Raw genomic sequence first — 56961 nt, 5'->3', positions numbered from 1 at the left:
CAGCGGCACCATCGCCGGGAAGTTGAACGGGGAGATCACGCCGACCACGCCGACGGGCTGGCGCACCGAGTGCACGTCCACCCCGGTGGAGGCGTTCCCGGAGAACTGCCCCTGCAGCAGGTTCGGGATGCCGCAGACGTACTCGACGTTCTCCAGGCCGCGCTGCACCTCGCCGGCGGCGTCCTCGAGCACCTTGCCGTGCTCGGCGGTGATCAGCTGCGCCAGTTCCTCGCGGTGCCGGTGCACGAGCTCGCGGAAGGCGAACAGCACGTTCGCCCGCCGGGACAGCGAGCTCCTGCGCCACTGCTCCAGCCCCTCCTGCGCGCTCCGGACCGCGGCTTCCACGTCGGACTCCGCGGCGAACGCGACGCGCCCGGCGACCTGCCCGGTCGCCGGATCGTGGACGTCGCCGCCGCGCTCACCCGCACCCGCGGTCCCCTGCCCGCCGATCCAGTGACTGATCTGCTCGGTCATGCGTCCCCTTCCTGCTCCACCTGCGCGATCGACTCGCGCAGCACCTGCAACGCCTGCTGCACCTCGTCCTCGGTCACCGTCATCGGCGGGGCGATGCGCAGCGTGTTGCCGTAGAGCCCGCCCTTGCCGACGAGCAGGCCGCGGTCCTTGGCCAGCTCCAGCACGCGACCGGCCGCGGCGGGCGCGGGCCGCCCGGAGGGCTGGACGAGCTCCACCCCGGCCATGAGCCCCTTGCCGCGCACCTCGCCGATGACCGGGTGCGCCGCGGCCGCTTCCCGCAGCCCGTCGAGCAGCTGCGCGCCCAGCTTGTCGGCGCGGGACTGCAGGTCGTGCTCCACGATGTAGTCCACCGTGGCCTTCGCCGCCGCCGTGGCCACGGGATTGCCGCCGAAGGTGGAGATCGAGTTGGCGCTCAGCCCGTCCATCAGCTCCGCTTCGGCGACCACACCGCCGATGGCCATGCCGTTGCCGAGGCCCTTGGCGAAGGTCATGGCCGCGGGTGTGACACCGTGCGCCTGGATCCCCCAGAAGTGCGTCCCCGTGCGCCCCCAGCCGGTCTGCACCTCGTCGGAGATGAGCGGAATCCCGTGCTCGGCGAGCACGTCGGCGTAGGCGCCGAACAACCCGTCGGGCGGGGTCGCGAACCCGCCGACGCCCTGCACCGGTTCCACGATCATGCAGGCCACGTCGCCGGCGGTCTCGGTCGCCAGCACCTCGCGCAGGTCCTCGGTGCACGCGGCGATGTAGTCCTCGTCCGAGTATCCGCGGAACACGCTGCGGTAGCGGTACCCGCCGTGCGCGTAGTGCACCTTGACCGGCGACAGCGAGCTCGCCGCCCAGCCGCTGTTGCCGGTCACGCCCATCGTGGCGAACGCGCGGCCGTGGTAGGAGTTGCGCAGGGCCAGCACCTGGTTGCTGCGCCGGTGCTGGGTCGCCAGCAGCAGCGCCGTCTCGTTCGCCTCGGTCCCGGAGTTGGTGAAGAACACCTTCGGGTTGCGCAGCCCGGAGAGCTCGGCGATCCGCTCGGCCAGCTCCACCTGGTTGCGGATGAGGTACAGCGTCGACGTGTGCAGCACCCCGGTGTCCACCTGCCGCCGGACGGCCTCGCTGATCTCCGGGATGTCGTAGCCGACGGCGTTGGTGAGGATGCCTGCGAAGAAGTCGAGGTAGGTCGTGCCGTCGCCGTCGGTGACGTGCCTGCCCCGCCCGGAGGCGATCTCGATCGGCTCGTCGTAGTACAGCGACAGCCAGCTCGGCAGCACGGCGCGGTGCCGTGCCAGCAACTCGGATTGCTCGCTCATGTCGTCCCCTCCGGCGGACACCGTTGAACACTGCGCCGCCCAGTCTCGCCGACACGGCTCCGCGGGGCCATGGTTCCGCCGCGTCCCGGTGCGGATCCATCCTGGCATTCGTCGAACACCGATTCGACCTCCGCGCTCGCGCTCCACACGTCCGGGTGATCACGACCGCAGCTGCAGGACCCGGCTCCGGGCTCCGCGGCGAGGAGTGGCACGGCGCACGTACGCGCTCACCGCACCGCCAGGCGCAGTACGGTCGCACCGGCCCCGGCGAGCGGGGCCCGGCGCGGCCCGCGAGCGGCCGGCCGCGGTGCGTCGAGAGGAGGCTCGGTGACGCTGGCCGCCTTCGGTCTCGCCGCCGCGGTGATCTTCCTCGGGGCCGTGATCCAGGGGGTCGTCGGCCTGGGGATGAACCTGCTGGCGGCTCCGCTGCTGGCGCTGGTCGACCCGGCGCTGGTGCCGGTTCCCCTGCTCATCCTCGCCTTCGTGCTGTCGTTCCTGGCGCTGCGCCGCGAGTCGGGGTACGCCGACTGGCGCGGCATGCCGTTCGCCGTGCTCGGCCGCGTACCGGGCGCGGCCGTGGGCACGGCGGCGGTGGCGCTGCTGCCGCGGCGGTCCTTCGCCGTGCTCGTCGGCGTGTTCGTGCTGGCGTGCGTGCTCGCCTCGGTGTGGACGTGGCAGCCGCGGCCCACCCGCCCCGCCCTGCTCGCCGCCGGCTTCCTCGGCGGGGTCGGCGGCACGGCGGCCTCGATCGGCGGACCGCCGGTGGCGGTGCTGTACCAGCACGAGGAGGGCCCGCGGGTCCGGGCGACGATGGCCTGCTACATGCTCTTCGGAGGGGCGGTGTCGCTGGCCGGCCTGGGCATCGGCGGGCAGATCGGCCCCTCCGAGCTGACGACGAGCCTCGGTCTGGTGCCGTTCATGGCGCTGGGGTTCCTGCTGTCCACACCGCTGCGGGGACGCGTCGACGCGGGGTGGACCCGGCCCGCTGTGCTGGGGCTGTCCGCGGCCAGCTCGGTGCTCCTCATCGTCCGCTCCCTGCTCTGACCGCGGGCGCGCCGCCCGGGTTCCCCGCGCATCGTTCCTTCGATCGAGTTACTTTCGCGCGGAATCCGTCATCGGCGCGCCCCGCTGCGGTCACCCTCGCAGGAGGTGATCACCGATGGGACAGCGAACACCCCGCTGGCGGCCTGCCGAACGGTACCGGCACGCCGTGCTCGGGCCGACCAGCCCGGCCACCACCAGCGTCGCCACCCTGTGCGCGCGCACGGTGCTCCCCGCGCGGGACGGCCGTTCCTGGATGTGGCCCACCTGCCCGGAGTGCATGCGCGCGGCGAACCCGTTACCGCTGACGACGACCTGGGGGCTGTCATGACCGAGACGATCGCCGTGCGCTACGCCGCGGGCGTGGTGGGCGAAGCGCAACGCCTGGTGCACATGGCCGACGCGCCGACCGCGGACGAGCCGCCGCAGCACTGGCTCACCCTGTGCGGCGAGGAGATCCCGGCCGAGCTGGCCGAGGTGTCGCAGGAACCGCTCGGCATGCCCTGCATGGGCTGCCTCTCCCGCATCGGCCCCGCGCAGTGACGTCCGCCCGGGCGGCGGGCCCGGCAGCACCGCCGCGGTGCGCGCGCACCGCGGGTCACCGAATCGCGCTCCACCCGACCCGGGCTTCCGCTCGAGCCGGACGTCTACTCGAGCCGGGCCAGCGTCACGGCGAAATCGCCCGCGGCGTCGCACCACTGCCGGACGGTGCGGAAACCGGCCTCGGCGAGCTCGGCGCGCACCGAACCGGTGCGGAACTTCGCCGAGATCTCGGTGTGCAGCTCCTCGCCCGCGGCGAAGCGCACGGGCAGGTCCAGCGCGGAGAGCCTCGTCGCTGCGGGTTCGCGCGCCCGCAGCTGCATCTCCATCCGCTCCTGCTCGGCGTTGAACCGGGCCACGTGGTCGAAGTTCGCCACCGGCAGGTCCCCGCCGAGCTCCCGGTTGAGCACGTGCAGCACGTTCCGGTTGAACTCCGCGGTGACGCCCTGCGCGTCGTCGTAGGCGGCGACGAGCCGCTCCGGGGACTTCACCAGGTCCGTGCCGATGAGCAGCCACTCCCCCGGGCGCAGCGCCGCGCGGACCGCGGCGTGGAACACGGCGCGCTCCTCCGGCAGGAGGTTGCCGATCGTGCCGCCGAGCAGCGCCACCATCCGCGCGGGCTCGCCGGGGAGCGCGATCGTCCCGGCGGTGAAGTCGTCGACGACCGCGCGGATGTGCAGCTGCGGGTACTCGGCGGCCAGCGCGGCCGCCGCCTCCCGCAGGGCGGACTCGGACACGTCGACCGGCGCGAACGTGCGCAGCGTGCCCTGCTTGTGCAGGGCGTCCAGCAGCAGCCGGGTCTTGGCCGAGGACCCCGATCCCAGCTCCACCAGGGTGCCCGCTTCGGTGAGCTCGGCGAGCTCGGCGGAGCAGGACTGCAGGATCTCGTGCTCGGCCCGGGTGGGGTAGTACTCCGGCAGCTCCGTGATGCGCTCGAACAGCTCGCTGCCCCGCTGGTCGTACAGCCACATCGGCGACAGCCACTTGGGGTCGGCGCGCAGTCCCCGGTCGGCTTCCGTGCGGAGCCGCCGCGTCGCCTCCTCCGGGGTGAACCGCACGGCGATTTCGGGCTCGTTCATGCTGTGCTCGCCTTTCGTCGGTGATCCGCGCGGGCCGCCGGCGCGCCGGGTTCCGGGGCCGCGGGCAGGGGTTGGACCGTCGTGCGGTGCCGGTCCGCGAGGACGAGGCTGCCGTCCGGCACCTCCGACCAGGCGGTCGTCCCGCCGTCGAGCGCGAAGGGCTCGGAGGAGACCAGCGCGGCGTTCCCGCCGCGGCCGGTCCACAGGCTGTGCGACCAGGTGGTGGCGATGATCCGCTCCCCGTCGGTCAGCAGCAGGTTCAGCCGCGACTCCGGGGCCCGGTCGGCGACGTCCCGGACGGTGCCGACCACGACCGACACCGGGTCGCGCCCCTCGGCCAGCCGCGCACGCACCAGGGCCCACAGGAAGGCCGAGTCGGTCGGCGCGTCCATGGTCAGCAGTCGTGTCGCGTCGAGGCCGCCGGCCAGGTCGGTCACGGCACCGGGCCAGCCGGCGATGCGCCCGTTGTGGCTGAACAGCCACGTGCCGTCGGCGAACGGGGCGCAGGCGGTGTGCGTGGTGGCCATGCCCGGCGTCGCCGAGCGCACCGCGGCGAGGAACGCGCTCGCGCGCAGCGAGCCCGCCCGGTGCAGGAAGTCCGAGTCCGCCCACATCGGGTGAACGGAGCGGTAGCGCACCTGCTCGCCGCGCTGCCACCACCCCGCCCCGAACCCGTCGGCGTTGATCGTGCCGCCGCCGCGCATGTCCCGCGGCGCCCAGGTCTGCTCGAGCAGTCCCCGCTCCGGTTCGCTGATCACGCCGGCGAGCGCGACCGGTTCGCCCACGTAGGCCAGGTGTCGGCACATGCGCCCGCCCCCGTCAGTCCGCTCGGACGTCGCGGGCGCAGCGGAAACCGGCGAAGATCTGGCGGCGGACCGGGAAGTCCCAGTTGCGGAACGTTCCCCGGCAGGCGGCCGCGTCCGTGCCGAACGACCCGCCGCGCAGCACCTTGTGCTCGCTGCCGAAGAACACCTCCGAGTACTCCCGGTACGGGAAGGCCGCGAATCCCGGGTACGGGCGGAAGTCCGAGGCCGTCCACTCCCACACGTCGCCGATGAGCTGGTGCGCCCCGCACGGGGCCGCGCCGGCGGGGTAGGCGCCGACCGGCGCCGGGGACAGGTGGCGCTGGCCGAGGTTGGCGTGCTCCGGCCCGGGGTCCTCGTCGCCCCACGGGTACCGCATCGAGCGACCCGTGCGGGGGTCGCAGCGCGCCGCCTTCTCCCACTCGGCTTCGGTGGGCAGCCGCTTGCCCGCCCACGCCGCGTACGCCTCGGCCTCGTGGTGGGACACGTGCACGACGGGTTCCTCCGGCCGCACCGGTTCGACGCGGCCGAACCGCCGGCGCACCCACCGGTCGCCGTCGCGCCTCCAGAACAGCGGAGCGGCCAGCTCCGCCCGCTGCCGGTAGGCCCAGCCCGCTTCGCTCCACCACCGGGGCTGGTCGTAGCCGCCGTCGGCGATGAACTCCGCGAACCGGGCGTTGGTCACCGGCGCGGCGTCGAGCCGGAAGTCGCCGACGTGCACCTCGTGCGCGGGACGCTCGTTGTCCAGCGCCCACGGTTCGGTGCTGGTGCCCATGGTGAAGGCCCCGCCGGGAACGAGCACCTCCGCGGGCACCTCGGCCGCGGCCGGTTCCGGCGGCGCCGGCGCGTGCAGCGCGGGCGGGCCGGAGCGCAGCTGGTGCGTGGCGAGCATCGTCTCGTCGTGCTGCTGCTCGTGCTGGACGATCATGCCGAAGGCGAAGGCCTCCCGGACGAGGTCCCGCCCGGACAGCGGGCTCCGGTCGAGCACGTCGAGGACCTTCTCGCGCACGGTACCGATGTACGAGCGGGCCTCGCCGGGGCCGAGCAGCGGCAGCTCGGGGCGCTGGTTGCGCGGGTGCTGGAACGCGTCGTAGAGGTCGTCGATGTCCGGGCGCACCGGAGCGATGCCGCCGACGTCGCGCACGAGCCAGATCTCCTCCTGGCTGCCGACGTGCGCGAGGTCCCACACCAGCGGGGACATCAGCGGCGAGTGCTGCCGCACCAGTTCGCCGTCGTCGACCGCGTCCGTCAGCTCGGCGCTGCGCTGCCGGGTGCGGGTCATCTCGGTGGCGACGCGCTCCTTGAGCCGCCCGCTCGTCATGTCGTCCACAGTGGACACCCCTGCTCTCGGTCGCTCTCGATCGCCCTCAGCACCGCGCCGCCGCGCACCGCCCGGCGACGAACGTCGCCAGCCGGCGGGTGAGGGCTTCCACACCTTCCATTTCGGACAACCTGCGCCAGGCGAGGTGCAGCACCGGGCGCGCCAGCCGCGCCAGCACCGGGTCGGCGAGGCCGTCGCGCGCGGCTTCGGTCCACCGCCCCTCGGCGGGAGCGGTGAGCTCGCGCACGGCGTCGACGGTGCTCTCCTCGCGGAACAGCGCCGCCAGCACGGCCACCGGCAGCATCCAGTCGTGCGCGGGCTGGGCGTCGAGGTAGCGGACCTCGAAGTAGCCGTGCGGCCGCACCGGGGGGAACACGGTGGTCAGGTGGTAGTCGAGGTCCTCCGGCGTGGGCTCGCGGTCGAGCCCGGCGCGGTCGGGACCCATCCACTCCGCGAGGCTGACGCCCGCGGGCGCGCGCCAGTCGCCGCTGTCGCGGCGGACGCAGGTGAGCTCGGTGTCGAGCATCCGCCGCGCCCAGTCGCGGGCGGGCTGCGCGGTCAGCCGCTCCGGCGGGCCGTCCCGGGAGGGGTTCATCCGCAGCAGCGACCGCATCCGCGTCGACGCCCACCCGGTGCGGGCGCGGTGCAGGCGCGGCGAGTTGGAAAACGCGGCGATGAGCACCGGCCCGAGCGTGTGCAGCGCGGCCCACCGGGCGGCCGAGCGGTGCTGCTCCCCCACGTCCAGGCACACGTGGATGCCGGCGGTGCCGTGCATCATGAGCCGCCCGTGGCGGCCGACGCGGTCGAACGTGGTCGCCAGCGCCACGTACCGCGGTGCGCGCAGCACGGCGCGCGGCAACCGCCAGGCGTCCATGGCCTCGTCGGCCATGGCCAGGTCGCAGCGGGCGAGCCGCTCGCGGAGGTAGGCGGCGTCGGCGGCGACGCGGGTGAGCAGTTCCCCCAGGTCGGTGGCCGGCGTGCTGGAGATCTCGACCTGACCGCCGGGCTCGAGGGTGAGGGTCGAGCCGTGCGGCAGCGGCCGGTGCGGGCTGTCGGCGACGAGCACCGCGGGCGCGTGCGGACCGAGGGAGGTGGCCAGCGCCGCGGCGTCGAGCGGCCGCCGCGGGTCGCTCCGGTGGTGGACGAGCCACTCGAGCTCGACGCCGAGCAGCCTGGGCGGCCCGTGCCGGAAGCTGGCCCCGGCGATGCGCTCCTCGGCTGCGCCCCGGTCGTGGACGACCGCACCGGCGGGATCCGAGGTGCGCGGCACCGGCACCACGTGCCGGTCGGTCTGCTGCCCGGTGGATACGGCCATGCGGTCACCGCCAGACGGGGCGTGCGGTTGCGGGAGTGCCGGGCCGCTGCGGGCCCTGGGGACAGCCTCGTTGTGGCACGGCCGGGACGACAGTGCCGTTTACGGTGATACGTGAGCGCGGAAAGTAACAGTACGTACGTACGGATTGCACTGGTGGCCCGTGTGTTGCAAGGATCAACCCATGCCACGGGTCAGTCAAGATCACCTGGACGCGCGCCGCCGTCAAATCCTCGACGGCGCCCGCACGTGCTTCGCGCGGTTCGGCTACGAGGGCGCGACCGTGCGGCGGCTGGAAGACGCGACCGGGTTGTCCCGCGGCGCGATCTTCCACCACTTCAAGGACAAGGAGTCGCTGTTCCTGGCCCTGGCCGAGGACGACGCGGCGCGCATGGCCGACGTCGTCGCCGAGCAGGGACTGGTGCAGGTCATGCGCGACCTCCTCGGCCAGCCGAGCGGGCACGACCGCACGCCGGGGGCGGACTGGCTGGGCACCCGCCTGGAGGTCTCGCGCCGGCTGCGCACCGACGAGGAGTTCCGCGAGCGCTGGGCCCAGCGCTCCGAGCAGCTCACCGCAGCGACCAAGGCCCGCCTGCGCTGGCAGCGCCAGTCCGGCAACCTCCGCGACGACGTGGACGTCGACGTGCTCACCTCCTACCTGGAGCTCGTGCTCGAAGGCCTCGTGTCCCACCTGGCGATGGGCTTCCCCGCCGACGACCTGGGCCCCGTGCTCGACCTCGTGGAGGAGAGCGTGCGGCGCCACCGGAACGCGTGAGCCGCCTCCACCAGACGCGCGGGTGATGTCCCCCGGTCGTCCCAGCGGCCGCGTAATGTCGGGGGCCGCGGATGTCCGGACCGCGGAGACCGGGGCGCGGCGTCCAGGAGCGCGGGCTCCGGGAGCGCGGCGGCAGCGAGGGAGAGGAGCACGGCCGGATGTGGAGCGAGTGGTGGAACCGCTTCCTCGCATCCGACCCCGCGCTGCGCCGGCTGCGCACCGCCTCCCGGGTCGTCCTCGCCGTCGGCACCGAGCTGCTGGTCATGCTGCCGCTGCTGACCTGGTGGGGGCAGCCGCCCACCATGGCGCTGGTGGGCGCGGTGGTGGCCATCATGGCCACGCTCGCCGTCAACGACCCGGACCTGCGCCAGCAGCGGGTCACCACCGTGCTCCTACCGCTGCCCGCCGGCGCGTCGCTGACGCTGTCCACCGTCCTGACCCCGTGGCCGGTGGCCCGCATCCTCGTGTTCCTGGCGATCATCTTCCTGGCGACGTACGTGCGGCGGTTCGGACCGCGCTACTTCCCGCTCGGGATGGTCGCGTTCATGGGGTACTTCTTCACCATGTTCCTGCAGCCCGCGGTCGCCAACGTGCCCGCGCTGCTCGCCGCGGCCGGCTGCGGGACGCTGAGCGCCTACGTCGTGCGCTTCCACGTGCTCAGCGACGCACCGGAGGGCGTGCTGGAGCGCGGCCGGCGGACGCTGCGCGCGCAGGTGCACGGGCTGCTGCACGCCGTGCGGGACGTGGCCGCGCAGCCGGACGTGCCCCGCAGGCGCAAGACCCTGCACAACCGGCTGGTGCGGCTCAACGAGACCGCCGTGATGCTGGAGAGCACCGTCCAGCAGCTGACCCCGCTGGACCAGGCCGGCGAGGAACTCGTGCGGCAGCGCATCCTCGACGTCGAACTGGCCGCGGAGAACCTGCTCACCCCCCTCCTGCAGCTCATCGACCACCCCAGCGGCGGTACCGACACCGCCCGCGCCATCGACTCGCTGCTGCTCGTGCTGCGCACCCGCCCGAGCGAGGTCCGCGAGGCCGCGCAGTCGGTCGCCGACGGGATCGAGCGCTCCGGATCGGTGCAGGTGGCCATGGGGGTGCGCAGGCTCGGCGCCAACCTCGCCGACCTCGCCGACGCCACCGGGGAGCTCGGCGCGCACCGCGCGGACCCCTCCGCGCGGACCGAGGAGGACTCCGAGGAGGAGCAGGACACCGCCACCGGCCTGCAGCGGTTGGAGACCCGCATCGCCGTGCAGGTCACCACCGCCGCCGGCCTCGCCATCCTCGCGGGGCAGCTCGTCTCGCCGAACCGCTGGTACTGGGCGGTGATCACGGCCTTCGTCGTGTTCATTAGCACGCGCAGCCGCGGTGACCTCCTCGTGCGCGCGTGGCAGCGCACCGCGGGCACCCTGTTCGGCGTCGTGGCGGGCATCCTCGTGGCCATCCAGATCGGCGGGCACCAGACCGCGCAGATCGCGGTGATCCTCTGCTGCCTGTTCCTGGCGTTCTACTTCGCCGGCTACTCCTACGCGGCGATGACGTTCTTCATCACCACGCTGCTCGGCGCCCTCTACGACATGCTCGGCACGTTCAACATCGGCGTGCTCGAGGTGCGGCTGGCCGAAACGGCCATCGGTGCGGGAGCGGGCATCCTGTCCGCGCTGTTCATCCTGCCGACCCGCACCCGCGACCAGGTCCGGGACAACATCGAGGAGATGCTGCTGTCGCTGCGGACGTTCCTGCGCGAGACGGGAACGAGCATCGACGCGGAAGGCGGCGTCTCCAGCCTGCGCGGGTCCGTCCGCGACATCGACGACCGGTTGCAGCAGGTGGTCACCAGCGCGCGCCCGCTGACCAGCTACCGCTTCCGCTCGCGGCGCAGCGATCTGCAGCGCTCGGTGACGATCCTGAGCGGGTGCGCCTACTACGTGCGCAACCTCGCCGTGTCGCTGCCGCCCACCGTCGACATGACCGACGAGGACACGCGCGGGCGGCTGGCCGAGCTGCTGTGGGCGCTGGCCGATGCCGCCGAGGCGCTGACCGCCGAGGCCCAGCAGGAGTTCGGCGCGGCGCAGGAGGCCGCCCGCCAGGCCGGGGAATCGCTGCACGACCTGGCCGAAGCCCTGCCCGCGGGACCCACGTCGCTGCACCGCAGCCTGCACTGGCTCGACCGGATCGAGCAGCTGCTCGAGGACCTGGACGAGGAGCTGCTCGCCCCCGGCCAGCGCTCCGGAGCACCGCGCACCTGATCCGCGGTGGCGCCCGGGCGTGCGTGATCGACTACGCTGCGGCGCGACTCGATCACGCACGACGGAGGGTCGCCCGTGGCACGCTCAGCACTCGCCAAGATCGGCTCCGGAATCGCCGCGGCGGCGGTGGCCGCGAGCCTGACCACCGCCCCGGCCCAGGCCGCACCGGCCGGGCAGTCCCCACCACCGGCCGACTTCGGTCCGTGCCCGCAGGACCTGGCCGAGCAGCACCCGGACCTGCGCTGCACCTGGGTGGACGTGCCGGTGGACTACTCCGAGCCCGGCGCCGAGCACATCCGCCTGCTCGTGTCCCGGCTGCCCGCGCGCGAGCCCGCGCAGCGGCGGGGAGCGCTCGTGGTCAACCCCGGCGGCCCGGGCGGGCCCGGCGCCTCCTTCGCCGGCCGCCTCGCGAGCGCGGTGCCGGCCGAGGTGCGCGACCACTACGACCTGGTCGGGTTCGACACGCGCCACAGCGCGCACAGCGCTCCGATCAGCTGCGTCGACCCGGAGGAGCACTGGACGCCACCGCTGCCCGATCCGGACTCCCCCGCCGACCGAGCGGAGAACTGGCAGCGCGCCGAGGACTACGCCGCGGGCTGCGCGGAGCGGGCGGGCCGGTACCTGCCGCACCTGACCACGCCGAACAACGCCCGCGACATGGACCGGGTGCGCGCCGCCCTCGGCGAGCAGCGCATCAGCTACCTCGGCTACTCGTACGGGACGTACCTCGGCGCGGTCTACGGCGAGCTGCACCCGCAGCGCGTCGACCGGATGATCCTGGACAGCGCGGTGGACCCGACGCGCGGGCGCCTGTGGTACGAGACGATCCTCGACCAGGACGTCGCCGTGCAGCACCGCCTGGAGCGGTACTTCCGCTGGGCCGCCGAGCACGACGGTGCCCTCGGCCTCGGCAGCAGCGCCGCGCAGGTGCGCGAGCACTGGCGGGGCGTGCTGCAGGAACTGCGGCAGCGGCCGCACGGCCCGCTCGGCCCGTCGGAGTTCATCGAGATCACGTTCAACGCCCTCTACGGCGAGAGCGACTGGGTGCCGCTGGCCGAGGCGATCGACCGGTTCCGGAGCGGGGACGACCGGGCGCTGGTCGGCATGGTCGAGCCGAAGGACCGCGCCGCGGAGAACGCCAACGCGATCTACAACGCCGTCGAGTGCGCCGACAGCCCGTGGCCCGCGCGCCGCTCCGAGTGGGAGCGCGACGCCACCGAGATGGCCGCGGACCACCCGCTGGCCGCCTGGTACAACAGCTGGACCGTGGCGCCCTGCCGGACGTGGGCCGCACCGTCGCGGGAGCCGGTCGAGATCACCGGGGAAGGCCTGCCGCCGGTGCTGGTGATCAACTCCGAGCACGACGTGGCCACCCCGCACGAGGGGGCGCTGGCCATGCACCGCGCGCTGCCGTCCTCGGTGATGATCACCGAGCGGAACGCCGGCAAGCACGGGGTGTTCGCGCTGGCCGGCAACGCGCGGGTGGACCGCATCGGGGCGGACTACCTGGTGGACGGCGCGGTTCCGCCGCACGACCGCAGCGTCCCCGGGCACGCCCCGCCGGACCCCGGCGAGGACTCCGCGGCCCAGCGCTCGGTGGAGCTGCCGCTGGTGGGCCCGCTCGGCTGAACGCGCCGTGCGGGTGCCGACGCGGAGCCCCGGCACCCGCGCGGCGGCGCGATCAGAGCACGCCGTGCATGTAGCGCTTGATCGACCGCGCGGCGAGGAGCAGCAGCGCGGCGCAGGCGATGGTGGCCGCGCCGATGACGCCGAAGTACAGCTGCTGGTTGCCCACGGTGAAGTAGTTGACGACCTGGGCGCCCAGCCCCTGCCCCATCGCCGGGGCGAGGAAGTACAGCGCCATCGCCTGCGAGGAGAACGCGGCCGGCGCGAGCTTCGTGGTCACCGACAGGCCGACCGGGGAGAGCATGAGCTCGCCGAGGGTCAGGATCACGAAGACGGCCGCGAGCATGAGCGCGAAGTGGTCACCGCCGCCCGCGGCGGTCTTGGACAGCACCACCCACAGGAACGCGATGCCGACGCAGACCAGACCGCCGACGAACTTCTGCGGCGTGTTCGGCTGCCGGTCGGCCATCTTCACCCACAGGGCGGCGAACACCGGCGCCAGCACGATGATGGACAACGCGTTCACCGACTGGAACCACGAGGCCGGGATGTGGAACCCGAAGAAGTCGAGCTGGGTGTCCTCCTTGGCCAGCGCCGCCAGGGTGTTCGGCTGCTGCTCGAACAGCAGGAAGAACAGCGCCGTGGCCAGGAACAGCGGGATGTAGGCGATCATCCGCTGCCGTTCGGTCCGGGTGATCTGCCTGCTGGAGAGGATCACGGCGAAGTAGCCGATCGGCAGCACCGCGGAGAGCACGCTGATCAGGGTGACCAGGCCTTCCAGGCCGAGCACCCCGGTGGCGGCGAGCCCGCCGAGGACGGCGACGAGCAGCACGACGATGCCGGCGGCCCGGCCGAGCACGCCGCTCTTGCGCTCGGCGGGCAGCGGGTTGACCGGGTGCAGGCCGGCGGTGCCGAGGTTGCGGCGGGTGAGCACGTACTGGATCAGGCCGAAGGCCATGCCCACGGCGGCGGCACCGAAACCGGCGTGCCAGTTGACCTTCTCGCCGAGCCAGCCGCAGATGAGCGGGGCGGCGAAGCCACCGATGTTGATGCCCATGTAGAAGATGGAGAACCCGGCGTCGCGGCGCGTGTCGTGGTCGCCGTAGAGCCCGCCGACGATGTTCGAGACGTTCGGCTTGAGCAGACCGGTGCCGAGCACGAGCAGGAACATGCCGCCCAGCAGCGTCGGCAGTCCGCCGGGCAGCGCGAGGCAGACGTGGCCGAGCATGATGATGAAGCCGCCGTAGAGCACCGAGCGCTGCGCGCCGATCACGCGGTCGGCCAGCCAGCCGCCGAGGATGCCGGACATGTACACCGAGGCGCCGTAGCCGCTGACCACGGCCAGCGCGGTGGACTGCGGGATGCCGAGCCCGCCCTCGGAAACGGCGGTGTACAGGTAGTACGCGAGGATCGCCCGCATGCCGTAGTAGGAGAAGCGCTCCCACATCTCGGTGAAGAACAGCGTTTGCAGCCCGCGGGGGTGCCCGAAGAACCCCCGCTGCGGCGCGTCCGCAACCGTGGTACTCACGATCACGTCCTCTCGTGTCACGGGCGGCGGTAGCCGCCTGTCAGTTCTGCCGCCTGTCGGCTCGGTCCGGCCGCGTCCCGGGGTTTTGGACTAGACCACGCAGGAGACGCTGCGCGACTGGCGCGCGGGCGCGGCGCGCACGCGCGAAGCGCGACGTATCCGGGGTGGCTGGCCACACCGATGAGTGCCCAGGAATCGTTCCACCACGAGGGAGACCGGTCGATCACTCCATGTAATCAACACGCGTGATCATTCCGATTTATACCCCCTTGCGAGGGAACAACTTTACTCTGCGCATCAGGCGGACTGTACGCGGCGTTTCCGCACCCCAGGTTGCGAAACGGCTGAGATGTCGTAACCGACTCGCAGCACCCCGCCCGGACGCGGTCGCGGCGGAATGCTCCGCGCGGCCGCCGCGTTGCCGCCGAGCGGCGTTGCCCGCGCGGCGACTCCCCGGTCATCCGGGCTCAGCCGGCAGCGGTCACGCGCGGGGAACGGCGACCGCGACGCGCATCTCTCCGGGCTTTCCCGCGCGTGCACACCCGATATACTGGACCGGGAACTGTCATCCCTTTCCCGACGACCCCTTCACGACGCCCTATTCCCGATGAGGAGTGACAACGTCAGTGCCCGAGGCACCATCCCCCGACGGGGGCAGTACCAGGCCGGGTCATAGACCCGGCGCCCCCGCGAGTCCATCCCGCCCCCGCACCCGAGTCCTCGCCCTCCCGCGAGGTGGCCGGTGATGGACGTTCTCACAGCGATCGGCGGTCTCCTCTTCGTCGTCGTGCTCACCCTGGGCACCGGCGCAGCAGTGGCCGCCGAGTTCTCCCTCACCTCCCTCGACCGCAGCACCGTGGACGCGAACGTCCACCAGGTGGGCGATCGCCGTTCCCGTTCCGTGCGCAAAGCGCACGGAAGCCTGTCGTTCCAGCTCTCCGGCGCCCAGGTCGCGATCACGATCACCACGCTCGCCACCGGCTACGTGGCCGAGCCGTTGATCGGCGAGCTCATCCGGCCGGTCGCGCTGGCCGCGGGACTGCCCGGCTCCGCGGCGGGAGCCGCGTCGCTGGCGCTGGCGATCCTGCTCGCCACGGGACTGTCGATGGTCTTCGGCGAGATGGTCCCGAAGAACATGGCCATCGCGCGCCCGCTGCGCACCGCACGGCTGGTCTCCGCCTACCACGGGGCGTTCTCGCGCGTGTTCCGCTGGCTGATCAACGGCATGAACAACAGCGCGAACTGGGTGGTGCGCCGCTTCGGCATCGAACCGCAGGAGGAACTGCGCTCGGCGCGCTCGGCCGACGAGCTCGGGGCGATCGTCCACTCCAGCGCCGAGCACGGCACCCTCGACGCCGCCACCGCGCAGCTCATGGACCGCTCGCTGCGCTTCGGCGAGCGCACCGCGGAGGAGGTGATGACCCCGCGCGTGCGCGTGGAGGCGCTGTCCACGGATTCGAGCGTCGTCGAGCTGCTGGAGACCGCGCGCCGCACCGGCCACTCCCGCTTCCCCGTGCACAGCGGGGACCTCGACGAGGTGCACGGCGTCGTGCACGTCAAGCAGGCCTTCGGCGTGCCCGCGGACCGGCGGGCGCAGACGCGGGTCGGCTCGCTCGTGCGGCCCGTGCCGCGCGTGCCCGAGAGCCTCGACGGCGACTCGCTGCTCAACCGGCTGCGCGGCTCGGGCCTGCAGCTGGCCGTCGTCGTCGACGAGTACGGCGGCACCGCCGGCATCGTGACCCTGGAAGACGCGGTGGAGGAGATCATCGGCGACGTCCGCGACGAGCACGACACCGGGGAGGCCTCCCCGGTGCGGAAGCTCGCGGAGAACACCTGGATCGTGTCCGGGCTGCTGCGGCCCGACGAGCTCGCCGAGTCCACCGGTTTCACCATGCCCGACGGGGACTACGAAACCGTTGCCGGCCTGATCCTGGCCGAGCTCGGACGCATCCCGCACATCGGTGATTCCGTGGCGATCGGCGACTGGCGCCTGACCGTGCGCCGCATGGACCGCAACCGGGTGGACCGCCTGGCGCTGACCCGGGTCAGCGCGCCGGTTTCCGCGCAGGTGCAGGAGGTGCGATGAGCGAGACGTCCGCGATCCTGCTGGCACTGGCGCTGCTGCTGCTCAACGCCCTGTTCGTCGGTGCCGAGTTCTCCCTGCTCTCGTCCCGGAAGGATCGGTTGGAGGCCCTGCGCGAGCAAGGGGTCGGCCGCGCCCGCACGGTGATCAAGGCGAGCCAGGAGGGCTCGCTCATGCTCGCCAGCGCCCAGCTCGGCATCACGCTGTGCTCGCTGGGACTGGGCCGGCTCGGCGAACCCGCCGTGGCCGCGCAGCTGGAAGTGGTGCTCGGCCCGCTGGGGATCCCGGAGGCGGTGCTGCACGCCATCGCCTTCACCGTCGCCATGGCGATGGTGGTCGTGCTGCACGTGCTCGTCGGCGAGATGGTGCCGAAGAACCTCGCCATCTCCGACCCGGAGCGGCTCGCGCTGTGGCTCGTGCCCGCGCTGGTGGGATTCACCGCGATCGCCCGACCGCTGATCGCCGTGTTCAACGCGCTCGCCAACGGGGTGCTGCGACTGCTGCGGATCACCCCGAAGGACGAGCTGGAAACCGCCTACACCTCGGAGGAACTGGCCGAGCTGCTGGTGCAGTCCCGGCGCGAGGGCCTGCTGGAGCAGGCCGAGCACCGGCGCCTGGCCCAGACGCTGTCCTCGGTGCAGCACCACGTCAGCGACGTGGTCGTACCGCTGGACGACGTGCGCACGCTGTCCGAGCGCCCCACCCTCGGCGAGGTCGAGCGGGCCGTGTCCGAAACCGGGTTCTCCCGCTTCCCGGTGCGCGGACCGCGCGGGCGCCCGCGCGGGTACCTGCACGTCAAGGACGTGCTGGACCAGGTCTGCGGTCCGAGCGGGACCGCGGTGCCCGCGGAGCGGATCCGGCAGCTGCCGAACGTGTCGACCGGCTCCCGGCTCAACGAGGCCCTGGCCGCGCTGCGCCGGACCGGCAGCCACCTGGGCATCGCCGTCGACGACGGCGGGACGATCACCGGCGTCGTCGCGCTCGAGGACCTCGTCGAGGAGTACGTCGGCACCGTGCGCGACGGCACGCACGTGGCCGGCGCGGCAGCGGTCTGACCTCCCCGCACCGGAGACCGCGGGGTGCGCCCCCGCCCGGGGGCGCACCGCCGGTTCCACCGGATCCACTGCGCCAGCCGGTCCGCGGACTCCCTAAGCTGGTGGGCGATGCGGGTGCTGAGCGAATCCGAGTGGCGCGCGCGGCAGCGGGCCCACGCCGAGCGCGTCGAGCAGTGGACGCGGCCGCACCGCGAGCGGCAGCGCCGCGGCGAGAAGCACCCGATCTGGGACTTCCTCTGGACCTACTACTCCTACCGCCCCTCCCGGTTGGAGCGCTGGCAGCCCGGCGTCGGCGTCGCGCTCGCCGGCGGGACCGAGTTCCTCGAGCGCTCGGGGTTCACCGAGCTGCCCGAAGGCGTGGCGATCGACCCGGCTGCGCTGACCGCCAAGCGCCGGGAAACCGTCGAGTTCGTCCACGACCTGCTGTCCGCCACGGCCGCGCGCCCGGCGAGGTTGGGCTGCTTCGGCCTGCACGAGTGGGCCATGCTCTACCGCACGCGGCCCGGTGATGTGCGGCACGCCGAGTGGCCGCTGCGGCTCGGCCACACCGGCACCGACGAGGTCGTCGAGTCGATGCGGATCACGTGCACGCACTTCGACGCGTTCCGGTTCTTCACCGAGCAGGCGCGTCCGCGCAACGAGTTCCAGCTCAGCCGCGCCGACCAGGTCCGGAGCGAGCAGCCGGGGTGCCTCCACGGCAACATGGATCTTTTCAAGTGGTGTTACAAGCTCGACCCGTTCGTCCCCGCGGAGTTGACCGCGGACTGCTTCGACCTGGCGATGCGCGTGCGGGAACTGGACATGCGCGCCAGCCCGTACGACTTCCGGGAGCTCGGTTTCGCACCGGTGCCCATCGAGACCGCGCAGGGACGGGCCGAGTACGTGCGCCGGCAGCGCGCCTTCGCCGAGGAGGCCGACGGGCTGCGGCAGCGGATCATCGCCGCCTGCGAGGAGATCCGCACCTGGGGCCGGCAGCACGCCGACGGCGCCCGCGCCTGAGCCGGGCGGGGAGGCCCGGCGCCGCGGACGGGTCCGCCGCAGCGGCCCGGCCCCATCGGCGGCCCGGCCAGCGGGCCCGCTGCGGGTGTTGACGTCGTCAGCCGTCCCGACCACCATGGCTGCTGCCCACGACGCTCGCGCACCGCGGCACCGGGCGCGTGCACCATCGCGCCGGGCGGCCGTGCGCCGCTGGGACGCGATGCGTGAAAGCCGCCGGCGGCGGTTCCGGGCGGGAACGCGCGCCGCCGACGGCCGATGACGTCAGTGGTGTCAGTCCTCGCGGACGGCCAGGCTCAACTCACCATTGTCGTCGCGTTCCGCGTCGAGCGTCTTGTCCGAGAGCACGGAAGCAGCGTGCTGTTCCAGGAACACACGGACCCCGTCCCGCTCGACCACCTGGTCCTGGGCTTCCGGCTCGTCCGCGACCGCGGCCTGCAACCCGTCGCCGCTGGCCGCGATGCGCAGCCCGGACCCTTCCGGAGAGTCACCGCCGATCAGGACCAGCTTGATGACCTCCGCGGCACTCTCACTGATGGTGAGCATGATTCGCCCCATTCCTCTCGGAGCCGTCACGTAAAAGGGCAACCGTGTCATGCTCCCATCGCCGCACGCAAATCCGCCGTGCGGCGGAATCCGGGACGGGCGCCCGCGCGGGGCGCGTGCGCGACTGCCCTGGGAAGGAAGGCGCACACGCCCCGCGGAGGACCTCAGCTCTCGTAGGCCGACAGCGGCGGGCACGAGCAGACCAGGTGGCGGTCCCCGCGCGCCCCGTCGACGCGGCGCACCGCCGGCCAGACCTTGGAGGTCACCCCCGTGCCCATCGGGTAGGCCGCCTCCTGCCGGCTGTAGGCGTGCGGCCAGTCACCGGCCAGCGAGGCGGCGGTGTGCGGCGCGTGCACCAGCGGGTTGTCCTCGGCCGGCCACTGACCGGCGGTGACCTTGTCGATCTCGGTGCGGACCTGGATCATGGCCTCGCAGAACCGGTCGAGCTCGGCGAGGTCCTCGCTCTCGGTCGGCTCCACCATGAGCGTGCCGTTGACCGGGAAGGACATGGTCGGCGCGTGGATGCCGTAGTCGGCGAGCCGCTTGGCCACGTCGTCCACCGAGACGCCGCTGCTCTTGCTGATCGGCCGCAGGTCGAGGATGCACTCGTGGGCCACGTAGCCGTCCTTGCCGGTGTAGAGCACCGGGAAGTAGTGGTCCAGGCGCCGCGCCACGTAGTTCGCCGCCGCGACCGCGGTCAACGTGGCCCGGCGCAGCCCGTCGGCACCCATCATCCGCACGTACGCCCAGGAGATCGGCAGGATCGACGCGCTCCCCCACGGGGTTTCGCTGATCGGACCGACCCCGGTCTCCGGACCGGCCTGCGGCTGCAGCGGGTGGTTCGGAAGGAACGGGGCGAGGTGCTCGCGCACGCCGATCGGGCCCACACCGGGACCGCCGCCCCCGTGCGGGATGCAGAACGTCTTGTGCAGGTTCAGGTGGGACACGTCCGCGCCGAACTTGCCCATCCGGGCCAGCCCGATGAGGGCGTTGAGGTTCGCCCCATCGACGTAGACCTGACCGCCCGCCTCGTGGACGACGCCGCACACCTCCCGCACGGTGTCCTCGTACACGCCGTGCGTGGACGGGTAGGTGATCATGATCGCGGCGAGGTCGTCGGCGTGCTTGGCCGCGAGCTCCCGCAGGTGCTCCATCTCGACGTTGCCCGAGTCGTCGCAGCGCACGACGACCACGCGCAACCCGGCCATGGTGGCGCTGGCGGCGTTGGTGCCGTGCGCGCTGGCCGGGATCAGGCAGACGTCCCGCTGCTCCTGCCCGCGCTGTTGCTGGTAGGCGCGGATGGCCAGCAGACCGGCGAACTCGCCTTGGCTGCCCGCGTTGGGCTGCACGCTCACCGCGTCGTAGCCGGTGATGTCGGCCAGCCACCGCTGGAGGTCGTCGACGATCCGCAGCATCCCCTCGGCGTCCTCCGCGGGCGCGAACGGGTGCAGGTCGCCGAACTCGGGCCAGGTGACCGGCTCCATCTCGGTGGTGGCGTTGAGCTTCATCGTGCACGAGCCCAGCGGGATCATGCTGCGGTCCAGCGCGACGTCCTTGTCGGAGAGCTCCCGCAGGTAGCGCAGCAGCGAGGTCTCCGACTGGTGGCGGTGGAACACCGGGTGGGTCAGGTACTCGGACGTGCGCTCGAGCGGGCGCGGCAGCGCGTCCGCGGTGCCGGTGTCCAGCTCGTCCAGCTCGCCGAGCTCGGCGGTGAGGCCGAACGCGGCGCACACGCCGCGCAGGTCCTGCCGGGTCGTCCTCTCGTCGCAGGCGATGCCCACGTGGTCCGCATCGGCCCTGCGCAGGTTGATGCCCTCCGCGCGCGCGGCGGCCACGACCTCGTCGGCGCGCCCGGGCACGCGGGCCAGCACCGTGTCGAAGAAGGCGTCCTCGACGACCTCGACCCCGCCCTGGCGCAGGCGGGCGGACAGCACGGCCGCCATCCGGTGCACCCGGGTGGCGATGTTCCGCAGGCCCGCCGGGCCGTGGTAGACGGCGTACATGCCCGCCATGACCGCCAGCAGCACCTGCGCGGTGCAGATGTTGCTCGTGGCCTTCTCGCGGCGGATGTGCTGCTCGCGGGTCTGCAGTGCCAGCCGGTAGGCCTGGTTGCCGTCCGTGTCGACGCTCACGCCGACGAGACGTCCCGGCAGCTGCCGCTCCAGGCCCTTGCGCACGGCCATGAACCCGGCGTGCGGGCCGCCGAACCCGAGCGGCACGCCGAAGCGCTGGGTGTTGCCGACGACGACGTCGGCGCCGATCTCACCGGGGGCGCGCAGCAGCGTCAGGGCCAGCAGGTCGGTGGCGACCACGGCCAGCGCCCCGCGGCGGTGGATCTCCGCGAGCACCTCCTCCTGGTCCCGGACGGCGCCGGAGGCGCCCGGGTAGGCCAGCAGCGCGCCGAAGAACTCGCCGTCCGGCAGACCGCTCGCGCCCTGCGACAGGTCGGCGACCTCCAGCTCGATGCCGAGCGGTTCCGCGCGGGTGCGCAGGATTTCCACGGTCTGCGGCAGCGTGTCGGCATCGACGACGAACCGCGGCGACTTGGCCTTGCCGCCGCGCCGCACCAGCGTCATGCCCTCGGCGGCAGCGGTGGACTCGTCCAGCATGGAGGCGTTGGCGACCGGCACCCCCGTCAGGTCCGAGACCATCGTCTGGAAGTTCAGCAGGGCTTCCAGCCGCCCCTGCGAGATCTCCGGCTGGTAAGCCGTGTAGGCCGTGTACCAGGCGGGGTTCTCCAGCACGTTGCGCAGGATCACGCCGGGGGTGATCGTGTCGTAGTAGCCGAGCCCGATCATCTGGGTGCGCGGGGTGCAGCGCTGCGCGAGGTCGCGCAGCTCCGCGAGCGCCTGGGCTTCCGTGGCCGGTTCCGGCAGCTCGAGCTGCAGGTCCCGCTCACGGATTCCGCTGGGCACGGCTTTGTCTGCCAGTTCCTCGAGGGAACCGACCCCGACCACGTCGAGCATCCGGGCGAGTTCGGCCGGCGTCGGCCCGACGTGCCGATCGGCGAACGGAGTCCCGTGCTCCAGCGCGGCGAGTGGAATGCGGTCGTGGGTCACGTCGGTCATCGCCCAACCTCAATCTTCGCGGCGAACAAGGGGGCGGCAACACCAGCGTGCTGCCGACTCTCCCCCTCTGTCACTGTTCGCTGCGCGAACGCCTGAGAGCTTCGTCCGGCGGTCCGGCCGGACTTGCACCGTCGGCGGGGTGCGCCGCCGTCGCCGCACCCTCTTTCCAGAGGCATCTCGCCCGCGCGGTCCAGTGGCCTGAGAGGTTGATGGGGAGATTTGCTCCTTCGGCGCCGACTCGATCGCTCGAGCCGAACTCTCCCGCACGGGGTCAGCGATGCCGTGAGCATACCTGATCAGGCGCTCCCGCCCGAGGGGCTGTCAGCTGACGCACACCTGCTTGACGGTGCGCACCGGCGCGAGCGCGCGGTGCGCCCGTCCCCGCCGGGACCGCGGCCCCGGGCCCGCGGTCACCCGGTGCGCCGGTCCCGCCGCCGGCGGGAGAGCTCGTCCTCCTCGAGCGGTTCGACCAGCGCGCCGTCGGCGCGTTCGGCGGGGAACTCGTGGATCGTCCCGGTGATCTCGCGCATCGCCCCGCTCACGGCGATCCCGAAGACGCCCTGCCCGCCCTGCAGCAGGTCGACGACCTCCTCGGGGGAGGTGCACTCGTAGACGGTGGTGCCATCGCTGAACAACGTGAGCCCCGCCAGGTCGCGCACCCCCCTGCTGCGCAGGTGGTCCACGGCCAGCCGGATGTTGTGCAGCGACACCCCCGTGTCCAGCAGCCGTTTGACCACCTTGAGCACGAGGATGTCCTTGAACGAGTAGAGCCGCTGCGAACCCGAACCGGTGGCGCTGCGGATCGACGGGCCCACGAGCTTCGTGCGCGCCCAGTAGTCCAACTGGCGGTAGGTGATGCCCGCGATCTGGCACGCCGCCGCTCCCCGGAAACCGACGAGCTCGTCGGAGACCGAGTCCTCGGGCAGCATTCCGCCGGCCCCGTGCGGGGACGATTCCTCCGTCGCGCCGCCCCCGCCGGGCATCGGGGGCGCACCGGTCGCAGCGGTCCCAGCGGACGGCGCACCAGGCGACTCGTCCTCTTCCCCTGCGGAACCCCGCTCGGGCGCTTGCTCGACCACGCCTGCCTCCCCTCGTCCGGCACGCTGCCGACGAATCCGGTCCGGTGCGTTCGGCGAATCTGCTCCGGCCCGGCTGCCGGTCCCGGCAGCCGACGCGCCCGGGTGCCCGCCAGCACCCGCCTCGGCGCCAGCAGCCGGGACCTCCCTGCTGTCCCGATCCCCCACGACTGCCAGCGAAAACGACACCGGAGCGATTCGCGCAATTCGACAGTAGGCCGCCCGGTGTGGGCGGTCAACGCGACGCGCGGACCACGCCGGAGAAGATCAACAGCGGCGGGGCCTCCGCGCCGCCCCCGGCCTCCCCTCCGGGCCGCACCCCGCCACACGCGGGCGAGGGACCGCGACGGCGGGGAGCGCGACGACGACGGGGCCCTCGACCGCGCCGAGGGCCCCGTCGCTCCGCGATCGTCCTCGCGCGGTCACGTGTCCGCGCCGCGGAAGTCCTCCGGTGAGACCGAATCCAGGAACTCGCGGAACTTCTCCACTTCGTCTTCCTGCTCGTCCGGGATGATCAGACCTGCCTCGTCCAGCACCGCTTCGTCGGCGTGGATGGACACGCCGGCGCGCAGGGCCAGAGCCACCGAGTCGCTCGGCCGCGCCGACACCCGCACGTCCCCGTCGAAGACGAGTTCGGCGAAGAACGTCCCCTCCTGCAGATCCGTGATACGCACCTGCTCGAGATCACGCCCCAGGGCACCGATCACATCCTTGAGCAGGTCGTGCGTCAGCGGACGCGCCGGCCGCACCCCCTGCTGCTCCAGCGCGATGGCGGTCGCCTCCACCGAGCCGATCCAGATCGGCAGGTACCGCTCACCCTCCGTCTCCCGCAGCAGCAGGATCGGCTGGTTGGCCGGTAGTTCCACGCGCACGCCGACGACGCGCATCTCGCTGCTCATCGTCACATCGCCTCCTCCAGCGCGCCGAAGCGTGACATCCCTGTCGAGGATCGCGCACCGACGCTTCCGACGCTACCCGCGATACGGCGGACGCGCCCAGCCGTCCGTCCTCCACTGCGCACCGCCCCGACGGGAGGCGCGGGCCCGTCGCAACCCCCCGCTCGGCGGATCGCCGCGGGTTCCCGACCGACGGCAGCGCTCGTCACCCTACACCGCCCCGCGGGCGGCGGTGGACGCGAAGGCCGACCGGGCCGCGCAGTCGCGCCTCGGCGGCGACACTCGCACCGCTCGGGGCGGCGCCCGCTCACCGGCGTCGCCCCGCGTTCAGGTCCGCTGCCGCTTCAGCGCGCGCTCTGTCCCCCGTCGGCCGGCCCGGTCAGGAACACCAACCGGAACTTGCCGACCTGCACCTCGTCACCGTTGGCCAGCACCGAGGTGTCCACCGGTTCCCGGTTGACGTAGGTGCCGTTGAGGCTGCCGACGTCGACGACGACGAAGTCGTTGCCCTCGCGCCGGAACTCGGCGTGCCGGCGCGAGACCGTGACGTCGTCGAGGAAGATGTCGCTGTCCGGGTGCCGCCCCGTGCTGGTGGTCTCCCGGTCCAGCAGGAACCGCGAGCCCGCGTTCGGACCGCGCTTCACCACCAGCAGCGCCGACCCGGCCGGCAGCGCGTCGACCCCTGAGCCCGCGGACTCGGTCTGCGGGGCGCTCTCGGTGCCGTCCTGCTCCGAGAAGGGCTTGAAGACCGAGGTGGTCTCCGGTGACTGCTCCGGTGGGACGTCACCGGAGCCGCTGTTCTGGCTCACCTGAGCTCTCCTCTACGCGGATAGATCGTGCCAACGAGATTCCAACGTACCGCGCCGGCACCAGCCCGAGTACGCGGGAGTCCCGGTCGCCGCAGTGATCAACGCGCGCCGCGGCGCGGTCATTCCTGCTCGATCAGCCGCTGGTAGGCCTCGGCGTCGAGCAGCACGTCCCACTCGGCGACGTCCGCCAAGCGCAGCTCCACGAGCCACCCCTGCCCGAAGGGGTCGCTGTTGACCAGCTCGGGCCGGTCCTGCAGGGCCTCGTTGCGGGCGGTGACGACACCGCCGACCGGGGCGTAGAGGTCCGACACGCTCTTGGTCGACTCGACCTCGCCCATCGCCCCGCCGGCTTCGACGCCCTCGTCCACGTCCGGCACCTGCACGAACACGACGTCACCGAGCTGCTGCTGCGCGTAGTCGGTGATGCCGACGCGCACGGTCTCCGCATCGGTGCGGCGCACCCACTCGTGCTCCTGGGTGTACCTGATCTCCTCCGAGGCCACTGGGTCCGCCTTCCTGCTCGGGGGCGCTGCTCAGCCCGGTCACCGGCCGGGCTCGCGAGATCATCCGCCGGCGGGCAGCGTATTGCCCACCGGCACGTCCCGCAACACGCGCTGCGCCGGGCGCGTCATCCGCGCACCGCGCGCGCCGCCTCCCGCAGCGCTGCGGTCACCTGCCCCAGGTAGAGCACGCCGGCCCAGAGGTAGAGCACGCCGCCCCAGCAGGTCAGCGCGTACGCGATGGGCCGCAGCACCTCGCTGAGCGCGATGTCCTCCTGCACCAGCAGCAGCATCGGGAAGGCGTACATCAGGCAGAACGTGGCCGCCTTGCCCAGGTAGTGCACGTCCGGCGGCTGGAATCCGCAGAAGCGCAGCACCGGCACGCACAGCGCCAGCACCACGTCCCGCCCGACGAGCACCGCGGCGATCCACCAGGGGACGACGTCGCGCAGCACGAAGGCGACCAGCGTCGCCACGATGTAGAGGCGGTCGGCCACCGGGTCGAGGACTTCGCCGAGCCGGCTGTACTGCCCGAGCCACCGCGCCAGCTTCCCGTCGAGCCAGTCGGTCACACCGCTGGCGACGAGGACGAGCAGGGCCAGCAGGTCGGCCTGCGGGCCGAGCAGCAGCCACAGGAACAGCGGCACCCCGCCCAGCCGGATCGCGCTGAGCAGGTTCGGCACGGTGAACCACGGGTCGTGCCAGAGTCCGACGGCGACCTCGCGCATCCGCTCGATGCCGGGTTCGATCGGCGCGCCCTCGCCGGAAGCAGCGGTGGCGCCGCCGGGCTGGTCCCCGGTTCCGGCGGGGTCGCCCGCCGACGCCCCCGGTTCCTCGGCCGGTCCTCGCGCGGTGCCGTTCGTGGTGCTGTCCGCGTCGTGCACCACGGCCTCCCCCTGTGTGTCGCGCCGCCGCCGGTACCGAGCCCATCGGTACGACGCCTCCCCGGATGAGGATCGCACATGCGGCCCACCGCCCCGGTGCGGGACCGACGTGCGCAGCGCAACCGCGCGGTGATCGAACAGCGGCCGCCGAGCGCGCCCCCACCGCGGCGCGGTCCGGGACGCGCGGCGCAAGTCGGGGCGGCGCTGCGCACCGCCCGGTCGCTCAGGCCGTGCGAGCCCGCTGCACGGTGAAGCCGCGACGCCGCAGGTCGGCGTCGGTGAGGAAGCACGGTCGGCCGCGGTCGTCGACCCCGGCCCAGCGGGCCCCGCTCAGTCCTTCGAGCACGTAGGCGTGCCCGTGGCTCCACACCACGCTGTGCAGCGCGGTGGGCAGGTCCTCGGCGGCTTCGCTCCCACCGGCCCCGGAGGAGTCGCGGGCTCCGTCACCTGTCATTGCGGAAAGCACCTCCCGTCCGTGCTCACCGGCGAACGTTGCGGCACCGGCACCGCATCTCCCCGCGGCGCCGGCCTCGGCGGAACGCCCGGCGAGGCGTCCCGCCGCCGATTGTGCGGACTCCTCCACCACATGTCGCGCACCCGACACGAACAGTCGCCGGACGAACACCACGCGTCGCCGAGCGCGAGCGCGGCGCCGATCACGCGAGCGCCGGACCGAACAGCTGCACCGGGCACCGGGCGGAGCGCCCGGCCGGACACCGCCCCGGGGGCCACCCCGGGCCCCCGTGCGGGCCCGGGAGCCCGCCGCGGGCCGCCCCCTGGCATCACCTGCGGGCGTGCGGTAGGACACGGGGATCCGTTCCCCACCGTTCCCGCGGAGGTTGCCGATGGCGGGTTATGCCGATCTGCACCACGAAAGCCTGCACGACCCCGAGCGCTTCTGGCTGCGCGCGGCCCGGGCGATCGACTGGGACACCGAGCCGACCCGGGCGCTCGACGACGGGAACGCGCCGTTCTACCGCTGGTTCCCCGACGGGCGGATGAACACCTGCTTCAACGCGCTCGACCGGCACGTCCGCGACGGCCGCGGCGACCAGCCGGCGGTGGTGTGGGACTCGCCGGTCGCAGCGGCGGCGGAGACGTGGAGCTACCGCGAGCTGCTCGACCGGGTCGCGCGGTGCGCGGGCGCGCTGCGCGAGCAGGGGGTGGCGCGCGGTGACCGCGTCGTGCTCTACCTCCCGATGATCCCCCAGGCGATCGTGGCGATGCTCGCCTGCGCGCGGATCGGGGCGGTGCACTCGGTGGTCTTCGGCGGGTTCGCCCCGGACGAGCTGGCAGCGCGCATCGAGGACGCCCAGCCGAAGGTGATCGTCGCCGGTTCGTGCGGGATCGAACCGCAGCGGGTCGTGCCGTACAAACCCATCGTCGACGAGGCGCTGAGCCGCACGACCCACCAGCCGGACCGCGTGCTGCTCGTGCAGCGTCCGCAGTCCCCGGCCGAACCGGGCCCGCGCGACCTGGACTGGGACGAGGCCCTGCGGGACGCGCACCCGGCCGAGTGCGTCCCGGTGGCGGCCACCGATCCGCTCTACGTGCTGCACACCTCGGGCACCACGGGGCGGCCGAAGGGCGTGGTCCGCGACAACGGGGGGCACGCAGTCGCGCTGGCCTGGTCGCTGCCGAACATCTACGACATCCACCCCGGTGACGTGTTCTGGACGGCCTCCGACGTGGGGTGGGTCGTCGGCCACTCCTACATCGTCTACGCGCCGCTGCTGGTCGGCGCGACCACGGTGCTCTACGAGGGCAAGCCGGTGGGCACCCCGGACGCGGGCGCGTTCTGGCGGGTCATCGCCGAGCACGGCGTGCGGGTGCTGTTCACCGCTCCGACGGCGTTCCGGGCGATCCGCAAGGCCGATCCGGACGCCGAGCTGATGCACCGCCACGACCTGTCCGGCCTGCGCAGCCTCTTCCTCGCCGGGGAGCGCCTCGACCCGGAGACGTACCACTGGGCCGGCGAGAAGGTGCGCGTGCCGGTGGTCGACCACTGGTGGCAGACCGAGACGGGCTGGCCGATCTGCGCCAACCCGCGCGGGCTCGAACCGATGCCGCTCAAGGCCGGCTCCCCCACGGTCCCGATGCCGGGCTACGACGTGCGGGTGCTCGACGAGTCCGGCGCGGAGGTTCCCACCGGCACCGAGGGGGCGCTGTGCCTGCGGCTGCCGCTGCCGCCGGGCACGGCGCCGACGCTGTGGGGCGACGACGAGCGCTTCCGGGAGTCGTACCTGGCGAGCTACCCGGGTTACTACGCCACGGGCGACGGCGGCTACGTCGACGAGGACGGTTACGTGTTCGTCCTCGGCCGCACCGACGACGTGATCAACACGGCGGGCCACCGCCTCTCCCCCGGCGCGATGGAAGCCGTGCTGGCCGAGCACCCGGCGGTGGCCGAGTGCGCGGTGATCGGGGTGCACGACCCGCTCAAGGGCCAGGTGCCGTACGGGCTCGTGGTGCTCAAGGCCGGGGCGGCGGACTCGGCGGAGGCGGTCGCCGCGGAGCTGACCGAGAGCGTGCGCAACCGCGTCGGCGCGATCGCCACCCCGCGCGGTGTCGCCGTGGTGGACGCGCTGCCGAAGACCCGTTCGGGCAAGATCCTGCGCAAGTCGATGCGGGAGATCGCCGACGCCGACCGGACGGCGGTGCCGTCGACGATCGAGGACCCCGAGGTGCTGGAGGCGCTGCGCCCGGCGCTGCGGGCCGCCCGGGAGGAGTGACCCGGCCGCCGCGGGACCACCGGCCGCCGCGGGCCCGCGTGCGAGGGCGGGCCCGCGGCGGCGCGGGCGGGTTCCGGGGCGCGCGGAGGCAGCGCGGAGGGGCCGGAGCGGCCCTCCCCGGCAGCACCGCAGCACCGCGCCGGTTCAGAGGCCGAGGACCTCCCACCACTGGCGCAACGTGGTCGTCTCGCCGAGGTCGGCGAAGCCGACCTGCACGCCCCGGGCGCGCAGCTTCTCGACGAGCGCCATGATCCGCATCGAGTCGAGGCCCCAGTCGAGCAGGTCGTCCTCGTCGCCGATCTCCGCGGCGCTCTCCTGCAGCAGCTCGGCGACGTGCTCCCGCACCTCCCCGCGGCTCAGCGCACCGGTTCCTGCCGTCTCCGGCATGCTCTCCCCTCTCGTCGCTCGCTCGTTCAGGCGTCCTCGCCGACCACGGGCCGCACGTGCCCGGCGGGAACGGTGGTGCCGGCGAGCTCCTCGGTGATCCAGCCGGTCGATCCCACGACGGCGCAGCGCTTGGCCGCGTAGTCCAGCGCCATGCGGTGGTCCTCCGCGGAGAAGTCCGCGATCCCGTCGGCGACGAGGAACGCGGGCAGGTCCAGCTGGAAGGCCTCGGCCGCGGTGAGCAGGCACCCGATGTGGCCGTAGACTCCGGTGACGACGAGCTGGTCGCGACCCCACTGCCGCATCCGGTCTGCCAGCGAGGTGTGCTGGAACGCGCTGTAGCGCCACTTCGTCAGCAGCACGTCGTCGGCTGCGGGGGCGAGCTCCGGGATGATGCCGGACTCGTCGCTGGCGGCCAGTCCGGGACCCCACCAGTCCCACTGCAGCCCGCGCTGCCGGCGGGTCTGCCCGCCGGGTTGCGCGCAGTACACCACGGGCACGCCGCAGCGGCGGGCCTGCGCGCGCAGCCGCCGGATGTTCGGCACGACCCGGCGCAGCGGGTCGGCGTCCCGCTCGAACGCGCCGACGAAGTGCTGCTCCATGTCGTGGATCAGCAGGACGGCGCGGGCGGGGTCGGGCCGCCACGGGACCCGGTTCTCCGGCAGCTCGTCGGGCACCGGGTACGGTGCGATCCTCGGCAGCGCCACGCTACTTCCCCTCCCCCTCGGCGGAGCGCTCCAGCACCGCCGGGAGCAGCTCCCGCTCGATCACCGCGCGCAACTCCTTCTTGCTGGTCTTGCCCGCGCCGGTGTGCGGGAACTCCGCGACGAACTCGACGCGGTCCGGCACCTTGTAGCCGGCGAGCCCGCGCCCGCGGACGAAGGAGATCAGCTCGCGGGCCTTCGGCGGGTCGGTGCGGGCGATGACGAACGCGCAGGTCCGCTCGCCCAGGTACTGGTCCGGCACGGGCACCACGGCGGCGTCGCGCACCGCGGGGTGGGCCACGAGGTGGTTCTCCACCTCCTCGGCCGCGATCTTCTCGCCGCCGCGGTTGATCTGCTCCTTGGCACGTCCGGAGACGACGATGTTGCCGCCCGCGGTCAGCCGCACGAGGTCCCCGGTGCGGTAGAAGCCCTCCGGGGTGAACGCGCGGGCGTTGTGCTCCTCGGCGCGGTAGTAGCCCCGGATCGTGTACGGGCCGCGGGTGAGCAGGTGGCCGACTTCCCCGGTGGGCACGGGCCGGTCCTCGTCGTCGACGACGAGGACCTCGTCGTCCGGGGAGATCGGTCGGCCCTGGGTGGTGAGCACGACCTCGTCCGGGTCGTCCAGCCGCGTGTAGTTCACCAGCCCCTCGGCCATGCCGAACACCTGCTGCAGCTGCGCCCCCGTCGCGGGCCGCACCCGGCGGGCCAGTTCCTCGGGGCACTTGGCCCCGCCGATCTGCAGCACCTGCAGGCTGGACAGGTCGTGCTCGGTGGTCTCGGCGGAGTCGAGCCACACCGCGGCCAGCGGCGGCACGACGGCGGTGAGCGTGACGCGCTCGGCCTCGATGAGCGCGAAGGCCACGTCCGGGCCGGGTTTGCGGGCCAGGACGACGTGCCCGCCCGCGCGGAGCACGCCGAAGCTGCCGGGCGAGCTCATCGGGAAGTTGTGCGCCGCGGGCAGGGCCACGAGGAACACCGTCTCCGCGGTCACGCCGCAGATGTCGTTGCTCGCGCGGAACGAGTAGATGTAGTCGTCGTGGGTGCGCGGGATGAGCTTCGGGACTCCGGTGCTGCCCCCGGACAGCTGCAGGAAGGCGATGTCGTGCGGCCGCGGTTCGGGCGCCCCCGCCGGTTCGGCGTCCACTTCGGACAACGCGTGGAAGTCGTGCTCGCCGACCGCGCCGGCGATGATCACGTGCTGCAGGCCGGGGACTTCCGCGCGCACCTGCTCGGCCAGCCCGCGGTGGTCGAAACCGGCCTCGCGGTCGACGGTGATGTAGGCGGCGGCTTCGCCGTGCTCGCAGAAGTAGGCGATCTCGGTGGCGCGGTGCGCGGGCAGCGCGAACACCGGGACAGCGCCCGCGCGGAACAGCGCGAAGCTCACCTCGAACAGCTCGGCGGTGTTCGGCAGCTGGACCACCACGCGGTCGCCGGCGCCGATGCCCAGTTCGCCCAGCCCCGCCGCCAGCCGTTCGGCGCGCGCGGCGAGTTCGCCGTAGGTGACGCGGCGGTGCTCGTCGGTGATCGCGGTGCGCTCCGGGTGCCGCGCCGCGCGCTCGGACAGCATCCGCGGGAAGGTTTCCCCGCGCCAGTAGCCCCGCTCGCGGTAGTGGCGGGCGAACTCCTCCGGCCAGGTCGGGCATCCGGGCAGAACGTCCGGGGCAGTCATCGTGCTCCTCGTGTCGTGCGTGCGGACCGGGCGGTTCGCGCCTGCGGCGCGTCACACCTGCCGGTCGAGCCCCACCGCGGACAGCGCGGTCCGCAGCTTCGCGGTGGTCTCGGCGAGCTCGGCGCTCGGGTCCGAGCCGCGGACGATGCCGGCGCCGGCGAACAGGCGCAGCACCTCGGGTTCGATGTCGGCGCAGCGGATGGCGACCACCCACTCCCCGTCCCCGTCCGCGTCGCACCAGCCGACCAGGCCCGCGTAGAAGCCGCGGTCGAACGGTTCGGCGGCGTCGATGACCTCGCGGGCCGCCTCCCCCGGCGTTCCGCACACCGCGGGCGTGGGGTGCAGGGCGGTGGCCAGTTCCAGCGAGCTCACCGCGGGATCGGCGAGCTCGCCGGTGATCTCGGTGGCCAGGTGCCACATCGTGGGGGTGCTGACCAGCGTCGGCACCTCGGGCACGTCCAGGTGCGTGCAGTAGGGGCGCAGCGTTTCGGCGACCTGCTCGACGACGGCCACGTGCTCCCGGTGTTCCTTGTCCGATGTGGATAGATCGGTGGCCAGGCGGTGGTCCTCGGCCGCGTCCGCGCCGCGCGGCCGGGAACCGGCCATGGGCTGCGACCGCACGGTCATCCCCTGGCGGGAGACGAGCAGCTCCGGGCTGGACCCGGTGAACGTCCGGCTCAGGCGCGGCGCGGCCACACCCGAGCGGGTGCCGTCCTCACCGCGGGCCGGCAGGTCCACGGCGAAGGTGTGCCCGGCGGGGTTGGCCAGGGCGAAGTTGCGCAGCACCCGGCGGGCGTCGACGGACTCGGACGTGCCCAGCTCCAGCGAGCGCGCCAGCACGGCCTTGCTCAGCTCGCCGCGCTGCATGCGGGACAGCACCCGCCGCACACCGCGCTCGTACTCGTCCGCCGAGGGGACCTCCCGCGGGGTGCAGTCGGACACGGCGGGCAGCGCCCGCTGGGGGACCACGACGTTCAGCGGCGCCGAGCGCACCAGCTCGGTGGGCATGACCAGGTGCGCGGGCAGGTTCTCGCCGAAGGGCACCGCGCCCATCACCATCGGGTTGGCCCGCCCGAAGTCCCGCGCGGCGGTGAGGAACTCGCGCACCCGTCCGGGCAGGTCGGCGCGGGCGCAGGTCAGCTTGGGAACCGTCGCGTCCACGCCGCGCCCGAGGAGCACGCCCCCCTGCGAGGCGAAGAAGACGGAGCCGCCGGGTTCGTAGAGGTCCAGCAGGCGCAGCGCCTGCTCGTCCGCGGCCAGCTCGTCGGGAACGGGCGGGTCCTGCTCGCTCGTGGTCGTCATGCGTCCCCTCGTTCTCGCACCGTTCTTGCGGGTGCCGTCCTCGGTCCGGTCAGGCACGGGGAGTCGTTCCCCCATCGACGTAGAGGTCCTGCAACGTGATGTGCTCGGCGTACCGCGACACCAGGAACACCACCGCGTCGGCGACGTTGTCCGGGGCCGCGAGGCGCCCCAGCGGAATGCCGATCTTGTAGGTCTCCGGCGAGCCGGCGATCACCCGGCGCGCACCGCCCTCGTCCGTCCACAGTGATCGCTGCATGGCCGTGTCCGTCGGTCCGGGGGAAACGACGTTGCACCGGATGCCGTCCTCGGCCAGCTCGAGGCCGAGCGACTTGGTGAACTGGGCGGCCGCGGCTTTCGACGCGGCGTAGGCGGCCATGCCGTGGCGGGGAACCCCCGCGGCGTTCGACCCGACCGTGACGATGCAGCCCCGCTGCCGCGGCACCATCCGGTCGGCGACCGCGCGGCAGGTGTGGAACACGCCGTCGGTGTTCACCGCGAAGACATGCTCCCAGTCCGCGTCGGTGAAGTCACGGACCCGCCCCGCACGCATGACCCCGGCCACATTGACCAGGGTGTCGAGCGATCCGCACTCCCGCTCGACCCGAGCGGTGAGGGCCGCCACCGCGGCGGAGTCGGTGACGTCGGCCGGGTAGTCACGCACCGCGCACCCCCGGTCCCGAGCGGCGGAACCCGCCGCGGCCAACCCCTCGGCGTTGCGGTCGACGGCGGCGACGGTCGCCCCGCGCTGCGCCAGAGCCCGCACGACGGCCGCCCCGATGCCTTGCGCAGCACCGGTCACCAGCGCCACCGTGCCCGCGATCCCGGTGTCGTCCATCGCTTCCTTCTTGGTCAGGCTAGCCTAACCTTCGTCAGGCGAACCTGAGTCTAATCCGTCAGAAGGAACATGCCAGCCCCTCATCAGGTGGCATTGATCACTAGGAGTGGTCGCGGCCGGGGAGGGCCGGAGCTCAGCCGCCGTGCACCCGGGCGAAGCCGAGCTCGGCGAGGTCCTGCGGGCGCAGCCGCATCCACCCGGCCAGCTCGCCCACCTCCTCGGCGGGCTGCTTGAGGATGCGCGCCGCCGACTCCGGCGCGATCACCGCGAAGTACGCCTCCGGCGCGATCCACGTGCTCCCGGGCGCGCACAGCGCCAGCGCCCCACCGGAACCGCCCTCCCCGACGACGAGGCTGGTCACCGGCACCCGCGCCTCGGCGACCGCGGTGAACGCCTCCGCGATCGCCGGCCCGATCCCGGCGTCCTCGGCAGCGGCGTCGTTGGCCGCACCGGGTGTGTCCACGAGCGTGAGCACCGGCAGTCCCAACCGGTCGGCGAGCCGGACCAGGCGCGCGGCCGCCCGGAACCCGGCCGGGGTGTTGGCCGTCCCCGTCTGCGCCGCGTAGGCGACCACCCGGCCGCCGCGCTCACCGACGCCGCAGCGCATGCCGTGGTCCCTCCCACCGGCCCGGTCGCCGCCGAGCTCCAGCCGGGCGTCGAAGTGGGCCCGGAGGTAGTCACCGGCGCGGGGGCGGTCGTCCGCTCGGGCGCGGACGACCGCCTCCCACCCGGTCTCCGGCGGATCCGCGCGGCCCAGCGCGGCGGGCAGCTCCGCCGGCTCCGGCCGGCCCGGCACCGCGCTCGGGTGCAGCAGGTGCACGCACTGCCGCAGCACCTCCGGCAGGTCCGCCTCGGCGACGACCTGGTCCACCTGCCCGGCGGCGAACTTGCCCTCCGCGGTGAACGACGCGTCTCCTCCACCGCTGCCACCGGAGTCGCTGCCGGGGCCGCTGACATCGCCGCGCACACGGCTGCCGCCGAAGGCGACGAGCGCACCCGGCGAGGCCAGCACCACATCGGCCGAGGCCGCCAGCGAGGCCCACATCCCGCCCGTGGTCGGGTGCCGCAGTACCGCGACGTGCGGGATCCGGTCGCGCCGCGCCCGCAGGCAGGCGTGCGCGATGTGCTGCAGCTGGCCCAGCGCGACGATCCCCTCCTGCATCCGGCTCCCGCCGGATGCCAGCAGGGTGACCACCGGCAGCCGCAGCTGGCGCGCCCGGTCGAACGCGTCGACGATGCGCGCCCCGGCACCGGCCCCCACGGAACCGCCGAGGAAGGCGAAGTCGAACGCCACGAGCACCGCTTCCCGCGCCCCGAAGCGCCCCCGCCCGCAGCGGACCGACTCCTCGTGCCCGGTGCGTTCGGCCGCGCGGTCGCGCTGCTCCGGATAGCCCGGCCAGCCCAGCGGGTCCTCCGCACCGGTCCCGGACGGAGCGGGGAACTCCTCGAACCCCCGGCACACGGCGGCGATCAGGTCGTCGGTAGCGGAGCGCGCAGCGTCCTCAGCCATGCATCAACGCCTTCTTCTGCACCTTGCCCATCTCGTTGCGGGGCAGTTCCGCCACGAACCGCACCGCGCGCGGGCGCTTGTGCGGCGTGAGCAGCCGCGCCACGTGCTCGGCCAGCTCGTCCTCGGCCGGCTGCCGCTCGCCGGCGACCACCCAGGCCACGATGCGCTCGCCCAGGTCCGGGTCGGTCTCACCGGTCACCGCGACCTCGGCGACGTCCGGGTGCTCGAGCAGGGCGTTCTCGATCTCGCCGGCGCCGATCTTGTACCCGCCGCTCTTGATGATGTCGGTGGCCTTGCGCCCGACGATGCGGAGGTAGCCGTCGGCGGCGCGGGTGGCCATGTCACCGGTGCGGAACCAGCCGTCGGCGAAGGCCTCCGCCGTCGCGTCCGGCCGGTTGAGGTACTCGGTGAACAGGTTCGACCCGCGCACGAGGATCTCGCCGACCGTCGCGTCGTCGCTGTCGCCGATCGCGGCGCCGTCCTCGTCGACGAGCTCGATCTCGACACCGGCGAAGGGCCTGCCGACGTAGCCGGCGCGGCGGTCGCCGTCGGCGCGGACACCGGCGTTCATGATCGTCTCGCTCATCCCGTAGCGCTCGACGACGCGCTGGCCGGTGAGCCGCTCGATCCGCTCGTGCTCGGTGGCCGGCAGCGGTGCCGATCCGGAGACCAGCAACCGGGCCCGCCCGACGGCTTCGCCGATCCACGGCCGCTCCTCGGCCGCCTGCGCCAGCCTGCGGTACATCGTCGGCACGCCGAACATCATCGTCGCCGGCCCGGACAGCTCCTCGGCCATCCGCTCGGCGTCGAACCTGCCCAGGTGGTGCACCGCGCCGCCGATCCGGACCGGACCGAGCGTGCCGAGGATCAGCCCGTGCACGTGGAACAGCGGCAGCGCGTGGGCGAGCACGTCGCGCTCGGTCCACTGCCACGCCTCGGCGAGCGCGTCCAGGTTCGCCCGGACGGCGCGCCGCGGCAGCACGACGCCCTTCGGCGCCCCCGTGGTGCCGGAGGTGTAGACGATGAGCGCGGGCGCCTCCCCGTCCGGTTCGGGCCGCTCGACCCAGGACTCGGCGCGCGGGTCGACCTCGTGCCGCGGGATGCCGGCCAGCGCCTCGGGGGCGGCGAACCCGGGCTGCGCCAGCAGCACCTCGGGTTCGCTGTCCCCGACGATGTGCTCGAGCTCGCGGGTGCCCACCTTCGGGTTGACCGGCACGACCGCCGCACCGGCGAGCAGTCCGCCGAGGGCGGCCACGCAGGTGTGCAGCGTGGGTTCGGCCCAGACCGCCACCCGGCGTGCCGCGCCGATCCCCTCGGCGACGGCGCCGGCCGCGCCGGCGAGTTCGCGGTAGGTCAGCGCCCCCTCGGCGAACCGCACCGCCTCGGCGTCGTCGGGTTCGTGCAACTTCGGAAACAGCACGGGCGTGCTGTCCATGACCACCTCCACGTCGCTCGCTCGTCACACCAGCCCGGGAACCACGAACACCAGCCACACCAGGGCCGGGCCCAGGGCGGTGATGGTCGCACCGTAGATCAGCAGCTGCCGGAAGAACCGGTCCCGATCCACACCCTTGGCGTTGGCCAGCACGATCGCCCCGTTCGTGGAGAACGGGGAGACGTCGACCACCGTGGACGCCAGCGCCAGCGCCACGACCATGCCGATCGGGGCGACCGCGCCCTGCTCCAGGAACGGGATCGCCAGCGGGATCAACGCCCCCATGATCCCGGTCGAGGAGGCGAACGCGGACACGATGCCGCCGATGTAGCACAGCAGCAGCGCCCCCACCAGGGGGAGGCCGATCGCGGCGACCGCCTGGCCGGTGTAGTCGATCGTGCCCATCTCCTGCAGCACGCCGACGTAGGTGAGCACGCCGCAGATGAGCAGCACGGTGGACCAGTTGACCTCGCTCGGGGCGTTCTTCGCCGAACGCGGCCACAGCAGGGTGAGCACCAGGCCCACGGTGATCGCGGCGAAGCCCACGTCGAGGCCGAACACCAGGGTGCCGATCACGAGCACGGCCAGGCCGAGCAACGTGCCCAGGCGCTCCAGGGTCAGCGGCAGCTCCTCGAGCTGCCCCGCGGCCTGCTCGCCGGAGCCGGTGCGCGTGGCGGCACCGGGCGCGTCGCCGCCGGCACCTCCCCCGCCGGCGCCTCCCCCGCCGGAGAGCGCGGCGGCCGGCCGCTCGGCGCGCAGCAGGCGCATCCCGCCGAAGGCGACGTAGGCGAACACCGCGATCGCGAGGTTGAGCACGAGGCTGCTCACGAACAGCAGCAGCGGGCTGCCCGGCAGGTCGTTGCCCTCCACGACCCCGTTGACGATGACCCCGAAAACGCTGATCGGCGAGAAGCCACCGGCCTGCGTGCCGTGCACGACCATCGCCCCCATCAGCAGCGGGTTGATGCCGTGCTTGAAGGCGAAGTTCAGCGCGATCGGCGCGATGATCGCGCAGGCGGCCGGGCTGGCCGCCCCGATCGCGGTCAGCACGGCGGCGACGCCGAACATCACCCAGGGGACGGCCGCCACGCGGCCCCCGACGAGGCGGACCGACCAGCTCACCAGCCAGTCGGTCGTGCCGTTGGCCCGGGCGATCGCGAACAGGTACGTCACGCCGACCAGCACGAGGAAGATGTCGCCGGGGAAGCCGGCGAAGATCGTCTCGTCGTCGAACCCCGCGACGAACCGGCCGACGAGGAACGCGGCGGTGAAGGCGACCACGCCCATGTTCACCGAGATGGTCGTCGCCACCACGAAGCAGGCGACGAGCGCGAGGATGGAGATGATTTCGGGCGACACTGCCCCTCCCGCTGCAGACCTGGGACGCTGTGGGCAACCCGGAGTGGTGCGCATCACCGGTTGCGCATCACCGGGTGTGCTGGATCACTGGTTGGACCACTCTCCCGGTGACGCGCGGTCCCGTCAAGCGCACGTGGTAGAACTGGTTCATCCAGTGAACCTCGCTGCGGTCGGTGGCGCTGTGCTGCCGCCGCACCGGCAGCCCCGCGGTGTCGAGGAGTAGCGGTGTCCGAGGCCTTCCGCCCGCTGGCGCGCACGCGGCTGTACGAGCAGGTGGTCGCGCGCCTGCGCGAGCACGTCACCGCTGCCGGGCTGCGCGCGGGAGACCGGCTGCCCTCCGAGCGCGAGCTGTCCGACCGCTTCGGCGTCAGCCGCGCCTCGGTGCGCCAGGCGATCGCGGCCCTGGAGGTCCAGGGCGTCGTCGAGGTGCGGCACGGGGGCGGCACCTACCTGCGCCGCGACACCGTCGAGACCGAACCCGTGGACGAACTGCTGGACCGCCAGCGCCGCCTGCCCGACGTCCTCGACGCGCGGGAGGCGCTGGAGACGAAGCTCGCCGAGCTCGCCGCGCAGCGGCGCTCCGCGGACGACCTGGTCGCGATCGACGCGGCGCTGGGCAGGATGCGCACCGAGATCGAGGAGGGCGACTTCGGCCTCGACGGCGACCGGCGGTTCCACGCCGCGGTCACCGCCGCCGCGCACAGCGACCTGCTGGCCGAGTTCATGCGGCGGCTCGACGACGACATCGCCGAGAGCCGCGCGGAGTCGCTGCGCCAACCCGACCGCCCGCAGCGCTCACTCGCCCAGCACGAGCGCATCGCCGAAGCCATCCGCGCGCAGCAGGCGCGCGCGGCCGCCACCGCGATGCGGCGCCACCTGCGCACCGTCAGCCGCGTCCGGCTGCTGGAGTGGGACCCGGGTTCCCCGGAGCAGTCGGACACGTCGGAGGCGGGCGACCCGGAGTAGCCGCGGCCACACCGCGGCCTTCCACCTCCGGGCGGGACCGGCGCGGCCAGTAGGCTTCCAGCACGCGCGCAGGTCACCGACCCCTGGGAGTTCAGCCGATGCACCGCTCACCCGCCCGGCCGCCGCGGCTGGTCGCGTGATGCTGGGGTGGTTGCTGACCACCGCGGGCACGGCCGCGCTCGGCAGCGTGTTCCCCCTGGTCAACATCGAGCTCTACCTCGTCGGCGTGCTCTCGACGGTGGACGGGGTGAGCTGGTGGCCGCTCGCGCTGGCCGCGGCGGTCGGCCAGGTCGCGGGCAAGAGCTTGCTGTACTTCGCCGGTCGCGGCAGCGTCACCCTCGGCACGCGGCTCAGCCGGCGGGTGCAGCGTCGGCGCCGGGGGCGCTGGTCGGCCTGGTTCGACGGGTTCCAGCAGCGCACCCGGCAGCAACCCTGGTGGGGCACCGGCGTGCTGATGATCAGCGCTGTCCCCGGGCTGCCGCCGTACTCGGTGATGTGCCTGCTGTCCGGCGCGGCGCGGCTGCCGCTGGTGGCGTTCCTCGGCGCGAGCCTGCTCGGCCGCTCCGGGCACTTCCTGCTCGTGGCCGCGGCTCCGGAGGTGTTCTCCGAACTGCCCGTGTTCGGGTGAGACCTGTGCCCGAGTGGTGCCCTGTGCCCAAGTGACATCCCGTGTCCGAGTGACGACCCGTGCTCGAGAGACGCGCCGTGTTCGAGTGACGGCCCGTGTTCGAGTGACGGCGCGGAGGAATAACAACCTCGGCAGCGGGAAATCCCATCCGTGGAGACTGCAATCACAAGCCGCGTGAAGGGGTGCGCAATGGCAGACGGCTCGAACGATGAGAAGCACCGCCAGCTCGACGAGGTCCGCAAGGATCCGCAGGACACCCACCTCACCACCCAGCAGGGCGTGCAGATCGACCACAGCGACGACGCCCTGACCGCGGGGGAGCGTGGCCCCACGCTGCTGGAGGACTTCCACAACCGTGAGAAGATCACGCACTTCGACCACGAGCGCATTCCGGAACGGGTCGTGCACGCTCGGGGGTCGGGGGCCTACGGCTTCTTCCAGCCCTACAGCGGGTGGTTGTCGGACTACACCGCCGCCCGGTTCCTGACCGATCCGCAGGAGCAGACCCCGGTATTCGTGCGATTCTCCACCGTGCAGGGCTCCAAGGGCTCCAACGACACCGTGCGGGACGTGCGCGGGTTCGCGACGAAGTTCTACACCAGCCAGGGCAACTACGACCTCGTCGGCAACAACATGCCGGTGTTCTTCATCCAGGACGGGATCAAGTTCCCGGACTTCGTGCACGCCGTGAAACCGGAACCGGACACCGGCATCCCGCAGGGCGCCTCGGCCCACGACACGCTCTGGGACTTCGTGCAGCTGCAGCCCGAGACGATGCACATGATGATGTGGCTGATGTCCGACCGCGCCATCCCGCGCAGCTACCGAATGATGCAGGGCTTCGGGGTGCACACCTTCCGGTTCGTCAACGCCGAGGGCAAGGCCACGTTCGTCAAGTTCCACTGGAAACCCGTGCTGGGCACGCACTCGCTGGTGTGGGACGAGACCCAGAAGGCCGCGGGCAAGAACCCCGACTTCAACCGGCAGGACCTGTGGGAGGCCATCGAGGCCGGCGACTACCCGGAGTGGGAGCTCGGGGTCCAGCTTGTCGACGAGTCCCGGGAGTTTGACTTCGACTTCGACCTGCTCGACGCCACCAAGATCATCCCGGAGGAGGAGGTGCCCGTCCAGCCGGTGGGCAAGCTCCAGCTCAACCGCAACCCGGACAACTTCTTCGCCGAGACCGAGCAGGTGGCCTTCCACACGGCCAACGTCGTGCCGGGCATCGACTTCACCAACGATCCGCTGCTGCAGGCGCGCAACTTCTCCTACCTGGACACGCAACTGATCAGGCTGGGCGGGCCGAACTTCTCGTACCTGCCGGTCAACCGCGCCATCACCGAGATCTCCACCCACCAGCGCGACGGTTTCCAGCAGAACCGGATACACACCAGCAAGGCGACGTACCACAAGAACAGCCTCTCCGGCGGGTGCCCGGCGATCGCCGGTGACGAGGAGGTGTTCCGGCACTACCAGGAGAAGGTCGAAGGCGCCAAGATCAGCAAACGCAGCGAGAGCTTCCAGGACCACTACAGCCAGGCCACCCTGTTCTGGAACAGCATGGCCCACTGGGAGAAGGACCACATCATCGCCGCGTTCCAGTTCGAGCTGGGAAAGGTCGAGCACTTCCACATCCGCGAGGGAGTCGTCGAGCACCTCAACCACGTCGATCACGAGCTGGCCAGGTCGGTCGCCGAAGGCATCGGCGTCACACCCCCGGCCGAGGCCGTCCGCACTAACCACGGCAAGAGCTCCCCCGCGCTGAGCCAGGCGAACACGGTCATGGACACGGTCGCCACGCGGCAGGTCGCGGTGCTGGCCGCGGACGGCGTCTCGGCGGGCGAGGTGGTCGCGGTCCGGGAGCGGCTGACCGGCCAGGGCGCGCACGTCGACGTGCTCGCCCCGCGCGAGGGCACGCTGCGCGGCGACGACGGCGACGAGGTGGCGGTGGACCACGGCATGCGCACGACGGCCTCGGTCATCTACGACGCGGTGTTCGTGCCCGGCGGCGAGGAGAGCGTGCGGACGCTGTCCGGCGACGGTTACGCGGTGCACTTCCTCGCCGAGGCGTACCGGCACCACAAGCCGGTGGCCGCCAGCGGCGCGGGCGTCTCGCTGCTGCGGCAGGCCACCGTGGACACCGTGCGCACGGCGCAGACCGGCGGCGACGGCGTGGTCGTCGACCAGGGCGCGGTCACCGCGTCCGACACCGGCGGGAGCCTGCCGGAGCAGTTCACCGAGGAGCTCACCGGTGCGCTCACCCGCCACCGCGTGTGGGACCGCAACACCGAGCCCGTGCCGGGCTGAGCGGAGGCTCAGGTGCGCACCGCCGCGCACACCGATTCCACAACGGTTCGCGTCCTACCCGGTGCACCGGGTAGGACGCGAACCGCGCTGCGGTTCAGAACTCGCCGGTGAAGTACGCGGTCTCCGCGGCAAACGCGTTTGGCTGCACCGAGAGGCGGAATTCGCCCGGGGCGGCGCCCACTTCGTAGACCGCCGTGAACGTGGTCTCCCCGCCCGGCGGGATCTGCGCGTCGGGCAGCGGGTCGCCCGCCATATGGTTCTGCTGGGCGACCCTCCCGTTGTGTTGAGCGGTCAGCTCCGTCTGCATCACCTGGTGCTCCGCGTCTCCACCGTTGCGGATCGTCACGTCGACCGAGGCGTAGCGCTTTCCTTCCGGCGCTGCCAGGAACTCGTTGTCCGGGGTGTATTCGGTCGGAGTCGAGACGGTAACGGTCTCACCGCCCTGCCACGTGTGCGATTCACCGAAGGACAGCGTGGTCGACTCGTTCCCCTTCTGCCCGCCGTTTCCGGGCGAGGCCGTCTGCGTGCTGCCCGCCTCCGCGCTCCGGCCGCCGTTCAGCTCCTCGTCGAGGCTCACGGCGAATCCACCGAACACCGCAGTGCTGACGACGATCGCCGCGGCGCCCAGGCCGAGCCCCGTCCAAGCGACTCCGGAGTTCGTCGCCTGGCCCTTCCGCGTACGCAGCCCACCGACGATGCCGAATATCAGCGCGAGAACGCCGAGGAGGAATCCGAAGAACCCGATGATCGGGATGAAGGCCAGCACGAGGCCGATGATCCCGAGCGTGAGCGCAGCTGTCCCCAGACCGTTGCGCGGCTGAGTTTGCGGGCCGCCGTAGTTCACGATCCTGCCTTTCCAGTGACGGGTCTACCAGCAGGCTGCCGCCCCGTGCTGCGCACGACGCACCGACCATCCCGAATGCGACGTACGCCTGCTTGGGCCGCCATGACCGGATTTCATGATCAACATACCAGTGACGCAGCAGGTTACCGCGGCGACGTTCGGTGAGGATTCCGCCGAACCCCTGCCCGGTGCTTTCACTCCCCGCGCCCGGCTCCGCCCGGCGGGCGCGGAGAACCTCGCGCGTCCCTCGTGGTCGCGGTGATACGCCGCGCCCCCTGCGCGCCTTGCCCGCGTGATCTACGGTTCCGGCGTGGATCTGCTGCGCACGCTCCCGGTCGAGGACGTCCTGGAACGCACCCGCACCGGCACGCTGGTCCGCCGCCTGCGCGGGCGCGACCTCGTCGGCTTCGGGGTCGGCATCATCGTGGGCACGGGCATCTTCACGCTCACCGGCGTGGAGGCGAAGCAGCACGCCGGTCCCGCCGTGGTGCTGTCCTTCCTCATCGGCGGGGTCGTGGCCGCCCTCGCAGCGCTGTGCTACGCCGAACTCGCCTCGTCCGTGCCGACCGCGGGCAGCGCCTACACCTACGCCTACGCCGCGCTCGGTGAGATCTTCGCCTGGATCATCGGTTGGGACCTGCTGCTCGAGTTCGCGCTCGGTGCCGCGGTGGTCTCCCGCAGCTGGTCGGCCTACGTGGCCAGCCTGCTGCACCTGCCGCAGCAGTGGTTCGGCGAGGACGCGGCGATCAACCTCGGCGCCGTCGCGATCCTCGCCGTGCTGGCGACCGTGGTCGTCACGGGCATCCGGCAGTCCTCGTGGGCGACGAACGCGCTCGTGGTCATCAAGGTCGCCGTGTGCGTGCTCCTCGTCGCCGCGGGGCTGTTCTTCGTCCGCACCGCCAACCTGACTCCGTTCATCCCGCCGCCCCAACCGGCACCGGAGACGACCACGGTGCTGGGCCAGCCGCTCCTCGAAGCCGCGCTGGGCATCGGGCAGACGATGTACGGCCTCGGCGGGGTGCTCACCGCCGCGGCGGTCGTGTTCTTCGCCTACACCGGCTTCGAAGCGCTCGCCAACCTCGGCGAGGAGACCCGTCACCCGCGCCGCGACCTCCCCGTGGGCCTGCTCGGCAGCCTGGCGCTGTGCACGGCGCTGTACATCGGGGTGGCGCTGGTGCTGACCGCGATGGTGGACTACCGCCGCATCGACGAGGGCGCGCCGCTGGCGGCCGCGTTCCACACCGTGGGCCAGCCCTGGATGGCGGCGGTGATCGCGCTCGGCGCGGTGACCGGGCTGACCTCGGTGATGCTGGTCCAGCTGGTCACCATCGGTCGCATCGGCTTCGCCATGGCACGCGACGGCCTGCTCCCGCGGCCGCTGGCGCGGGTGCACGGCCGGTGGGGCACACCGCACCGCGTCACCATCGGCGGGACCGCGCTGATCATGCTGCTGGCGGGTTTCGTGCCGATCTCCGAGCTGGCCGACATGGTCAGCATCGGCGCGCTCTCCGGGATGCTCATCGTCGCCCTGGCGGTGCCGGTGCTGCGGCGGACGAAACCGGGCATGGAACGTCCGGTGCGCGTACCGCTGTCGCCCCTGCTGCCGATCGCGACCGCGCTGGCGTGCCTGTACCTCATGGTGAACCTGGACGTGCTGACCTGGATCCGCTTCGCCGCGTGGCTGGTGCTCGGCCTCGTGCTGTACCTGGCGTACGGCTACCGCCACGCCCGGCTGGGCCGGCGTTCGTGAGGATCACCGGGCGGGCGCTACCGGGCGTGCGGCTGCGCGCTCGCCCGGCTGCCCTTGACGAGGTCGACCGCGGCGACGACCAGCGCCGCGGCGACGAACACCACCGACACCCACAGCCCGTGCGTGATCGCCGTGGTGTAGCCGCCCGCGGCCAGGGCGTGGAAGAACACCCCGGAGGCCGCGGCGATCCCCAGGGAGGATCCGATGCGCTGGCCGGTCTGCTGCACCCCGGCGGCCGTGCCGCCGGACTCCGGGTCGATCTCGCTGAGCGTGACCGTCTGGTTCGGCGAGATCACCAGGCCGCTGCCCGCCCCGGCCAGCAGCAGCGGCAGCGCGATGGCTCCCCCGGCCCACGGTCCGGGGGCGGCGGCCAGCACCACGTCGGTGACGAGCAGCCCCAGCAGCGCCGCGCACAGGCCGACCGCGACGAGGCGGCGCCCGAACCGCGCGACCAGGCGCCCGCCGACGACCGAGGAGACCGCGGAGCCCACGGCGAACGGGGTGAGCGACAGCCCCGCCTGCAGCGCCGTGTAGTCGAGGCCGCGCTGCAGGTACACGGCGAGCACGAAGAAGATCCCGGTGAACCCGGCGAAGTACAGCAGCGCCAGCAGCGTCCCGAAGGCGTAGCTGCGGATCCGCAGCAGCCGCAGGTCGACCAGCGGTGCGTTGCCCGCCGACCGGTAGCGCTGCTCCCAGGCGACGAACGCGGCCAGCAGCACCGGCGCGACCACGAGCAGGTACCACGGTGTTCCGCTCCCGCTCTCCAGCTCGACCAGCGGCAGCAGCAGGCACACGAGCCCGGCGCCGAGCAGCGCCACGCCGACGAGGTCCAGCGAGTTCCCGCCCGCCTGCGGGCGGTCGCGCGGCAGCACCCGCAGTCCGTAGAGCAGGGCGAGCGCGCCGATGGGCAGGTTGACGAAGAAGATCCAGCGCCACCCGTTCTCCGCCCCGGCGAGCTCGATGATGAGCCCGCCGAGCATCGGGCCGATCGCGGTGGACACGCCGATGACGGCGCCGAACAGGCCGAAGGCCTTGCCGCGCTCGCGCCCGTGGAACATCTGCTGCATCAGCCCGAGCACCTGCGGGTTGAGGATGCCGCCGGCAGCGCCCTGGGCCAGGCGCGCGAGCACCAGCCACAGGCCGCTCTGCGCGAAGCCGGCAGCAGCGCTGGCGAGGGTGAACAGCGCGAGGGCGAGCAGGAACATGCGGCCGCGCCCGTGGTCGTCGCCGATGCGGCCCGCGGGGACGAGCACGAGCCCGAACGTCAGCGCGTAGCCGGACACCACCCAGGACAGGGCGCTGGCCGGGGCGTCGAGGCCCTGCTGGATGGACGGCAGCGCCACGTTCACGATGCTCACGTCCAGCAGGGTCATGAAGCCGGCCGCCAGGCAGAGCACGAGCACCGGCCAGCGGTTCCGCTCCGTCGCGGCGGTCTCGCTCGTCCTGCCGAGCTGCATCCCGGGGTCCCCTTTCGGTCAATCCGCACACCCGGCACCCAGGATCGCCCGGACGGTTGGAACACGCGAACACGGGGTGCGCCGCCTGCTCGCCCGCATGTGCTGGGCAGGAACGGTGGTGCACCGCGCTGCTCCCCGCGGCGGCGCTGCCGCGGGGAGCAGCTGTACCTCAGCGCACGGCCGCGCGCTCCGCGGTGTCCGGGGTTTCCGGGGCGGCCTCGCCGGTCGCGGCGCCGGTGGCGGCCTCCGCGCCGGTCCCGCTCGCGGTCCCGGCACCGCGTCCCCGCGGCGGTGTGGTGTCCAGCACGCCCGCGCGCTCATCGGCGACCAGGGCCCGCCAGAAGGAGACGGCGACGATGGCCAGCACGAAGATCAGCGGGAACGCGGTGATGATCGACAGGGTCTGCAGCGCGTCCAACCCGCCGGCGTACATCAGCGCCACGGACACGCCGGAGAGCACGACCGCCCAGAACACGCGGTGCCAGCGCGCCGGGTCGGCGTCGCGCGGCAGGTGCCGCGTCGCCGCGGCGGCCATGGTGTAGGCCGAGGAGTCCAGCGTCGTGGCCAGGAACACCATCAGCAGCACGAGGAACAGGCCGAGCGCGACGCCGCCCCACGGCATCGCGAGCAGCGTCGCCACGATGCCCGCGGTGTCGCCCTGCTGCGCGACGATGCCCGCCACCGGCAGCACGTCGCGGACCTCGTAGAACAGGCCGGTGTTGCCCATGAGCATGAACGACAGCCAGCACCCGGCGCTGCCGCCGAAGCACATCGCCGCGATCATGCCGCGGATCGTCCGCCCCTTGGAGATCTTGGCCACGAACAGGCCGACGAACGGGGCGTAGGAGATCCACCAGCCCCAGTAGAAGATCGTCCAGTCCTCCTCGAACCCGGAGCCGCCGACCGGGTCGGTGTAGAAGCTCATCTCGAGGAAGTTGTTCAGCAGGATGCCGAGGCTGTTGGTCGCCGTGTCGATCATGAACACGGTGGGCCCGGCGACGAGCAGGAACAGCGCGAACACGCCGGCGATGCCGAGGTTGGCGTTGGCCAGGCGCTTCAGACCGCGCTGCAATCCGAAGTAGACACTGCAACCGAACAGCAGCGTCCAGACGGCGATCACCCCGATGTCCAGCCCGATGCCCTTGTCCACCGGGAAGATGGTGGAAGCACCTTCGGATATGACCGGAACCTCGAGTCCCAGCGAGGTACCGGCGGCACCGATCAACCCGAAGATGAACAGCACGTCGATGACTTTGCCGAGCCAGCCGTCGACGCGGTCGCCGAGGACTCCGCGGCAGGCTTCGCTCAGCCGCAGCGTCGGCCGCTTGCGCACGTGGTAGAGGTACGACAGGGCCAGCGCGGGCAGGCAGAACAGCGCCCACGCGGTCGGACCCCAGTGGAACAGCGGGTAGGTCGCCGCCCAGTGCGCCGCTTCGACGCTGTGCGGATCCATCTGCCGCGGGGGGTCGTTGTAGTAGTAGGCCCACTCGATGATGCCCCAGTACATGATGCCGCCGCCGATGGCGGCGGTGAAGATCATGCCGAGCCACGCGACGAGCGAGTGGTCGGGCCTGTCCGCGGCGTCGCCGAACTTCACCCGGCCGAAGCGGCTGAAGGCCAGGCAGGCCAGCAGTCCGGCCAGGGCGGCCGCCGCCAGGAGGTACAGCCACCCGAACTGCCCGCCGAGGAAGCTCAGCACGGCGTCCAGGGCGGCCATGCCGCGCTCCGGCGCGATCATCACGGGTACGCAGACGATCGCGACCAATATCAGCGCGAACCAGAAAACCTGTCTGTCGATCCGGATCTCTCCGGTCGCGATACCGATGGCTTCGAGCACCTCCCAGGTCTCCCCTGCGGGACGGTCCCGCAGGGGCGGGCTCGCTCCGCCGCCGGTCCGGCGTTGCGAGTCGACTGATGAATCAGTCGTTGAATCGCACCAGACCGTGGATCTGCCGCGCGGAATCGGTCAATACGGAAGCAGAATCCATCACACCAGGACGTTTCCCGCTTCGACATCGCGGCGGCAGCCGGTCAGGTATCCCATGAGTCTGCACCGGCATTGCGATAATCGCAATACCCCTGCTACGGTCTTCCACTGTGCAGGACACGACAGCCGAACTGCGTCATCGCGTCCGGGAGGTCTTGCGGACCTACCCCGGAAGCCAGCGGGCCTTCGCCGGCGAAGTCGGACTCGACCCGACGAAGTTGTCGAAGTCCCTCGCGGGCACCCGGCGGTTCACCGCCACCGAGCTCAAGCAGATCGCCGAGGTCGGTGACGTCACGGTCAACTGGCTGATCAACGGCGCCGACGACGTCGAAACCGTCGCGGCGATCCCGCAGCGCACGGCCAAGGTGGACGGATCCCTCGAGGGCTCCGCCGAAGCCGGGCGCTACCAGCAGATCCTCGACGCGGCGTGGACGCTGATCGCCGAGCGGGGCTTCCACGCGGTGCGCGTGTCCGACGTGGCGCGCGCGTGCGGAACCTCCTCGGCGACGATCCACTACCACTTCCCCGGCCGGGACGACCTGCTCACCGCGACGTTGCGCTACGCGGTGCGGCTGGCCTTCGACCGGCAGGTCGCGGAGCTGCACGCCATCGCCGACGCGCACGAGCGGCTGCTGCGCCTGGTCGAGCTGCAGCTGCCCACCCCGGGGCTGCTCCGGCAGGAGTGGTCCATCTGGCTGCAGGTCTGGAACGAGAGCTCGCTCAACCCGAACCTGCAGGTCCTGCACAGCGACTCGTACGCGCGGTGGCACGACACCATCGCGCGGACCATCCGGGAGGGGCAGCAGCAGGGCGTGTTCGTCGAGCGGGACGCCGACGCGCTCACCGCCGCTCTGGCAGCGCTCGTCGACGGGCTGGGCATCCAGGTGATGACCGGCCGCCCCGGCCGCTCGGTGGACGGCATGCGCGAGCTGCTGCGCGATTTCGTCGAGCGCGACGTCGTGCGGCACTGACACCGCCCGCCGAACGGCCCAACGCCCCGCCATCCGGGCGAAACCACACGACAACCCACCACCGCAGCACGAACCGACCGCCTCACCGATCCGGTCGGCAGGTGCCGTCGTATCCAAGGAGGTCCACCGTGGACAACCCCGTCATCCTGACAGCAGCGCTCACCGGCGCCGGAGACACGACGAAGAGGAGCGAGCACGTCCCCGTCACGCCGGAGCAGATCGCCACCTCCGCGGTCGACGCGGCCAACGCCGGCGCCTCGGTGGTGCACATCCACGTGCGCGATGTGGACACCGGGGCGGGATCGCGCGAGACCGCGCTGTACCGCGAGGTCGTGCACCGCATCAAGGAGACCGGCGTCGACGTGGTCATCAACCTCACCGCCGGCATGGGCGGTGACCTCGTCATCGACCAGGAGGACCCGCTCAAGCCGGTGGACGGAACCGACCTGGTCAACGGTCTCGACCGGCTGCCGCACGTGGCGGAGCTGCTGCCGGACATCTGCACGATGGACTGCGGTTCGCTCAACTTCGGCGAAGGCAGCCAGCTCTACATCTCCACTCCGGACATGCTCCGCGCGGGTGCCCGCCGCATCCAGGAGCTCGGCGTCAAGCCGGAGCTCGAGATCTTCGACACCGGCCAGATGTGGTTCGCCACCCGGCTCATCGAGGAAGGCCTCATCGACGACCCGGCGCTGTTCCAGCTGTGCATGGGCATCCCGTACGGCGCCCCGGCGGACCCGGCCGTGCTGCAGTCCATGGTGGGCATGATGCCGGCGGGGGCGAACTGGGCGAGCTTCGGCATCGGCCGCAACCAGCTTCCCTGGGTGGGTCTCACCGCGGCGCTGGGCGGCAACGTCCGCGTCGGCCTGGAGGACAACCTCTACCTGAGCAAGGGGGTCAAGGCCACCAACGCCCAGCTCGTCGAGCGCGCTGTGACGATCGTCGAGGGCATGGGCGGCAAGATCGCCACCCCCGACGAGGCGCGGACCAAGCTCGGCCTGCCGCGCGCTTGAGAACCCGTTCCGGAACCCCCTCCGCTGCGAGCGGGGTCCCGGAACGGGCTCTCCCCACCCGTTCTCACCGAAAGGAAAGCACGTGTCCGACAACACTCCCGCCGCGGAGGCGGTGCGCCGGGTCGCCTGCATCGGTGCCGGTGTCATCGGCGGCGGCTGGGTCGCCCACTTCCTCGCCCGCGGCTACCACGTGACCGCGTGGGACCCGGCCCCCGACGCCGAGGCCAAGCTCACCCGGCTCGTCGACGCGGCCTGGCCCGCGCTGACCGAGCTCGGCCTGTCCCCGGGCGCCTCGCGGAGGAACCTGACCGTGGCGTCCACATTGGAGCAAGCCGTCGCCGAGGCGGAATTCGTCCAGGAGAGCGCCCCGGAGGACCTCGAGGTCAAGCGGGACCTGCTGGCCCGCATCGACGCCGCCACCCCGGCCGGTGTCGTCGTCTCCTCGTCCACCTCGGGCTACGGCATGACCGAGATGCAGCCGGACAGCCCCCACCCCGAGCGGCTCGTCGTCGGGCACCCGTTCAACCCCCCGTACCTCATCCCGCTCGTCGAGGTGGTGGGTGGTGAGCGCACCGAGCAGTGGGCCGTCGACTGGGCCGGCCGCTTCTTCGAGAGCGCCGGCAAGTCCGTGATCACCATGGACCGCGAGGTCCCCGGCTTCATCGCCAACCGCCTGCAGGAGGCGATCTGGCGGGAGGCGCTGCACATGGTGGCCAACGGCGAAGCCACCGTGGAGCAGATCGACCGGTCGATCACCGAGGGCCCCGGTCTGCGCTGGCCCCTGTTCGGGCCGTGCCTGACCTTCCACCTGGCCGGCGGCGAGGGCGGGATGGCGCACATGCTCGACCACTTCGGCCCCTCGCTGCAGTCCCCGTGGACCAGGTTGCAGGCACCGGAGCTCACCTCGGAGCTGCGCGAGCGCATGGTCTCGGGCTGCGCCGAGGCTTCCGACGAGCGCAGCATCCCTGAGATGGTGGCCGAGCGCGACCGCGCGGTGATCGCCGTCATGCGCGCGATCGGGCAGGTCCGCGGACAGCAGGGCGAGCAGGAGGACGCCGCATGACCCGACTGGCACCGCTGCACCAGCAGGTCCGTCCCGAGTGGATCGACTACAACGGCCACCTGACCGAGGGGTACTACGGCGTCGTGTTCGGGCACGCCAGCGACAACGTGCTGGAGCAGCTCGGCTTCGACGCCGACTACCGCGAGCGCACCGGCTGCTCGGTCTACACGGTGGAGGCGCACGTGCGCTTCCTGCGGGAGGTCCCGCCGGACTCGGACCTGGTCGTGACCAGCCGCGTCGTCGAGGCCGGTGGGAAGAAGCTGCGCGTGTGCCACGAGATGCACGCCGGCGAGCAGCTCCGGGCCACCCAGGAGGCCATGCTCGTGCACGTGGACAGCACAGCGGGCAGGGCGGCACCGTTCCCCGACGGGATCGCCGAGGAGCTCGCGCGGCACGTCGAACCGCTGCCCGACTACGCGGGGCGCGCGATCAGCTGACCCCGGCTCGCGCCCTCGGCCCGGCCGGGGGTTGAGCATTTCGCGCGAAATGTTCGACCCCCGGCTTCACCCGGACGGGCGTAGATCGCCTCCGCGGCGCCGCCGTTCGCTACCGTGACGGCAGAACCCGTCAGCGAGAGGAGAGCTGATGAACCCGGAGACTCCCGAGGCCGACGCCGCTGAGCAGGCCCGCGAGGAACAGCTGTTCTTCGACGACGAGGACACCCCCGGCAACGTGCCCGACGACGTGGACGCCGCCGACATGGCGGACCAGGCGCGAACCATCCCCGCCGAGGACGACTACGACTACTGAGCGGAGTCCGCGGGTTGGCTGTTGAGGGCGGGGGGACGGGGGTAGCTGGGAGGAACCTCCCGCCCGGCGCGCGCTTGATCAGGGGGCCTCGGGCAGCACGCGGCCCGGGTTCAGGATCCCCTCGGGATCGAGCGCCCGCTTGATGCCGCGCTGGGCGTCCAGCCCCGCCTCGTCCAGCTCCTCGGCCAGCCAGCGGCGCTTGAGGTGGCCCACCCCGTGCTCGCCGGTGATCGTCCCGCCCAGGCGCAGCCCCAGCTCCATGATCGCGTCGAAAGCGCGCTGCGCCCGAACCGCCTCGGCCGCGTCCTCCCCGTCGAAGGCCACGACCGGGTGCATGTTCCCGTCACCGGCGTGCCCGGCGCACAGCACCCGCACGTCCTGCTCGGCGGCGATGGCGTGCAACCCGCTGACGAGGTCCACCAGGTGCCTGCGCGGCACGCACACGTCGTCGATGAGCAGCGAGCCCAGCAGCTCGTGCGCGTCGCCGACGAGGCGGCGGGCGCGCATGAGCATCTCCCCCTCGGCCGGGTCGTCGGCGACGACGACCTCCGAGGCCGCGTGCTTGCGCGCCACGCGGTCGAACTCGGCCAGCTCCTCCGGCGCCTGCTCGCCCCGGTCGGACTGCACCAGCAGCATCGCCGCCATCTCCTCGGGGAACCCGAGATCGGCGATCTGCTGCACCGCCCGCACCGTGGGACGGTCCATGAACTCCAGCACCGAGGGCCGGTGCCCGGTGGCGAGGAAGCCGGTCACGGTGCGGCAGGCGTCCTGCACCGTCGGGAAGAACGCGACCGCGGTCAGCGGCTGCGCCGCGGCCGGGCGCAGCGCCAGCGTCACCTCGGTCACCACGCCGAGCGTGCCCTCGGAGCCCACCAGCAGCTGCGTCAGGTCGTAGCCGGCGACGCCCTTGGCGGTGCGCCTGCCGGTCCGGGTGGTGCGCCCGTCGCTGAGCACGACCTCGAGGCCGCGCACGAAGTCCCCGGTCACGCCGTACTTGACGCAGCACATCCCGCCGGCGTTGGTGGCCACGTTGCCGCCGATCGTGGACAGCGACTTCGAACCCGGGTCCGGCGGGTAGTACAGGCCGTGCCGGCCCGCCGCCGCCGCGAGGTCACCGTTGATCACGCCGGGCTGGACCACCGCCACCTGCTCCTCGGCGTCGATCTCGACGATGCCGTCCATCTTCTCCAGCGACAGCAGCAAGCAGTCGTCGACGGCGTTCGCCGCGCCGGACAGGCCGGAGCGCGCACCCTGCGGCACGACCGGGACCCGGTTCTCGCGGGCCCAGCGCACCGCGGCGGCGACATCGGCGGTGCTCCGCGCGCGCACCAGTGCCGCGGGCGTCCCCGCGGGGCAGAACGTCGCGCGGTCCCTGCTGGCAGCGTCGAGCACATCGGGGTCGGTGGTGACCGCCTCGGCACCGACGCGATCGCGCAGCTCGGACACATCAGCGGTGACCACGTGGCCGCACCCCTCCCGTTCACCGGGCGCTGCTCGTGACGGGTGGCCGTGCGCCGCATCCGTCACCTGATCGTGTCGGCATCCTAGTGCCGAGGACCGCGAACCGGTCAACACGAGGCACCCGCTCGGCCGCACCACCCCGGCGAAGTCCTGCTAACCGGGCCAGAGCCCGAACATCGACGCGAACCCCTCCCGCCAGCTCGGCCACGTCGGCCGCCAGCCCGCGGTCTCCCGCAGGCGGAAGTTGCTGGCGCCGCGCTGCTCGGAGAGCTGGTGCACGGTCCACCAGGACAGCTGCGCGTCCGCCTGCTCCCGGCTGAGCACCACCGGCTCCGGCGCGCCGATCATGCGCGCGTAGGCGGGCAGCCACTCGCCCGACTCCGCGGGTTCGTTGTCCACGACGTTGTACGTGCCCGGGTCCACCCCGGCGAGCACTTCGACGACCGCCCCGGCGGCGTCCTCGACGTGGGTGAACGAGGTCATGCCGATGCCGCCCTCGATGAGCGGCAGCTCGCTGCCGCGCACCTGCTCGTACTGGGCACCCTCGGGTGCGAACCCGGTGCCGGGGCCGTACAGCGCGCCGAAGCGCAGCACCACGCCCTCGATGTCCGGGCTGGTCAGCACCGCGTTCTCCACATCGGCCACGGCGCTGACCATGTCGCCCCACTCGTCGGGCGCGTCGGTCCACAACGGCGACTCCTCGTCGAGCACGTCGTGGCCCTCGGGCCGGTAGGTCGCGGTGAGGCCGTGCGTGATGATCCGGCGGGCCCCCGCCGCGATCGCGGCCTGCGCCAGGGTCAGGCTGCCGGTGCCGCGCAGCCGCGCGGTGCGGCGCGCGCGCTCGGCCGGCTCGCTGCTGCCGCAGTCGCTGAGCAGATCGACGACCACGTCCGGACGAGCGCCGAGGACGGCGGCGCGCAGGTCGTCCGGGGCGGTCGCGTCGGCGATGACGAACTCGTCGGCGCCCTCCACGTGCTCGTCCCGGTCCCGGATCAGCGCGGTGACCTGGTGATCGCGTTTTCGCAGCAGCGGGACGAGCGCAGACCCCACGACTCCGGTCGCACCGGCCAGAAGAATACGGAGCGGCACACCGACCTCACTTTGTGTTGGCAACGCCGCGTTCAGGATAACCACCCGCGCCGACGATGCCCGAACGGTCCGCTTCCGGCGCGCCTCGCGGAGGCGGGACGTCGACGGAGCGGACTCCACCGCGCCGCTCTCTTCTAGGCTGCCGGTGCCGCCGCACGACCGGGGGGAGCCGGCAATGGCGGGAACGGCTCCCGAGGTCGTCTTCGAGCTGGGAGGATGCAGGGTATGAGTCAACCGGGATCGCTCGCGCAACCGAACGCACCGCAGTCCGACACACCGGGCACTCTGGACCAGGCCGAGCAGCAGCGGCTGATCCAGGAGATCGGCCGGCTGGTCGTGCACGCCCTCCCCCCGGGCTGGCAGGAGACGCGCGTCGAGTACCGCGCGGCCGGGGTGCACGACGAGGTCTCGGCCGTGCTCGTCGCGCCCAACGGCACGCAGGTGCCGCTGGCGGCCCCGGTGGACGTCAAGCGGTTGTTCGTGCGCCTGCGCGAGGGCATGTACCAGCCCGAGCGGGGAACCTGGGTCAGCGCCCTGTACCGGTTGCAGCGCCCCGGCAGCTACGCGGTCGACTTCAACGGCGACCACGAACCGCAGTGGCAGAACCCCCCGCCGCCGCAGGCCTACGTCGACGAGCTGCGCATGTTCCCGCGCCCCGCCGAGTCCACACCGGACTGGCTGGCCCGGCGCGGCGGCGCGCCGGGCGGGGGTTCCGCCGGCGCGCACCCGGCGCTGCGCACCGCCGAGGTCTTCGACGGGACCGGCAGGCCGATCACCGCGCACCCCGCCGTGCCCCCCGCCGAGCGCGAACCGCTGCTGAACTACCTGGACAGCGCCCCCGCGGTCGTCCCGGCCCGCGACACCGACGCGGACCGGTTGGCGCCGGAGCGCGGCCCGGTCGTGCCGCTGTCGTTCCACACCGACGGCACGTGGGTCTGGCCCGCCGCGGCGCCGTACTACCTGCGGGAGCACGACGTGGCCCCGGAACCGGAGCTGGTCGAGCACGCGCGCCGCAACGGCTTCCGCCCGCCGGAGGTCGACCCGACCGCGCGGGAGGAGGCGGTGGCGCTGATCACGGGCGAACGAGCGCGGTGACCTCCAGCGATCACCTGCGACAATGAGCGGCATGCGTTCCCCGCACGCCGATGTCGCCTTCCTCGGTGGACCTGTGGCCACCATGGACGCCGCCCGCTCCTGGACGGACGCGGTGGCGGTGCGCGACGGGCGCATCGCAGCGCTGGGGCGCACCGCCGTGGACGAGCTCGTCGGTCCGGGCACCGATCTCGTCGACCTGCGCGGCCGGTTGCTCATCCCGGGGTTCTTCGACGGGCACGCGCACCCGATCTACGGCGGGCTGCAGCGGCTGCGCTGCGATCTCACCGACAGCGCCGACGCGCGGGACGCGCTGCGCCGCATCCGCGACTACCTGCGCACCCACGACCCTGACTGGCTGCTCGGCGGCGGTTGGGACCCCGGGCACTTCCCGGGCGGCACACCGACGCGCGAAGCCCTCGACGAGGTCACCGGGGACCGGCCCGCGTACCTCGTCAACGGCGACCACCACGGCGCGTGGGTGAACACGGCCGCGTTGCGGCTGGCCGGGGTCGACCACAACACGCCGGATCCCCCCGACGGCCGGGTGGAGCGCGACGAGCAGGGCCGCCCCAGCGGGACGCTGCACGAGGGCGCGACCCGGTTGGTCGCCCGCGCGCTGCCGACGACCTCCACCGAGGAGTACCTCGCCGCGCTCGTCGAGGGCCAGCGCTACCTGCAGGCCCGGGGCGTGGTGGGCTGGCACGACGCGATCGTCGGCGCCTACCTGGGCTACGGCGACACGCTGGAGACCTACCTCTCCGCCGACCGCCGCGGACTGCTGACCGCGAAGGTGCGCGGCGCGCTGTGGTGGGACCGCCAGCGCGACACCGAGCAGATCGACGAGCTGCGCGACCGCCGCGAGCGCGCCCGCGGCGAGCGGTTCCGCGCGGACGCGGTGAAGATCATGCAGGACGGTGTGTGCGAGAACTTCACCGCGTCGATGCTGCAGCCGTACCTGGCGCAGCGGGACACGGGGATGTCCTTCGTCCCCCGGGAGACGCTGCTGCGCGCCGTGCCGCTGCTGGACGCCGAGCAGTTCCAGCTGCACTTCCACGCGGTGGGCGACCGGGCGGTGCGCGACGTGCTGGACGCGATCGCGCTGGCCCGCGAGGGCAGCGCCTCCGGGGCGCGGCACCAGATCGCGCACGTGCAGGTGGTGCACCCGGACGACCTGGCCCGGTTCCGGGGGCTCGGGGTGGCCGCGACGGTGCAGGAGGCCTGGGCGGTCAACGACGCGGCGATGACCGAGCTGACCGTGCCCCACCTGGGCTCGCGGCGGTCGCGCTGGCAGTACCCGTTCCGGTCGCTGCGCGCTGCCGGCGCGGTGCTCGCCGCGGGCAGCGACTGGCCGGTGTCCGAGGCGGAACCGCTGCGCGCGCTGCACGTGGCGGTGAACCGCACGGACCCGGACGTGCAGGCGGAGCCGTTCCTGCCGGAGCAGCGGCTGGAGCTGGTCGACGCGCTCGCCGCGCACACCGCCGGCACCGCCTGGGTCAACCACATGGAGGGCGGCACCGGCACGGTCGAGCGCGGCAAGGCGGCCGATCTCGTCGTGCTCGACCGCGACCCGTTCGCCCTCGACGCCGCGCACATCGCCGACTGCCAGGTGGATCTGACCATGGTGGACGGCCGCGTGGTCTACGAGCGCCGCACCGGCTGAGCGGTGCCGCCCGGTTCCGCGGGGCCGCCCG

General features: G+C 72.7%; 50 protein-coding genes and 2 riboswitches (2 of these 52 cut by a window edge). Of the genes, 21 read left to right on the top strand and 29 right to left on the bottom strand.

The window, feature by feature from the left end:
* Together ACVGV0_RS08510 and ACVGV0_RS08505 are read right to left on the bottom strand one after the other, a co-directional pair.
* On the bottom strand, window positions 1-474 hold the beginning of the coding sequence (locus ACVGV0_RS08510) for a CoA-acylating methylmalonate-semialdehyde dehydrogenase (protein ID WP_459159322.1). It extends 1020 nt beyond the left edge of the window; the window shows 474 of its 1494 coding nt (coding positions 1-474); its start codon is at window positions 472-474; its stop codon lies beyond the left edge, outside the window.
* Entirely contained in the window at window positions 471-1775 is a 1305-nt protein-coding gene (locus ACVGV0_RS08505) for an aspartate aminotransferase family protein (RefSeq protein ID WP_459159321.1), read from the bottom strand. Before ACVGV0_RS08505 ends, ACVGV0_RS08510 begins: the two co-directional genes overlap by 4 nt.
* Before the next feature lie 327 nt (window positions 1776-2102).
* On the opposite strand from ACVGV0_RS08505, the gene ACVGV0_RS08500 reads away from it, so the two are divergent.
* From ACVGV0_RS08500 to ACVGV0_RS08490, 3 genes are all read left to right on the top strand, one after another.
* The gene (locus ACVGV0_RS08500; protein ID WP_459159320.1) at window positions 2103-2819 is read left to right on the top strand and encodes a TSUP family transporter; all 717 of its coding nucleotides are present in this window, start codon (window positions 2103-2105) and stop codon (window positions 2817-2819) included.
* A gap of 115 nt (window positions 2820-2934) precedes the next feature.
* Window positions 2935-3147 carry a zinc finger protein gene (locus tag ACVGV0_RS08495; protein WP_459159319.1) on the top strand — a complete coding sequence of 71 codons (213 nt, stop codon included), beginning with the start codon at window positions 2935-2937 and terminating at the stop codon, window positions 3145-3147.
* The gene (locus ACVGV0_RS08490; protein WP_459159318.1) at window positions 3144-3359 is read left to right on the top strand and encodes a hypothetical protein; all 216 of its coding nucleotides are present in this window, start codon (window positions 3144-3146) and stop codon (window positions 3357-3359) included. The genes ACVGV0_RS08495 and ACVGV0_RS08490 overlap by 4 nt, the downstream gene beginning before the upstream one ends.
* Before the next feature lie 104 nt (window positions 3360-3463).
* On the opposite strand, the gene egtD is transcribed toward ACVGV0_RS08490, so the two are convergent.
* From egtD to ACVGV0_RS08470, 4 genes are read right to left on the bottom strand one after another with little or no spacing between them, the layout of a single operon-like run.
* Complete coding sequence (egtD, locus tag ACVGV0_RS08485) at window positions 3464-4435, bottom strand: L-histidine N(alpha)-methyltransferase (RefSeq protein WP_459159317.1); 972 nt, start codon at window positions 4433-4435, stop codon at window positions 3464-3466.
* Window positions 4432-5241, bottom strand: a complete 810-nt coding sequence (gene egtC, locus ACVGV0_RS08480) for an ergothioneine biosynthesis protein EgtC (protein ID WP_459159316.1) — start codon at window positions 5239-5241, stop codon at window positions 4432-4434. The genes egtD and egtC overlap by 4 nt, the downstream gene beginning before the upstream one ends.
* A 13-nt stretch (window positions 5242-5254) precedes the next feature.
* Window positions 5255-6559: an ergothioneine biosynthesis protein EgtB gene (egtB, locus tag ACVGV0_RS08475; protein WP_459159959.1), complete on the bottom strand. Its 1305-nt coding sequence runs from the start codon at window positions 6557-6559 to the stop codon at window positions 5255-5257.
* Between the two features lie 46 nt (window positions 6560-6605).
* A complete protein-coding gene (locus ACVGV0_RS08470; protein ID WP_459159315.1) occupies window positions 6606-7874 on the bottom strand; it encodes a glutamate-cysteine ligase family protein in 1269 nt (422 codons plus the stop codon).
* Between the two features lie 181 nt (window positions 7875-8055).
* On the opposite strand from ACVGV0_RS08470, the gene ACVGV0_RS08465 reads away from it, so the two are divergent.
* From ACVGV0_RS08465 to ACVGV0_RS08455, 3 genes are all read left to right on the top strand, one after another.
* Window positions 8056-8646: a TetR/AcrR family transcriptional regulator gene (locus tag ACVGV0_RS08465; protein WP_459159314.1), complete on the top strand. Its 591-nt coding sequence runs from the start codon at window positions 8056-8058 to the stop codon at window positions 8644-8646.
* A 158-nt stretch (window positions 8647-8804) separates the two neighbouring features.
* Entirely contained in the window at window positions 8805-10892 is a 2088-nt protein-coding gene (locus tag ACVGV0_RS08460; protein WP_459159313.1) for an FUSC family protein, read from the top strand.
* Between the two features lie 75 nt (window positions 10893-10967).
* Entirely contained in the window at window positions 10968-12521 is a 1554-nt protein-coding gene (locus tag ACVGV0_RS08455; protein WP_459159312.1) for an alpha/beta hydrolase, read from the top strand.
* Window positions 12522-12573: 52 nt separating this feature from the next.
* On the opposite strand, the gene ACVGV0_RS08450 is transcribed toward ACVGV0_RS08455, so the two are convergent.
* A complete protein-coding gene (locus ACVGV0_RS08450) occupies window positions 12574-14046 on the bottom strand; it encodes a peptide MFS transporter (protein WP_459159311.1) in 1473 nt (490 codons plus the stop codon).
* A gap of 745 nt (window positions 14047-14791) precedes the next feature.
* On the opposite strand from ACVGV0_RS08450, the gene ACVGV0_RS08445 reads away from it, so the two are divergent.
* From ACVGV0_RS08445 to ACVGV0_RS08435, 3 genes are all read left to right on the top strand, one after another.
* The gene (locus tag ACVGV0_RS08445) at window positions 14792-16132 is read left to right on the top strand and encodes a hemolysin family protein (RefSeq protein ID WP_459159310.1); all 1341 of its coding nucleotides are present in this window, start codon (window positions 14792-14794) and stop codon (window positions 16130-16132) included.
* Window positions 16129-17184 carry a hemolysin family protein gene (locus tag ACVGV0_RS08440; RefSeq protein ID WP_459159309.1) on the top strand — a complete coding sequence of 352 codons (1056 nt, stop codon included), beginning with the start codon at window positions 16129-16131 and terminating at the stop codon, window positions 17182-17184. Before ACVGV0_RS08445 ends, ACVGV0_RS08440 begins: the two co-directional genes overlap by 4 nt.
* Window positions 17185-17292: 108 nt before the next feature.
* A complete protein-coding gene (locus ACVGV0_RS08435; RefSeq protein WP_459159308.1) occupies window positions 17293-18183 on the top strand; it encodes a 3-methyladenine DNA glycosylase in 891 nt (296 codons plus the stop codon).
* A 270-nt stretch (window positions 18184-18453) separates the two neighbouring features.
* Here ACVGV0_RS08435 and ACVGV0_RS08430 read toward each other — a convergent pair whose 3' ends face one another.
* The 8 genes from ACVGV0_RS08430 to ACVGV0_RS08395 form a co-directional block, all read right to left on the bottom strand.
* Window positions 18454-18726 carry a HesB/IscA family protein gene (locus tag ACVGV0_RS08430; RefSeq protein ID WP_459159307.1) on the bottom strand — a complete coding sequence of 91 codons (273 nt, stop codon included), beginning with the start codon at window positions 18724-18726 and terminating at the stop codon, window positions 18454-18456.
* 164 nt (window positions 18727-18890) lie between these two features.
* Complete coding sequence (gene gcvP, locus ACVGV0_RS08425) at window positions 18891-21794, bottom strand: aminomethyl-transferring glycine dehydrogenase (protein WP_459159306.1); 2904 nt, start codon at window positions 21792-21794, stop codon at window positions 18891-18893.
* 57 nt (window positions 21795-21851) lie between these two features.
* Window positions 21852-21970: riboswitch (glycine riboswitch) on the bottom strand.
* Window positions 21971-22068, bottom strand: a riboswitch (glycine riboswitch).
* A 136-nt stretch (window positions 22069-22204) separates the two neighbouring features.
* Window positions 22205-22723, bottom strand: a complete 519-nt coding sequence (locus tag ACVGV0_RS08420) for a MerR family transcriptional regulator (RefSeq protein WP_459159305.1) — start codon at window positions 22721-22723, stop codon at window positions 22205-22207.
* Between the two features lie 569 nt (window positions 22724-23292).
* A complete protein-coding gene (locus ACVGV0_RS08415) occupies window positions 23293-23769 on the bottom strand; it encodes a bifunctional nuclease family protein (RefSeq protein WP_459159958.1) in 477 nt (158 codons plus the stop codon).
* A gap of 341 nt (window positions 23770-24110) precedes the next feature.
* Window positions 24111-24575 carry a glycogen accumulation regulator GarA gene (garA, locus tag ACVGV0_RS08410; protein ID WP_459159304.1) on the bottom strand — a complete coding sequence of 155 codons (465 nt, stop codon included), beginning with the start codon at window positions 24573-24575 and terminating at the stop codon, window positions 24111-24113.
* 119 nt (window positions 24576-24694) lie between these two features.
* Window positions 24695-25078 carry a glycine cleavage system protein GcvH gene (gene gcvH, locus ACVGV0_RS08405; protein WP_459159303.1) on the bottom strand — a complete coding sequence of 128 codons (384 nt, stop codon included), beginning with the start codon at window positions 25076-25078 and terminating at the stop codon, window positions 24695-24697.
* A gap of 125 nt (window positions 25079-25203) precedes the next feature.
* Complete coding sequence (locus tag ACVGV0_RS08400) at window positions 25204-25962, bottom strand: CDP-alcohol phosphatidyltransferase family protein (protein WP_459159302.1); 759 nt, start codon at window positions 25960-25962, stop codon at window positions 25204-25206.
* Between the two features lie 220 nt (window positions 25963-26182).
* Window positions 26183-26413, bottom strand: a complete 231-nt coding sequence (locus ACVGV0_RS08395) for a hypothetical protein (RefSeq protein WP_459159301.1) — start codon at window positions 26411-26413, stop codon at window positions 26183-26185.
* Window positions 26414-26804: 391 nt separating this feature from the next.
* Between ACVGV0_RS08395 and ACVGV0_RS08390 the strand changes: the two genes are divergently transcribed.
* Window positions 26805-28691: a propionyl-CoA synthetase gene (locus ACVGV0_RS08390; protein ID WP_459159300.1), complete on the top strand. Its 1887-nt coding sequence runs from the start codon at window positions 26805-26807 to the stop codon at window positions 28689-28691.
* Window positions 28692-28835: 144 nt separating this feature from the next.
* Here ACVGV0_RS08390 and ACVGV0_RS08385 read toward each other — a convergent pair whose 3' ends face one another.
* From ACVGV0_RS08385 to ACVGV0_RS08350, 8 genes are all read right to left on the bottom strand, one after another.
* Window positions 28836-29078, bottom strand: a complete 243-nt coding sequence (locus ACVGV0_RS08385; protein WP_459159299.1) for a phosphopantetheine-binding protein — start codon at window positions 29076-29078, stop codon at window positions 28836-28838.
* A gap of 26 nt (window positions 29079-29104) precedes the next feature.
* Complete coding sequence (locus ACVGV0_RS08380; RefSeq protein WP_459159298.1) at window positions 29105-29782, bottom strand: isochorismatase family protein; 678 nt, start codon at window positions 29780-29782, stop codon at window positions 29105-29107.
* A gap of 1 nt (window position 29783) precedes the next feature.
* Window positions 29784-31448 (bottom strand): (2,3-dihydroxybenzoyl)adenylate synthase, encoded by a 1665-nt coding sequence (locus tag ACVGV0_RS08375; RefSeq protein WP_459159297.1) that lies wholly within the window; start codon window positions 31446-31448, stop codon window positions 29784-29786.
* A 51-nt stretch (window positions 31449-31499) separates the two neighbouring features.
* A complete protein-coding gene (gene dhbC, locus ACVGV0_RS08370) occupies window positions 31500-32750 on the bottom strand; it encodes an isochorismate synthase DhbC (protein WP_459159296.1) in 1251 nt (416 codons plus the stop codon).
* A gap of 49 nt (window positions 32751-32799) precedes the next feature.
* A complete protein-coding gene (locus tag ACVGV0_RS08365; protein ID WP_459159295.1) occupies window positions 32800-33585 on the bottom strand; it encodes a 2,3-dihydro-2,3-dihydroxybenzoate dehydrogenase in 786 nt (261 codons plus the stop codon).
* A 133-nt stretch (window positions 33586-33718) separates the two neighbouring features.
* Window positions 33719-35095 carry a carboxyl transferase domain-containing protein gene (locus ACVGV0_RS08360; protein WP_459159294.1) on the bottom strand — a complete coding sequence of 459 codons (1377 nt, stop codon included), beginning with the start codon at window positions 35093-35095 and terminating at the stop codon, window positions 33719-33721.
* A complete protein-coding gene (locus ACVGV0_RS08355; RefSeq protein WP_459159293.1) occupies window positions 35088-36530 on the bottom strand; it encodes an acyl-CoA synthetase in 1443 nt (480 codons plus the stop codon). The genes ACVGV0_RS08360 and ACVGV0_RS08355 overlap by 8 nt, the downstream gene beginning before the upstream one ends.
* A gap of 24 nt (window positions 36531-36554) precedes the next feature.
* Complete coding sequence (locus ACVGV0_RS08350; RefSeq protein ID WP_459159292.1) at window positions 36555-37889, bottom strand: SLC13 family permease; 1335 nt, start codon at window positions 37887-37889, stop codon at window positions 36555-36557.
* A 225-nt stretch (window positions 37890-38114) separates the two neighbouring features.
* Between ACVGV0_RS08350 and ACVGV0_RS08345 the strand changes: the two genes are divergently transcribed.
* From ACVGV0_RS08345 to ACVGV0_RS08335, 3 genes are all read left to right on the top strand, one after another.
* Window positions 38115-38855, top strand: coding sequence for a FadR/GntR family transcriptional regulator (locus ACVGV0_RS08345; RefSeq protein ID WP_459159291.1), 741 nt, complete (start codon window positions 38115-38117; stop codon window positions 38853-38855).
* A gap of 139 nt (window positions 38856-38994) precedes the next feature.
* Complete coding sequence (locus ACVGV0_RS08340) at window positions 38995-39483, top strand: VTT domain-containing protein (protein ID WP_459159290.1); 489 nt, start codon at window positions 38995-38997, stop codon at window positions 39481-39483.
* 189 nt (window positions 39484-39672) lie between these two features.
* The gene (locus ACVGV0_RS08335) at window positions 39673-41790 is read left to right on the top strand and encodes a catalase (protein WP_459159289.1); all 2118 of its coding nucleotides are present in this window, start codon (window positions 39673-39675) and stop codon (window positions 41788-41790) included.
* A gap of 94 nt (window positions 41791-41884) precedes the next feature.
* On the opposite strand, the gene ACVGV0_RS08330 is transcribed toward ACVGV0_RS08335, so the two are convergent.
* Window positions 41885-42634: a DUF4190 domain-containing protein gene (locus ACVGV0_RS08330; protein WP_459159288.1), complete on the bottom strand. Its 750-nt coding sequence runs from the start codon at window positions 42632-42634 to the stop codon at window positions 41885-41887.
* Between the two features lie 310 nt (window positions 42635-42944).
* On the opposite strand from ACVGV0_RS08330, the gene ACVGV0_RS08325 reads away from it, so the two are divergent.
* A complete protein-coding gene (locus ACVGV0_RS08325; protein ID WP_459159287.1) occupies window positions 42945-44384 on the top strand; it encodes an amino acid permease in 1440 nt (479 codons plus the stop codon).
* 17 nt (window positions 44385-44401) lie between these two features.
* On the opposite strand, the gene ACVGV0_RS08320 is transcribed toward ACVGV0_RS08325, so the two are convergent.
* Both ACVGV0_RS08320 and ACVGV0_RS08315 read right to left on the bottom strand, forming a co-directional pair.
* Complete coding sequence (locus ACVGV0_RS08320; RefSeq protein ID WP_459159286.1) at window positions 44402-45841, bottom strand: MFS transporter; 1440 nt, start codon at window positions 45839-45841, stop codon at window positions 44402-44404.
* A 169-nt stretch (window positions 45842-46010) separates the two neighbouring features.
* The gene (locus tag ACVGV0_RS08315; RefSeq protein ID WP_459159285.1) at window positions 46011-47678 is read right to left on the bottom strand and encodes a BCCT family transporter; all 1668 of its coding nucleotides are present in this window, start codon (window positions 47676-47678) and stop codon (window positions 46011-46013) included.
* A gap of 260 nt (window positions 47679-47938) precedes the next feature.
* On the opposite strand from ACVGV0_RS08315, the gene ACVGV0_RS08310 reads away from it, so the two are divergent.
* The 5 genes from ACVGV0_RS08310 (at window position 47939) to ACVGV0_RS08290 (ending at window position 51625) form a co-directional block, all read left to right on the top strand.
* Window positions 47939-48799, top strand: a complete 861-nt coding sequence (locus ACVGV0_RS08310; protein WP_459159284.1) for a TetR family transcriptional regulator C-terminal domain-containing protein — start codon at window positions 47939-47941, stop codon at window positions 48797-48799.
* Between the two features lie 128 nt (window positions 48800-48927).
* Window positions 48928-49812: a beta-keto acid cleavage family enzyme gene (locus ACVGV0_RS08305; protein ID WP_459159283.1), complete on the top strand. Its 885-nt coding sequence runs from the start codon at window positions 48928-48930 to the stop codon at window positions 49810-49812.
* Between the two features lie 82 nt (window positions 49813-49894).
* The gene (locus ACVGV0_RS08300) at window positions 49895-50875 is read left to right on the top strand and encodes a 3-hydroxyacyl-CoA dehydrogenase NAD-binding domain-containing protein (protein WP_459159282.1); all 981 of its coding nucleotides are present in this window, start codon (window positions 49895-49897) and stop codon (window positions 50873-50875) included.
* On the top strand, window positions 50872-51312 hold the full coding sequence (locus ACVGV0_RS08295; protein WP_459159281.1) for a thioesterase family protein: 441 nt from the start codon (window positions 50872-50874) through the stop codon (window positions 51310-51312). Before ACVGV0_RS08300 ends, ACVGV0_RS08295 begins: the two co-directional genes overlap by 4 nt.
* 148 nt (window positions 51313-51460) lie before the next feature.
* The gene (locus tag ACVGV0_RS08290) at window positions 51461-51625 is read left to right on the top strand and encodes a hypothetical protein (RefSeq protein ID WP_459159280.1); all 165 of its coding nucleotides are present in this window, start codon (window positions 51461-51463) and stop codon (window positions 51623-51625) included.
* A 78-nt stretch (window positions 51626-51703) separates the two neighbouring features.
* On the opposite strand, the gene ACVGV0_RS08285 is transcribed toward ACVGV0_RS08290, so the two are convergent.
* Complete coding sequence (locus tag ACVGV0_RS08285; RefSeq protein WP_459159279.1) at window positions 51704-53086, bottom strand: FAD-binding oxidoreductase; 1383 nt, start codon at window positions 53084-53086, stop codon at window positions 51704-51706.
* A gap of 153 nt (window positions 53087-53239) precedes the next feature.
* The gene (locus ACVGV0_RS08280; protein WP_459159957.1) at window positions 53240-54175 is read right to left on the bottom strand and encodes an NAD-dependent epimerase/dehydratase family protein; all 936 of its coding nucleotides are present in this window, start codon (window positions 54173-54175) and stop codon (window positions 53240-53242) included.
* 225 nt (window positions 54176-54400) lie between these two features.
* Between ACVGV0_RS08280 and ACVGV0_RS08275 the strand changes: the two genes are divergently transcribed.
* Both ACVGV0_RS08275 and ACVGV0_RS08270 read left to right on the top strand, forming a co-directional pair.
* Complete coding sequence (locus ACVGV0_RS08275) at window positions 54401-55270, top strand: hypothetical protein (protein WP_459159278.1); 870 nt, start codon at window positions 54401-54403, stop codon at window positions 55268-55270.
* Between the two features lie 31 nt (window positions 55271-55301).
* A complete protein-coding gene (locus ACVGV0_RS08270) occupies window positions 55302-56930 on the top strand; it encodes an amidohydrolase (RefSeq protein WP_459159277.1) in 1629 nt (542 codons plus the stop codon).
* Here ACVGV0_RS08270 and ACVGV0_RS08265 read toward each other — a convergent pair.
* Window positions 56909-56961: the end of a serine hydrolase gene (locus ACVGV0_RS08265; RefSeq protein ID WP_459159276.1), read on the bottom strand. The gene runs 856 nt beyond the window's last position; the window shows 53 of its 909 coding nt (coding positions 857-909); the start codon falls outside the window, past its right edge; it ends in the stop codon at window positions 56909-56911. The two genes, ACVGV0_RS08270 and ACVGV0_RS08265, sit on opposite strands and share 22 nt — an antisense overlap.

This window comes from Salinifilum ghardaiensis (assembly GCF_054491345.1).
This window is presented reverse-complemented; position numbering and strand designations above follow the sequence as displayed.

Excerpts from the sequence above, each read along its gene's own strand:
- ACVGV0_RS08505 (WP_459159321.1), bottom strand. The coding sequence starts at position 1,775 with ATGAGCGAGCAATCCGAGTTGCTGGCACGGCACCGCGCCGTGCTGCCG.
- ACVGV0_RS08495 (WP_459159319.1), top strand. The coding sequence starts at position 2,935 with ATGGGACAGCGAACACCCCGCTGGCGGCCTGCCGAACGGTACCGGCAC.
- ACVGV0_RS08490 (WP_459159318.1), top strand. The coding sequence starts at position 3,144 with ATGACCGAGACGATCGCCGTGCGCTACGCCGCGGGCGTGGTGGGCGAA.
- egtD (WP_459159317.1), bottom strand. The coding sequence starts at position 4,435 with ATGAACGAGCCCGAAATCGCCGTGCGGTTCACCCCGGAGGAGGCGACG.
- egtC (WP_459159316.1), bottom strand. The coding sequence starts at position 5,241 with ATGTGCCGACACCTGGCCTACGTGGGCGAACCGGTCGCGCTCGCCGGC.
- egtB (WP_459159959.1), bottom strand. The coding sequence starts at position 6,559 with ATGACGAGCGGGCGGCTCAAGGAGCGCGTCGCCACCGAGATGACCCGC.
- ACVGV0_RS08470 (WP_459159315.1), bottom strand. The coding sequence starts at position 7,874 with ATGGCCGTATCCACCGGGCAGCAGACCGACCGGCACGTGGTGCCGGTG.
- ACVGV0_RS08465 (WP_459159314.1), top strand. The coding sequence starts at position 8,056 with ATGCCACGGGTCAGTCAAGATCACCTGGACGCGCGCCGCCGTCAAATC.
- ACVGV0_RS08460 (WP_459159313.1), top strand. The coding sequence starts at position 8,805 with ATGTGGAGCGAGTGGTGGAACCGCTTCCTCGCATCCGACCCCGCGCTG.
- ACVGV0_RS08445 (WP_459159310.1), top strand. The coding sequence starts at position 14,792 with ATGGACGTTCTCACAGCGATCGGCGGTCTCCTCTTCGTCGTCGTGCTC.
- ACVGV0_RS08440 (WP_459159309.1), top strand. The coding sequence starts at position 16,129 with ATGAGCGAGACGTCCGCGATCCTGCTGGCACTGGCGCTGCTGCTGCTC.
- ACVGV0_RS08435 (WP_459159308.1), top strand. The coding sequence starts at position 17,293 with ATGCGGGTGCTGAGCGAATCCGAGTGGCGCGCGCGGCAGCGGGCCCAC.
- ACVGV0_RS08430 (WP_459159307.1), bottom strand. The coding sequence starts at position 18,726 with ATGCTCACCATCAGTGAGAGTGCCGCGGAGGTCATCAAGCTGGTCCTG.
- gcvP (WP_459159306.1), bottom strand. The coding sequence starts at position 21,794 with ATGACCGACGTGACCCACGACCGCATTCCACTCGCCGCGCTGGAGCAC.
- ACVGV0_RS08420 (WP_459159305.1), bottom strand. The coding sequence starts at position 22,723 with ATGCTGCCCGAGGACTCGGTCTCCGACGAGCTCGTCGGTTTCCGGGGA.
- ACVGV0_RS08415 (WP_459159958.1), bottom strand. The coding sequence starts at position 23,769 with ATGAGCAGCGAGATGCGCGTCGTCGGCGTGCGCGTGGAACTACCGGCC.
- ACVGV0_RS08395 (WP_459159301.1), bottom strand. The coding sequence starts at position 26,413 with ATGACAGGTGACGGAGCCCGCGACTCCTCCGGGGCCGGTGGGAGCGAA.
- ACVGV0_RS08390 (WP_459159300.1), top strand. The coding sequence starts at position 26,805 with ATGGCGGGTTATGCCGATCTGCACCACGAAAGCCTGCACGACCCCGAG.
- ACVGV0_RS08385 (WP_459159299.1), bottom strand. The coding sequence starts at position 29,078 with ATGCCGGAGACGGCAGGAACCGGTGCGCTGAGCCGCGGGGAGGTGCGG.
- ACVGV0_RS08375 (WP_459159297.1), bottom strand. The coding sequence starts at position 31,448 with ATGACTGCCCCGGACGTTCTGCCCGGATGCCCGACCTGGCCGGAGGAG.
- dhbC (WP_459159296.1), bottom strand. The coding sequence starts at position 32,750 with ATGACGACCACGAGCGAGCAGGACCCGCCCGTTCCCGACGAGCTGGCC.
- ACVGV0_RS08365 (WP_459159295.1), bottom strand. The coding sequence starts at position 33,585 with ATGGACGACACCGGGATCGCGGGCACGGTGGCGCTGGTGACCGGTGCT.
- ACVGV0_RS08360 (WP_459159294.1), bottom strand. The coding sequence starts at position 35,095 with ATGGCTGAGGACGCTGCGCGCTCCGCTACCGACGACCTGATCGCCGCC.
- ACVGV0_RS08355 (WP_459159293.1), bottom strand. The coding sequence starts at position 36,530 with ATGGACAGCACGCCCGTGCTGTTTCCGAAGTTGCACGAACCCGACGAC.
- ACVGV0_RS08340 (WP_459159290.1), top strand. The coding sequence starts at position 38,995 with ATGCTGGGGTGGTTGCTGACCACCGCGGGCACGGCCGCGCTCGGCAGC.
- ACVGV0_RS08335 (WP_459159289.1), top strand. The coding sequence starts at position 39,673 with ATGGCAGACGGCTCGAACGATGAGAAGCACCGCCAGCTCGACGAGGTC.
- ACVGV0_RS08320 (WP_459159286.1), bottom strand. The coding sequence starts at position 45,841 with ATGCAGCTCGGCAGGACGAGCGAGACCGCCGCGACGGAGCGGAACCGC.
- ACVGV0_RS08295 (WP_459159281.1), top strand. The coding sequence starts at position 50,872 with ATGACCCGACTGGCACCGCTGCACCAGCAGGTCCGTCCCGAGTGGATC.
- ACVGV0_RS08290 (WP_459159280.1), top strand. The coding sequence starts at position 51,461 with ATGAACCCGGAGACTCCCGAGGCCGACGCCGCTGAGCAGGCCCGCGAG.
- ACVGV0_RS08275 (WP_459159278.1), top strand. The coding sequence starts at position 54,401 with ATGAGTCAACCGGGATCGCTCGCGCAACCGAACGCACCGCAGTCCGAC.
- ACVGV0_RS08270 (WP_459159277.1), top strand. The coding sequence starts at position 55,302 with ATGCGTTCCCCGCACGCCGATGTCGCCTTCCTCGGTGGACCTGTGGCC.